This window comes from Paenibacillus tyrphae (assembly GCF_027925525.1).
Taxonomy (GTDB): Bacteria; Bacillota; Bacilli; order Paenibacillales; family NBRC-103111; genus Paenibacillus_G; species Paenibacillus_G tyrfis_B.
The window spans coordinates 57,672-112,702 of the sequence record NZ_BSDJ01000023.1 but is presented as its reverse complement, the minus strand read 5'-3'; the positions used below and the strand labels follow the sequence as shown (position 1 = coordinate 112,702).

Genomic DNA, 55,031 nt, shown 5'->3' with positions numbered 1-55,031 from the left:
GTTACTACTGACGAGAATTTTCATTCTCTTTATGACACTCACTCAATGTTCAGTTTTCAAAGGGCAATTTGGTTTTAGTATACCTCCGAACCGTTTGTTCCAAACAGCCGGAAGACTAACTTACCACATTGTTTGTCTGATTGCAACTGTTAATTTTTCCAGGCCATTCAGCCGTTTCAATTAAGCAAGGCTTTCGAGACAACGTTCATTACTCTATCACATTTGCTGTCTATTTGGCAAGCACTTTATTTTTCCATTCCAGGGGACGAACCCGCAAGCGCAGAAGTTGTAATCAAGTGCTGCATAAGACAGCGAAAGTAACTTTACCACATTTCACGGAGGAGATGCAAGTCCAAATTTTATCAACTTTTGCACTTAATCTACGTGAAACTTGTGACCGGCTCAAACGGCCGGAATGACACTATAACATAATTGCTGTCTTATGCGCAAGAGTTCTCAAAAATATCCTCTTTCATGTTAATCTATTTAAAGAAGATAAAGATTAAGAAGCGGGGGACGCGGATGACGAAACGAACAATTACGATGGCGCAAGGCGTGGCTCTATATATGGGGGCGGTTCTGGGATCGGGCATTCTGATTTTGCCGGGATACACGGCGGACGCCGCCGGGCCCGCGGCGATTATCTCTTGGCTCCTGCTCTCCTTATTAAGCGTTCCGATTGCCTACACGTTTGCCAGACTTGCACTGAAATACGAAAACTACGGCGGAATCGCAACGATCGTGCAGCAGGCGTTCGGAGAAAGGTCCGGCGCCGTCGTCGGCTGGTTCTTTTTTGCTTGGGTTGCGACGGGACAAGCCGTGGTCGGATTAACCGGCGCTTCTTATATTGTTACGGTTTTCGGACTGGCAGGCGAATGGCTGTATGGCTTCGCCTTTCTATTTCTTGTAGTGGCGCTCGCTGCCAACCTGCTCGGGATGCGCATCAGCGGACTCGTATCGCTGGGGTTAAGCGGGATCGTGCTCGTTCTGCTGGTGCTGACAATTGCCTTCAGCCTTCCGGCCATGGAGGCGGTCCACTTCCGCCCTTTCGCTCCTCACGGATTGACCGGGGTCGGGCAAGCGTGCGTGCTTATTTTTTGGGCGTTCTTCGGCTGGGAAAGCATCACCCATCTCGTACCGGAGTTCCGCAACCCGCAGCGGGACGTGATGCGCTGTACATGGGCCAGCGTTTTTATTATCGGCGCCGTCTATACGCTGTTATCCGTAGTGACGATTGGAACGCATACGTATGGAGACATTGGGACCGAAGCGCCGCTGGCTGCACTGATGAACCGGGCACTCGGATTAAACGCGGGGCTGGCAACCGTGGTTGTAGCCTGTATCGTCTGTCTCGGCACGCTGAACGTGTACCTCGCCAGCTCTTCCCGCCTCGGGTATGCGCTGGCCGTCGAAGGAAAGCTGCCGCGATGGTTTGCGAAAACGAGCAATAACGGGACGCCCTACCGTTCGGTGTTCTTTCTGTTTGTGACCAATACGTTGACGCTGGCTTTCAGCTATGCGGCTTCGTTTTCCGTGGACCGATTAATTTTGGTGCCCACCACGCTCGGGATTCTCGTATATATTGTAGCTTCGTTTGCCTGCGTTAAGCTGTTGTGGAGCGACAAGGCCGGACGTTGGGCTGCATTGACATCGTCAACGCTTTGTTTGGCGATTGCGCCCTTTTCGATGCAGTACTTGGCCGTACCGGCCGTCGTGGCTGCGAGCTGCCTGCTGTATTTGCGATATCGACGCAAAGGTTCGGCCGTGAATTCGCCATAACGATATGAAAAAAGATCGCCCTTCCGGCTAAGTTAGCCGAAAATTCGGCGGTCTTTTTCGCATTTTGGCAGCGAAGAACATGAGGCATACTTGCAGTTGTGTACTAAACTTGTCACATTTGATGCTCCTCTGTGATAAATATCGCATAGTTGTGAAAAAAATCACTAATTTTTCGTTAGCTTCCCTGTATACTTTCCTTATACAAAAGAAAATTCAAAGCTTTCGAGGAGGCCGGACAATGACCCTCAATAAAGAGAAACTTGTCGTTATCGGAAATGGAATGGCTGGCATCAGTACCGTGGAACAAATTTTGAAATTGACAAAACGATTCGATATTACCGTTTTTGGCAGTGAACCGCATCCCAACTATAATCGTATTCTGCTCTCCTATGTGCTGGAAGGCAGCAAAACATTCGACGATATTGTATTAAACGGATGGGATTGGTATAAAGAAAACGGCATTACACTTCATACCGGAACGACGGTTTCGTATATCGATCAAGCTGCTCATGAGGTCGTAACGGAAAATGGAGAGCGTGTGCCTTACGACAAAATCATTATTGCGACGGGCTCGAATCCGTTTATTCTGCCCATCCCCGGCACCGACAAGCAAGGCGTCATAGGCTTCCGGGATATTTCGGACTGCCAGCAAATGCTGGAGGCAGCCAAATCCTACAAGAAGGCGGCCGTTATCGGCGGAGGGCTGCTTGGACTGGAAGCGGCCAAAGGCCTTGTTCATCTCGGCATGGACGTAACGGTCGTTCATCTAATGGAAGATCTGATGGAGCGCCAACTGGATCATCAGGCAGCATCGATGCTGAAGGCGGAGCTCGAACGTCAAGGCATCAAATTTAAGATGGGGGCAAAGACGGTAGAACTGTTCGGAGACGAACGTGTGGCCGGGCTGCGGTTTGCCGACAATACGGTGCTGGAGGCGGAGTTCGTCGTCATGGCCGTAGGCATCAAGCCGAATGTGGCCGTGGCGCAGGCAAGCGGAATCTGGACGAAACGCGGTATCGTGGTAGACGACTATATGCAAACTTCCATGCCGGACGTTTATGCCGTCGGCGAATGCAATGAACATCGCGGTGTCTGCTACGGACTGGTTGCCCCGCTTTTTGAACAAGGCATGGTGCTTGCCAAGCATCTGTGCGGCGTAGATACGCTCCCCTATGAGGGCTCGGTCGTATCGACGAAGCTGAAAATATCGGGTGTGGACGTGTTCTCCACCGGCGAGTTTATCGAAGATCCGGAGCATGTCGTCATTGCCCATAAGGACGAATGGAAGCAAACGTACAAAAAAATATTGCTGAAACAAAATGTGATGGTGGGCGCGGTGCTCTTCGGCGATATTACGGAATCGGCCAATCTGCAAAAGCTGATCAAGCAAAAAACCGTGATGACCGACGAAATTTACGACTCGCTCATGGGTACCGGCTGCTGCGGCGGCGGAGCGAAAGGCGCGGCTTCGGTGGAAGCCATGGCTGATGAGGAAATCGTGTGCGGCTGTAACGGCGTAACCAAAAAGACGATTGTCGACGCCATTACGGAACAAGGATTGACGACGGTCGACGAAATTAAAGCCTGCACGGGAGCAACGCGGTCCTGCGGCGGCTGTAAACCGGTCGTTGAGCAAATTCTGCAGCATGTTCTTGGCGACGGCTTCAAGGCTTCCGTCAAGCAAGGCATCTGTGGCTGCACAACCCTCGGCCGCGATGAAATTGTCGCCGAGATCCGAGCTAAAGGATTGACCTCAACGAAAGAAATTATGCATGTGCTGGACTGGAATCAACCTGAAGGCTGCTCGAAGTGCCGCCCGGCGCTGAACTATTATTTAGGCATGATTTATCCGGATACATTCCAGGATGAAAAGGAATCGCGCTTCGTAAACGAACGCATGAGCGCCAACATTCAGAAAGACGGCACCTTTACCGTCGTTCCGCGGATGTACGGCGGGGTTACGACGCCGGAGGATTTGAAGAAAATCGCCGACGTTTCGCTGAAGTATGATGTGAAGGTTGTTAAAGTAACCGGCGGTCAGCGGCTGGATCTGATCGGCGTGAAAAAAGAAGATGTACCCAAAGTTTGGGAAGAGCTGGGGATGCCTTCGGGCTATGCCTACGCGAAATCGCTGCGGACCGTTAAAACCTGCGTCGGCGCGCAATTTTGCCGCTTCGGTACCCAGGATTCGATGAGCATGGGCGCATTCCTCGAACGCAAATTCGAGCGTCTGGATCTGCCCGCCAAATTCAAAATGGCCGTGAACGGATGCCCTCGAAACTGTGCCGAAGCGTGCACCAAAGATATCGGCATTGTCGGCAATGACGGCGGATGGGAGCTGTTCATCGGCGGCAACGGCGGAATTAAAGCGCGATTGGCCGATTCGCTCTGCAAAGTAAAGACCGATGAAGAGCTGATCGAGCTGTGTGCGGCCATCATTCAGCATTACCGGGAAACCGGAAAATATCTGGAGCGGACTTCGGAGTGGGTGGAACGCATGGGCCTGGAAACGATCCGCAAGGCGGTCGTTGACGATATGGAAAATCGCAAAGCGTTAGTGGAGCGGATCGAATTCGCATTGGTGCAGGTAAAAGATCCGTGGACCAAAATGCTGAACGATACGGATACGCGCACGGCCTTGTTCCAAAACCTGGAGCCGGCAGCCCAATAACCTAAATACAGGAAGGAGTTTGGACTATATGAAGGAACAGGAAACTTTTTATCCGATCGGAACGCTTGATCAGTTTTTGCCGCAAATCGGACGCACCGTGAAATGGCGCGAATGGGATATCGCCATTTTCAGAACTTCGGACGGAGGAATCTATGCGCTGGAAAATCGCAGTCCGCATCCGAAAGGCGGACCGCTCGCAGAAGGGATCGTATCGGGGCATTACCTGTACGACCCGCTTCATGACTGGAAAATCGATTTGACTACGGGGCTCGTACAGCTCCCCGATCAAGGACAAGTGCTGACGTTTCCGGCAAAAGTGGAAGGCGGTCAGGTTTACCTCGCTGCACCTGCAATCCAAACCGTCTGAGGCGGAAAGCTTGACCGACTTTTATACAACGCAGAAGAGTAGCCGGGGAGGACCACCGTATGTTTACATCAAGCGTAGAAGCAATCGTTGAAGCGGCTGTAAAAAAGAAAGAGAAAATGAACGAGAATCTCGCCCGCTATGTAGTGTCCGCTTTGCTGGCCGGAGCGTACGTGGGGCTAGGCATTATATTGATCTTCTCCGTCGGAGCGCCGGTGGCGGCTGCGAAGTCCCCTTTCCAGCCCATGGTGATGGGGATGTCCTTCGGTTTGGCGCTGACGCTTGTCGTCTTCGCAGGCTCGGAACTATTTACCGGAAATAATATGTTTTTTACAATGAGCACACTTGCCCGCCGAACGACGGTAGGCGATACGCTGAAAAACTGGGTGATCGTGTTCCTCGGGAACTTGGCCGGAGCCGTAATCCTTTCCTTGCTCATCGTCGGTACCGGTCTTTTCAAAACGGCAGCGCCGGAGCATCTGATCTTCGCCGCTGCGGCCAAAAAAATGGCGCTTCCGTTCTGGGAATCGTTCTTCCGCGGCATTCTGTGTAACTGGCTAGTCTGCCTCGCTTTATGGATGGCCGGAAGGGCGAAGGAAGATATCGCCAAGCTGGTGCTCATCTGGTGGTGCCTGTATGCCTTTATCGCGAGCGGCTATGAGCATAGCGTAGCCAATATGACACTGCTTAGTTTGGCCTATTTGCTGCCGCAGCATCCCGAAACGATCTCGATTGGCGGCTGGCTTAACAATATGATTCCGGTCACGCTCGGCAACATCGTCGGCGGCGGCATTTTCGTCGGGATGGCTTACTGGTTCATCTCTCCCGTGCGAAGCAAGTAACTTAACTGAAGACAAGAAAACTTTGCCGCGACTGCGGCATTTTTTTCTTTTCCGGGGAAAACAAGGTACAATAGCGATGAGGTGAATGGACATGCAGCCTTTATTAAAGGTGGAAAAGCTGACCGGCGGATACAGCCGCAAAAGGCCAGTGCTGCACGAGCTATCGTTCTCGGTTCGTCCGGGAGAGATGGTCGGCCTGATCGGTTTGAACGGGGCCGGCAAAAGCACGACGATCAAGCATATCCTCGGCTTGATGCAGCCGCACAGCGGTCAAATTCTGCTTAACGGCAGATCCGTGGAGCAAGACCCGACAGCCTACCGGCAGACGTATGCCTACGTACCGGAAAACCCGCTTTTGTACGAAGAATTGACGGTGAAAGAGCATCTCGAAATGGCCGCGATGGCTTACGGCATCCCTAAAGACGCCTTCGAGGAGCGCGCCGCCGCCCTGCTGGACGAATTTCAAATGACCGCCAACTGGAACCGTTTGTCGGCCCATTTGTCCAAAGGGATGAAGCAAAAGGTCATGATTATGAGCGCTTTTCTCGTACGGCCTGCCTTATATATTATCGACGAGCCTTTTCTCGGCCTCGACCCGCTCGGCATCCGGGCACTGCTGGAGCTGATGGTCCGGGTTAAAGAAAGCGGCGGCGCCATTCTGATCAGCTCGCATATTTTGTCCACGATCGAACGGTACGGGGACCGTTTTCTTCTGCTCCATCAAGGCCAGCTGACGGCTGAGGGGGACGTGGAGGCGCTGCGGAAGCAGGCGGATATGCCCGGCGCTTCGCTCGACGACTTGTTCTGCAGCCTGGTTACCCGGGACGTGACGGTGCGATGAACAAACACGAGCTGCCTTCCGATATTTCGGGATTGTGGAGCAAACGAACTTCGGAGTTTTGGCGGGAAGTACGTCCCTATGCCGGATATGCGCTGCAAAGCTTCTCTTACGCAGCTATTTTGATTATGCTGGCCGGAGGATACTTTTATACCCGATTGCTAAGCGAGGCGCCGCCGGATTTTCCGTTTCGTGAGACCGCAGCGCTTGTGCTCCTGCCCTTCTTGGCTGTATCCCCGGTTCGGACCTACATAAGGAACGCGGACTTCATCTATTTGCTTCCGATGGAGACGAAGCTGTCGGTTTATATGCATCAGGCGGTGATGCGGTCATTTTGGATCCAGTCGTTCCTGCTGCTTGCCGTGTGGATGGCGGCTTGGCCGATGTATGCCATGGTGGCCGGCGGAAGCCTCGTTCCATTCGCTCACGTGCTGATCATGGCGATTCTCGCGCAACGCGTGCTCATCCATGGCGCATGGCTAGAGCTAAAGCTGACGGACCGTCTGCCGATCATTCTATGGTCGGCCCTTCGTTGGATCGTTGCCGCCGCAGCGGCGCTGCTTCTGCTCCGCCTGCCGCTGTGGACGGGGACGTTGGCCGTCTCCGCCGTGCTGCTGGTTTACCTCGGGGCGCTGCGACTCATGGGCGGCAAACGAATCTTGAATTGGCTAAGGCTCGCCGAAACGGAGCAAAGACAGCGGGCGCGGATTTTCAGGGTTTTGAACTATTTTATCGATGTAGCGGATATCCCGAACCGTCCGTCGCCGATTCGCGCGCCGATGAAGCTTCTCCGGGGGCTGGGAGGCTTCAGGTACGATTCGGCTCATACTTACCGTTACTTGTTCACATTGGTATGGCTTCGCTCCGAGCTCGGCGGAATTACGATGCGGTTGACGGCGCTCGGCTTCTTACTGATTGCCTGGACCCGCGGCGATGCACTTGCCGTTTTCTTGTTCGCCCTGTTTGCGGGACTGACGATGCTCCAGCTTAAAGAGCTGCAAAAAGCGTACCGTCATTCCGATTGGTCGTACATCTACCCGCTTCCGCCGGAATTGCGCATGCGTTCGGCAGCGACCGTCCGTTTCCGCATTCATGCCGCTTGCCTGCTTCTGCTTGGCATGCCATTGCTGTGGGCGATGTCGCATCCCGGATACGCCCTAGTGACGCTGGGCGCCGGGCTGGCACTATCTTACGGGTATGCCAGATGGACCATGCGCGCGAAGAAAGCCGCAAAAAAGAAATAGCCCCTGTCCCCTTATTCGATCCTGTCGTATAATGGGGATTGCTTTTAGAATCAGACCGCTTTTGGATAAAGAAAGGAACGCGACCTATGAAACCAACCCCTGCGATATCGAGAGCGCCGCGAAGGCGAAGAAGCATGTCGAGGAGCCCATTATGGCTGCGAATCGTCCTCGGACTGCTGGCTGTAGCGGTGATCGCCTGCATAGGAATCTCGGTTTATGTGGGATGGAAGCTATCCCACCCTGTGCCGAAGTCTCTGGATGATTCGCCGGAACGCCTCGGGCTCGCCTACGAAAACGTGCAATTTCCGAGCCGCGAAGGCGGACTGACCTTGAAAGGCTGGTACTTGCCGGGCAAAGTGACGGAGGGAGAAGACGCAGCCGTCAAACCGAACATCATTATGGCCCACGGGTACAAGAACAACCGATTGCAAAAAAGCGCCGAAGCGTTGTCATTAGCCAAAGAGCTGACGGACCGGGGCTATAGTGTGCTGATGTTCGATTTTCGCAATGCCGGGGAATCCGAAGGTAGCGTGACATCGATCGGCTACTATGAAAAGCATGACCTGCTCGGGGCCATTGATTGGATGAACAAAAACCATCCCGGAAAGCTGGCGCTGCTCGGCTTCTCGATGGGAGCCAGCACTTCGCTGCTGGCTGCGGCGGAAGAGCCGTCCGTGCTCGGCGTTGTAGCGGATAGTCCGTTTAATCATTTGACCCGCTATTTGAAGGACAATTTGCCCGTTTGGTCCAATTTGCCCAATTTCCCTTTTACGCCGCTGATCTTGAGCATTTTGCCCCCGATGATCGGGGTCGATACGGATCAGGTGGACGGACTCGCGGCGGTCGACCGCATTTACCCGCGGCCGGTGCTGTTCATTCACAGCACGAAAGACCCTTCGATTCCCTACAGCAACAGCGAGTCGATGTGGGAGAAGCACAAGGATAAATTCGAGCTGTGGACGACGGCAGCAGAAGGGCATGCCCGGAACTATCCGCCGCTCAAAGCGGAGTATGTGCAGAGAGTGACGGCGTTCTTGGAAAAACTGTAACATGCAGAAAAAATGAGCCACGGTGCTTTTATGGGCCGGAGGCTCGTTTTTTCGATTTGTTAAGTATAGCGAATCCGCTGTCCGCTGCGGGACGATTCATAAATGTCCGTCACGAGCCTGAGCGCTTTGTAGCCCTCGGGCCCGTTCAGCGCGTAAGGCCGTCCCTCCAGCACATGCTCGTAAAAATCGCGGATTTGGTAGCCGTGGCTGACGCCCCAGTACGATTTTGCCCCAAGGTCGTTCGGTACCGGCTCACTCAGAACCGCCGATGTGCCGTTCCGGTGCAGATACAAAGTGTCGCCCAGCAAATGCAGACGGCCCTGCTCGAACACCAGCTCCACCTCCACCGGAGAGTTGACGCCGTACGCATTCGTCGCATAAAACACCGCCGTCGTCCCGCTGGCGAACTCCAAATGAGCATGCGCCGAATCTTCGACTTCGATGACGCCTTCAAGCGCATCCGTAGAAATCGAGCCCTTAATGCTCTCTACCTCGCCGCCGAACCATTGCAGCAAATCGAGCGTATGAATCGCTTGGTTGATGAGTACGCCGCCGCCCTCCGTCGCCCAGCGCCCCTTCCATTCGGTCTCATAATACTGCGGGCTACGGTGCCAGGTCACGATGCCTTTCATACAGAGCAGCTTGCCAAGCTCACCCGAATCGATCGCTTGCTTCATACGAACCGAAGCGGGATTGTAACGGTTCTGAAAAATGACGCCGAGCTGCACACTCGTATACTTCGCTGCCGCCTCCAGCATCGTGCGCGCCGACGCCTTGTTCTCGGCCATCGGTTTCTCCGTCAGCACATGCTTGCCTGCCGCCAGCGCGTCGACCGCCATGGGAGCATGCAGATAATGGCCCGTGCATACGTGAATGACGTCGATATCGCTGCGCTTCAGCATATCGCGGTAATCTGCGTAATAATCGCAGCCGTACTGCTGTGCGGTTCGCCGCCCGACCGTTTCGTCTGTGTCGACAACGGCCTTCAACTCGGCCAAGCCAAGCTTGGCGATCGCTTGCAAATGAACGGCGGCAATGGCGCCGCAGCCAATCAGAGCCGTACCTAAACGCTTCACAGAGTTCACCTAGTTTCTTCAGTGGTAGAATAACTCCATCATGACGTATAATAAATACAACTTCCTTGCATCGATTGCTACATTTATTGCTTTTTTTGACTTTTACCCGACAGAGGAAAACGGCCATGTATATTCACGGAAAAAACAAGTATTTCGACTTTACCCATCGCCGGATGGAAACGCCTCCAAAATTCGATTTTCATCTTCACGATCGGTTTGAGATCTACTTTTTTATCGCCGGCGACGTGCATTATCTGATCGATAAAAACGTATACCCGCTCAGCTATGGCGACATGCTGATTTTGAACAACCGGGAGCTGCATAAGCCGACCTTTCGTTCGAATGCGCCGTATGAAAATGTCGTTATCCATTTCGATCCTTCCATCGCCGCCGGTCTTGCGTTGGTCTCGGATTTCCCTCTGCTCGATTGCTTCGTCAACCGGCCGCAAGGGGAATCCAATCGAATCGCGCTCAGTGGCCCCCGGCTGGATGCCGCGCTCGCTTTGTTCAAGAAGGCCGAGCTTCTGCTTTCCGAGCCTCAGGACGGAGCGGATCTGCTGCTGACCGCGTGCATGATCGAGCTGCTCGTGCTGGTGAATCAAGCGTTCCGCGACCGTCGCTCGGGCACCGGGTACAGCCCGGCCGCTACGAACGAAAAGCTGGGGCCGCTGCTCGAATATATCGACGGGCATCTGGAGCACGATTTGACATTGGAAGCGCTGGAGCGGCAATTTTATATGAACCGCTATTATCTCAGCCGTCTCTTCCGCAAGCATACGGGGAGCACGATTCACGAATATATTTTGCTCAAACGGATTGCCCGTGCCAAAAAGCTGCTTCAGGAGGGGCATAATGTCACCGCCGCCTGTGAAGGCTCAGGCTTCAACGACTACTCGCACTTTATCCGCATGTTCAAGCGGCTTGTCGGGGTTCCCCCCGGGCAGTACCGCAACCGGTAGGCGAGACGGGGAGACATAGCATGCCCTCACGTATCGAGAAACCGCTCCCGCACTTCCGGGGGCGGCAGCATGCAGGAATCGCTTTTGCCGAAAAAGCGGTACCGGTTCGCTGCGATCCAGCGATAAACCACATCCCGCAGCGGTCGCGGGACCACGATAAACGTATAAAGCAACGGCCACGCTCCGTCCAGCCGGCGAAGCACCCGGAGTCCCGCAGTCGAGCGCGTGTACACCCGTCCCTGCTCAAGCAGCACGAACGTGTTCAGCTCGGCGGGATCGAGCCCGTACCGCCGCAGCAGGTGGCTTCCGGTCTCGGATTGGATGGCGACGAACCGGAAGGCGGCGCTTCGATCGCGGGGAATAATAAACTGCACGACCCGTTGGCAAAATCCGCACACTCCGTCGTAAAACACAAGCGGATGCCGCTCCGCTTCCGTATCCTTGTGCGAACTCTTCTTCATTGCCGTTCCGCCCCCTTCCGCAACCTTTCTTTATTGTATTGTACACCATACGTCCTCTTTTTGGCGCTCAAAAAAGACCGGTCCCGGGAGACGACGTATGCGTTCCGGGACCGGTGACGAGTGAAACTCTATCTAAACTTTAGTCTTGAAAAGTAAACCGCTCATGTATCGGCACCTTGCCAGACAGGCTCAGCACCCTGCGTTGAACCGCCGCTAACAGCTTCGTACGCGTAACCAAGGAGATAACCACCGGCGCAAACGTTCGAATGAACGGGGTCGAGGTAAAAAACATCCTCGCCGCACGCGCTTGCATTTTGTGGACCGAGCGAATTTCGCTGTCGCGCAGCGCTTGAACGCGTCCGAGACGATCCGCAGACACGTCGCCGTCCTGGAGCGCATCGTAAATGACATCCGCCGCAACTACGGCCGTGGTGACGGATAAGGATACGCCGACCGCGCCGACGGGAGAAGCGCAGTGCGCCGCGTCTCCGATGAGCAGGCAGCCGTCCTTGGCCCACTCTTTGACGTAAAAGTCCTTGACCTGCAGAAGCACAAACGGCTTGAAATCGGTCAGCGCTTCGGCAAACTCGCGAAATGCCGGATGCGCAGCAAGCAGCTCTTGGCGGAACGGCTCGATGCCGTGCTCCCGGATCGCCTTCCATTCGCCCAGCGGCACGGCGACGCCGACCTGAAGACAGTTCGGGTATTTCGGCAAAATGATGTAGCCGTAGCCGTCGGTTATTTTAAGCCGCAGCTCGTCGCCCCAATCGTCCGGCTTCGGGATCGTGAACCAGATCAGATCGCCCGCGAGGTGCTCATATTCCATCTCAAACCTGCCAAGCCGGCTGACTGCCGAAAAGCGGCCGTCCGCTCCGACCGTAACGCGGGCGCGTACCTCCAGCGTCCCTTCGGGCGTCTGGGCGACGACTCCGGTTACCCGCTCCCCCTCATAGCGCAGCTCCTTCACTGCGGCGTGAAACAGCAGCTCGAAGGAAGGCAACGACTTCGCTTTGTCATAAAGCGCCTGCAGCAAAATTGGCTGCGGCATCCAGAGGGCGTACGGGATTTCCTCGGAAATGTTGTCGAAGCTGAACTCGCCGAGCCGCTTATCTTTGTAATAAAGCGCGCCCTTGCGCACCTTCGACGAAGGGAACGATTCGATATAGCTTCGCAAATTCACCTGCTCCAGCAGCTGCAGAAAGCGCGGCTGAAGTACCTCCCCGCGATATTCGCGGTCAAAGTTGTCATGACTTTCCAGCACAACGACGTCGACACCAGCTTTGGCCAGCAGCATGCCGAGAATGAGTCCGGCCGGGCCGCCTCCCGCAATACAAACGTCTTTTTCCATCACGCGATGAACCATCGTTATCGCCTCCGTTTGTGCGAAGATCGTGACTTCAAATCTGTAATGAGTGAGCACTCACTTTTATATTTTCAGTATACTCCGCCCTCTGACCTTGCGTCAACGGAGAGCTGTCGTCTACCGTTTCTTTTCCCGTTCGCTCATGTAGAGGGAAGGCTTCTCGCCCGTGATCCGTTTGAAGGTGCGCTGAAAGTACGACTGGTCGCAGTAGCCCAGATGATCGGCGATATCGCCGATCGTCAGCTCCGAATGCCGGAGCAAATATTTGGACGCTTCGATCCGCAGCGCATGGACGTACTCCCCGATCGTTTGCCCGGTCGTTTCCTTGAAGATCGTCGCCGCGTAAGCTGGACTTTTGCCGATAAACCGGCCGAGCTCTTCCTTCGTCACTTTTTCCCGGTAATGCTCTTGAACATATTTCTTCATCTGGGCGGTCTGCGCGCTCTTGACATCAGGCTTGCGGAAGGCGTCATAGTCCCGATTGAACTCGGCCAATAGATCGAGCAAAAGGCTCAGACATTTCACCTGGTAATAATCTGGCCGGTCCGTCCATTGCGCATGCAGTTTCTTCATCAGCCGCAGCAGCAGGTCCATATTTCTCGGTTTAAACACAACCGGGCCAGCTTCGTTCAGTACCGGCAGCCAGCCCTCTTCCGGCTCTGCGGTAAACTCGACGCGATATTTCTCGTGAGCGACGGTCGGAATACTCTTGGCGTAAAACGGCACGTCGCGCGGCACAAACAGCATGTCGCCTTTTTCCATCACGATCTTCTCGTGACGGACCCAATAACAGCATTTCCCGTAGGCCACGGCATGAAGCGAATAGGCTTGGGGGCTGTCCTCGAAGGCGATGTTCCACCCGTGCCCCAAATCGTGGGCCGAAGCCATGAGCCGAATCATTCCCGAACCTCCTTCACAAGATGATCAAACTATTTTACAAAAAGTGTACTATATTTCATAGTGCAACGGCAATTTTTTCGTTACAATACGTTCATTACAGACATCATGCATCTGCCCGGAAAATTCGGAGATGACGGAGTCCCCGATGTCCGGACAAGCCGAAGGAGAATGAGACCCATGCGAAAAACGAAAATAGTATGTACGATCGGCCCGTCCTGCGAGACGGTGGAGCAGTTGAAAAAGCTGATTGAGGCGGGGATGAACGTCGCCCGGCTGAACTTTGCCCACGGCGAGCCGGCCGAGCACAGCAGCCGCATTGCAAATATCCGGCAAGCCGGAAAAGAGCTGAACCGGCCCATTGCCATTATGATCGATATCAAAGGCCCCGAAATCCGCACCGGTAAGCTGGTTGACGCTTCGTACACGTTGAAGCAGAACGAGCAGGTCGTGCTGACGACCGAGCCGATTCTCGGGGACGGGCAGCGCATTCCCGTATCGTATCCGGACCTCCCGAAGGATGTATCCGTCGGTACGTCCATCCTGATTGACGACGGGCTGATCGAGCTGAAGGTGGAAGCAATCGCAGACACGGAAATCCACTGCCGGATCTTGAACGGCGGTGTCCTGAAGGCGCGCAAAGGCGTCAACCTTCCCGGTGTGAGCACCTCGCTGCCCGGCGTGACGGAGCGGGATATTGAGCACATCCGTTTCGGGGTGCGGGAGGGCATCGATATGATCGCCATGTCGTTCGTCCGCAAAGCGGCAGACGTGCTGGAAGTGCGGCACCTTCTGGAGCAGTACGGGGCGCCTGACATTCAAATCATTTCGAAAATCGAAAACATGGAAGGCGTCGATAATCTGGACGAAATTCTGGAGGCTTCGGACGGCTTGATGGTGGCGCGCGGGGATTTGGGCGTGGAAATTCCGGTTGAAGACGTGCCTATTATTCAAAAGCAGATGATCCAAAAGTGCAACCGGGCCGGCAAGCCGGTCATTACGGCGACGCATATGCTCGATTCGATGCAAAACAACCCGCGTCCGACGCGTGCGGAAGCAAGCGACGTCGCCAACGCTGTGTTTGACGGCTCCGACGCCGTGATGCTGTCCGGGGAGACGGCCTCGGGCAAATACCCGGTCGAGTCGGTCGCCACGATGGCGCGCATTGCCGAGCAGAGCGAATCGTCGCCGGAATACCGCAAGCGCAAGCTGGGCCACGTGCTGGTCCGCAGCAGCGTGACCGAGGCGATCAGCCAAGCTGTCGTTGAGTCGGCCGACGATCTGCATGCCAAGGCGATTCTGACCTCCACCGCGACCGGCTTCACCGCCCGTATGGTGTCCAAATATCGTCCTGACGCTCCGATCATAGCGATCACGCCGAACGAGACGGTCATGCGGAATTTGAATCTGGTATGGGGCGTCGTCCCGATCCTGGGCGAACAGGTCAGCTCGACGGACGAGCTGTTCTCCTCCGTCGTCAGCCGCGGAGTAAAAGAAGGCTTGCTGGAAGCCGACGATCTGGTCGTTATAACGGCCGGAGTACCTCTCGGAAGCACGGGCACGACCAACCTCATCAAGATCCAGCATGTGTCCGATTTGATGCATTAAACTAAACGCAAAGGGATGACTAGCGTCCGCGTGTCCAGGCTTAGCCTGACGACGGCCGCCGTCATCCCTTTTTTTAGCTCGATTAAAGCTTCGCAGTAAACGCAAGGATCGCCTGCGCCAGCTCGCCCGGCGCTTCCATCATGCTCATGTGTCCGGCACCGTCGATCTGGCTGCGCTGAAAAGCCTCCTTGTCGATGGAGAACGTACGCTGCGGCGGAATGATCTGATCGCCCGTCCCGGCGACGAGCAGCACCGGCACCTGTGCAGCGGACAATACGGCGTTGCGGTCCGGCCGCTGCCGCATTCCTTCCAGCGTACGAACCGCGCCTTCCGGGCTTGTACCCAGCCCGATTTCCTTCGCTTTGCGCACCGCCTCCGGCATTGTCTCCAGATGGGCCGGAGCGAACAGCTTCGGGATCAATCCTTCGATAAACACCGGCAGCCCTTGCTCCCGGATCGTCTCCATCGCCTTCAGCCGGCCTTCCTTGCCCTTCTCATCGTCCGGAAAAGCGGTCGAATGAAGCAAGCCGAACGCAAGCAGCTTGTCTTCGTGCTTCTCGGCCAGCGCAAGCGTCACGTACCCGCCCAGCGAATGGCCGAGCACGACCGGACGTCCGATATTCAGCCATTCGATTAGCGCGGCGATATCGTCTGCTATCGCCTCCATCGTATACGTCCCCTCGGGGGCGGCGGATGCGCCGTGCCCGCGCAGATCCGGTATAATTACCCGGCAGCGGCCTTCAAGCAGTGGCGCGACTTCGTCATAATAAGCCGAGCTCCCGCAAAAGCCGTGAAGCAAAATGACAGGGGTTCCTTGCCCCCGGTCGATGTAGGCCAGCCTCGTGCCGTTTACGTCCGCATACAGCTTGTCCATGGTGAACCACTCCTCCTTTTTCGCACGCCATCGATAGATAGCATTTAAGGGTATTATACCCGTTTTACCCGGGAATTTCCGCCTCGAATCCGGAGCGGTGCCAAAATAAACTGCTGCACAAAAAAGAACCGAATGTCCGCTCCCTCCCTGGAGATTGGCGGACATCCGGCTCCTTCCTTTCCATTTGCGCTCAGCCGGTTAGGATTGCGGATTGGCCGGGCTGACGCTCGTCGCGGCAGCAGGCTCGGCTACCGGTTTATATTTGGACGATACGTACGTTTCCGTCGTCGGCTCCGTAATCGCCTGGATGTTCATGCTGTCCGGCTTCGGATCGGTCAAGGTGTACGTAATGACCGCCCGGCCGTCCGCTTCGAACCGAATGCCGCTAATCGCGATACCGTAGCCGCCCGTCGGCTTTTCGCCGCGGGACAGCACGACTTTGTTCACGTCGTCGTTCACTTTTTCCACCGTTACTTTAACGTCTTCCTGCGGGGCCGGCTTTTGCGCATTCGCGTGCGATTCGACGAACTTGATCGCATTGTGCAGCCAGACGGCCGCTTCGCCACGGGTCAGCTCCCGCTTCGGATAAAACTTCGTATCCTCTCCCAATTTGATCAGCTTGTGCAGCACCATCCGCTGCACGCTGTTGCTCACCTTCGGATCGATCTCGTCCTGATCGGCGAAAGTAACGAACATTTCGATCACAGGGTACATCCCTTTCGTATCGATCGCATGGATTAGCAGATCTGCGTACTGCTCGCGGGTAATCGTGCCGTTCGGGTCGACATTCTTCGGAATCGGCAGGCCGTTCAATTGGGCGATCACGAAAGATTCGGCGTACCACGCGTTATTCGGCACGTTCGAATAATAATCCGATGCCTCGGGCTTCTTGACGAAGCGCATCGTGTCCATATTCAAATTCAGCCCTTTGACCAGCATATGAACGGTTTGCGCATAGCTGGCTTTGCCCGTTGGGACGAAATGCTCGCCGTCCACCCCGCTGACGATTCCGCGCTGCTTCAATGCCATGATCGGCTCCTTCTGATCGGCGCTCAAATCGTTGAATGCCGAGGCCGAACCGACTGTCAAACTGCCGAGCAGCGCTGCCGCCGACAGGAATGCCACTGTTTTTTTCATCATTATCAAGAACCACCTTTCGCTGATTACTCCGGAGTTACTTACTAAACGGACGGGGCCTGCCAAATGTTGCAGCAAAGCCGATCCGGCAGCGCCCATCCGAGGCATGTTCCGAAAAATGGCGCATAAGCTGTAAATAGATACCATTATGAACCGGGAGGAAGTCGGCATGCCCGTAGCGCTGGTGCAAATCGCCTTGTTTCTGATCGTCATCCGTTCTGTGTATATGACGTTCCAGCTTTTCCGGCGTCCGAGGAAGCCGTGGCTCGATCTGCTGCATTACGTTTCGGTTGCGGTCGTAGCCGTGTCGTTTTTATTTCATTAAAAGCGGTTGGCTTTCCTTGCTCACCCCCGGCACGAATCCGTACAATAACTGCTAACCTCCTCCGTTTCATCATCCGATGACGGAGTTTTTTTACATTTTTCCATATGTGGACGGATAAATATTCGGAAAACGCCCATTTTCCCCGTTCCCAACCGGAGAGGTCTGTGCTAGTATGAGGGGTATGATTCAAATTGTCGTATTTTGTAGTTTTTTGAAGGATCGTCCCTAAAAATATTCCCCTACATATTGACCGTTTATGAATAAGAATGGTAAAGTATTTATCACCTACTAATTCCATTGGAATTATATAATTACAGTCATTCGGGGGAGGAACTCATCGTTATGTCACATTGGAGAAAAAGCGTCCTGCTGGTACTCATCTTCGTGCTTTCGATCAGCATGGTCGCTTGCGGCGCGAAACCGCAGGCTTCGGAGCAAGGCGGCACGAACGCCCAAAACAGCTCGGACAACCCGCTCGCGAATAAAAAGATCGCGCTTATTATGCAAATCAACCTCGGCACCTTCTCCGCGCAGTATATCGAGGGCGTGAAGGAGCAGGTCGAGAAGCTCGGCGGCAAAGTAACCGTCACTCCGGCCGACGGCGACCTTGCCAAGATGGCCTCGAACCTCGACGCCGCCATCAACCAGAAGGTCGACGGCATCCTGATCGATCACGGGACCGCGGCAGCGCTGGAAGCAGGCGTGAAGCGGGCGCTGGAGAAGAAAATCCCGGTCGTCGCCTTCGACGCCGATCTGAAGATTCCGGGCGTGACCGTACTGGAGCAGGGCGATGCCAAGATGGCCGAAATGACGCTGGACAAGCTGGCGAAAGACATCGGCGGCAAAGGCAGCATCGTCAAAATCTGGGTTGCAGGCTTCGCCCCGATGGAACGCCGTCAAGTCGCTTATAAAGAATTCCAGGATAAAAACAAGGACATTAAGGAAATCGCCGCTTTTGGCGCCGCGTCACAGAACACTGCACTGGATACGCAAGCGCAAATGGAAGCGATTCTGAAGAAATACCCGAACAAAGGCGATATCTCCGCCGTATGGGCCGCTTGGGACGAGTTCGCCAAAGGTGCGTCGCGGGCCATTCAGCAAGCGGGCCGCACGGAAATTAAAGTATACGGCATCGATATGAGCGACGAGGACCTGCAAATGATCCAGGATCAAAAGAGCCCGTGGATCGCTTCCGCCGCCGTCGATCCGAAGGATATCGGACGCATTCAGGTTCGTTACCTGTACCAAAAGCTTCACGGCGACCAAACGCCGGACAACGTCGTTCTCGACCCGGCATTCGTCTCCCGCGACCAGCTGCCGCAGCAGCAGATCTCGACCGCTCAGCTGAGCGAGCACGTGAAAGGTTGGGGCAACAGCCAGCAAGGCTACACCGACTGGCTGAAGAAAGCCGAGAAACCGGCGGCCAAGTAACCATCTGAATAATCCAATCCCACCCGCTGCGGAGCCGGTGGGATTTTCCGTTGAAGGAGCGTGAGACTGTCCCGATGACCATTTCCGCAGCCCGACTAGAAATGAAAGGCATATCCAAATCGTTCCCCGGCGTCCGGGCGCTGCATCAAGTCGATTTCGAGGTGCGCGGCGGCGAAATTCATGCGCTGCTCGGCGCGAACGGAGCCGGAAAAAGCACGCTGATGAAGGTGCTGTCCGGCGCTTACCGGCCCGATGAGGGCAGCATCCGGATCGACGGGGCCGCGCTGTCGATCGGCGGTCCGCTCGACGCCATCCGCAGCGGCATCCAGTGCGTGTATCAGGAGGTTGATACGGCGCTTGTTCCGAGGCTGACCGTCGCGGAAAACATCATGCTGGACCGGCTCACCGCCGGACGCGGCTGGATTGACTGGAGCAGCCTGCAGCGGGAAGCTTCCCGCGTGCTGGCCGATATCGGCTTGACCGGCCTGGACGTCCGGCAGCAGGCCGGCGAGCTGTCTATCGCCCAGAAGCAGCTGGTGCTGATCGGCCGGGCGCTGGCGCAAAAGGCGAAATTTATCATCTTCGACGAGCCGACCGCCCCGCTCTCCGGCGAAGAAGCCGAGCAGCTCTTCCGCATCATGAACCGGCTGAAGGCCGACGGCGTCGGTTGCATCTTCATCTCGCACCGGCTCGGCGAAGTGTTCCGCATCAGCGACCGGGTCACCGTCATGCGGGACGGGCAGCGCATCTCGACGAAAGCGGCGGCGAGCACGGACGCGCAAGCCGTCGTCGAAGAGATGCTCGGCAAGCCGTTCGAGGAGGAGTTCCCGAAGGCGGAGGTCGCCATCGGCGAGCCGCTGCTCGAAGCGCGCGGCCTGACCAGCGGCACCAAGGTGCGCGGAGTCGATCTGACGGTGCGGCGCGGCGAAATCGTCGGCGTCGTCGGTCTGGTCGGCGCGGGCAAAACGGAGCTGTCGCGCCTTCTGTTCGGCGCAGACCCGCTGGACGCGGGCGAGCTGCGGCTGCACGGCCGCGGGCTGAAGCTCCGCGCCCCGGCCGACGCCGTCCGCGCGGGGCTTGCGCTCATCCCGGAGGAGCGGCGCAAGCAAGGCGTGCTTGTCGAGCTGTCGGTGAAGGCGAATCTCGCTTTGACGTTACTCGAACGGCTTAGCCGGCTCGGCTTCGTCAACCGCCGCAAGGAGACGGAGAATGCGGACGCCCGCATCGCCGAGCTCGGGATTCAGCCGCCGAACCGGGAGCAGCAGGTCAAATATTTGAGCGGCGGCAACCAGCAGAAGGTGGCGGTCGGCAAATGGCTGCCGACGGATGCCGAGGTGTATTTGTTCGACGAACCGACCAAAGGCGTCGACATCGGCGCCAAAAGCGATATTTTCCGCTTGATCGGACGGCTCGCCCAAGAAGGGAAAGGCATCGTATACTTATCGTGCGAAATCGCGGAAATTCTCGGCATTGCCGACCGGATTCTCGTCATGAGCTACGGACGGATCGTGAAAGAACTGTCCCGCGACGAAGCGACGCAGGAGAAAATATTGTACTATGCAAGCAGCGGGGAGGCATAAGCAAGTGAAAGGCAAATGGCTGGATGTTTCTTATAAATACGGGGCCTTGTTCATCATCGCCGCCGTCATTGCGATTTTTTCTATCGTTAACGAAAATTTCTTGTCCTACGACAACATGGCGGACATTCTCCGTTCCATCTCGATTGTGACGTTCATCGCGATCGGTGTGACCTTCTCGCAAATCGTCGACGGGTTCGACCTCTCGGTCGGCTCCACCGTCTCGCTGACTACGGTCGTCACGGCGACGCTGATGGTCTGGTTCCAGTTCCCGCTTATCGTCGTACTCATTGTCCCGCTGCTGATCGGCATCGTCATCGGACTGCTCAATGCGCTCTTGATCGTCAAAGTCCGCATCCCGGACCTGCTGGCGACGTTAGCCGTCATGTACATCATCGGCGGCGTGCACAAAACGTATACCCAAGGCTTCTCGATCTATAACAACATGCAGATGACCGACGGAACGAAAGCGCCCGGCAAATTCACCGAGACGTTCCTCTGGATCGGCCAAGGCAAGCTGCTCGGCATTCCGGTGCCGGTCGTGCTGATGATTATCGCCGTCGTCCTCGTCCACGTCTTTCTGACGTACACGCGCTGGGGCCGCCAAATGTACGTGACCGGCGGCAACCAGGAGGCCGCGCGCCTGTCCGGCATCGCCGTCAACCGGGTGCGCACGTTCGCCTACGTGCTGTCCGGCATCTTTGCCGCCATCGGCGGCATACTGTTCGCCGCCCGCGTCGGCTCCGGCCAGATCGACGCCGGAGCGCCGCTGCTGATGGAGTCGGTCGCCGCCGTGTTCGTCGGATTCTCCGTGCTTGGCGCAGGGAAGCCTAATGTGATCGGCACGTTTTTCGGCGCTGTCCTCATCGGCGTGCTGCTGAACGGGCTGACCATGCTCAACCTGCCTTACTACGCCTTTGACATCATCAAAGGATCGGTGCTTGTCCTGGCGCTTGCCATTACGTTCATTCATTTGACGCGGCGCCGCGCTTAACGTTATCGGGGTTATCCGGCTGTAGAGAGCCACTACATGCCAGCCCGTCTACTATGCCTGCTGCCGGCCGGAACGCTTCCGTGCCGCGAGCGGGCTTTTTTTCCGCAAGCAGCCTTCAGTCCACCTTGGCTACATGCCCCCGGTGGCGGCGGATCAGATCGACGACCTCGTCGTACTGCTCCTCAGCCACCTTCGCGCTGAGCGCGTAGCGGAGCTCCCGGTCGTCCACGCCGTCGCCGTCCTTATCGTGTCCGGCTTCGTCCAACGTACGGAAGCCGAGATAAGCACCGGCCGCCGCTGCACCGGTTGCGGCGATCGGTCCGGCTTCGCTGCCCGCATAACCGACGCCGGCCGGAATCGTCCCCGCGCCTGCGACAGCAATCGGAAACAGCAGCGGCGTATCACGGTCCGGCGCCTCATCCAATTGTCCGATTTCTACCTGCTCCACCCGGTACGCTTGCAATTTGATCCGAACGTCCTCGGCTTCGTTTTCCGTATGAAAATAAGCTTGGATCGGTCTGCTCATCCTCCATCGCTCCTTTGTATGGAAATGGCTTTCTCTTTTTCCTTACCCTATGTTGCCCGTTTTTACTCAAGCATGTTCGCTCTTTTCCTGTGTAACCCCGCGCTGCCACCTAGACAAAAGGAGCACAACCCATTATAATCATTATTGATAATGATAATGTAAGAGGTGAAGGCTGTATGAAAGACTCCAAAGCCGACCTGATTTTACACCCGGTCCGCTTCCGCATTCTTGGGCTGCTGGTCGGCGGACGCCGCATGTCCGCGCTCGAAATGGTCGAAGCGCTGCCCGATATTCCACAAGCGACGCTGTACCGGCATTTGAACAAGCTGTACAAGGGCGGCGTACTGATCGTAGCCGACGAACGCCAAGTGCGCGGAACGATCGAGAAAATATATACGTTGCCCGATAAGCAAGCCGTCCTGTCCGCGGCAGATTTGGCCCATGCCGACCGGGACGATAACCTGCGCTACTTCATGACGTTCGTCGCCTCGCTGGTGGACGATTTCGGACGCTATTTACAGCAGCCCTCCTTCGACTTGGAGGCAGATGGCGTCGGCTACCGGCAGGTACCGCTATACTTGACGGACGAAGAGTTTGCCGAATTCGCTCAGACCCTTCGCCCTGTGATTCGGGAAGCCATGACGAAGTCTCCCGAACCTGGACGACGGAGGCGCTTATTCACCACCATCATCATCCCGGAGCCGCAAGCATCCGATTCGGAAGGAAAAGAGTGACGCTCATGAACCCAACCCAAACAACATCTAACAAACCGACCGACAACTACGAGCTTATCGGACGCCGCTTTTATATGGCTATTCCGCTTTATTTGGCCGTTCCCGCCGCCTTCTGGCTCGCTTTCCGCTATGCCGGGCTTCCGGCGGATTGGGCCGCCTTCGGGATCGGTGCGGCCGGTTGGTGGGCCGCGCTCCTGCTTCGCGGTCCGATTGCGCTGCTTGTCCGCAAGCAGCCGAAGGAGCGCGCCGGCCTGCTCGTCGCTGCCGCCTCCGGGCCGCTGGAAGAAGGCGTCCGGCTGCTGGCGCTCTGGATCACCGGCTTCTCGCTCAACTCCGCCCTTTCCCTTGGTCAAGGCTGGGCGGCCATCGAGGTCGTCTTCGCCGTCGTCAACGGGATCGTCCTCGCTTCCATCATCAAGCGGACGGACGAAAAGGCGATGCAAGCCAGGGCGTTCCTTGAATCGACCGGCCAAATGAACAGCTCTCCGCTGTGGGGCTTACTAGAGCGCATTTTCGCCAGCATGTTCCACATCGGCAGCACACTGCTGATCGCCCATATGCCATGGTTGCTCCTACTGATGATCCCGGCGCATACCGGATTCAACCTGGTCTCCGTCCGGCTGGCCAAACGGTCGCTGCCGCTGACAGAGCTGTTCGTAGCCGCCGTCGGAATCGTCACCTTAACCGCAGGCCTGCTTGTATGGCAATAAGACCCCGAGAAAGGAAGTGAAACGCCCATGGTCAGCTCATGGTCCATTCTATTCATGATCACGACCGCCATATTGTCTATTGGCGTACCGGTAGCCTTATTTATCATTTACTACCGCAAAGAAAAGTTTTCGCTCAAAGCATTCGGCATCGGCATTCTGGTGTTTATCCTGTTCAGCCAGGTGCTGGAGAAGCTGCTCCATGTCTACGTTCTGCAGGGTAATCCGTACACCGCAAGTCTCATGAGCCGAAATCCGCTGGCCTTGGCAACGTATGGCGCATTGGCGGCCGGCATCTTCGAGGAAGCAGGACGTTACATCGCCTTCCGCTTCTGGCTTAAACGCAACCGGGAACGGAAGGACGGCATCGCGCTCGGGCTTGGTCACGGCGGGATCGAAGCCGTGCTCATCGGCGTGCTGGGCAGCGTGCAATCGCTCTATATGTCGCTTCTCATCAACGCCGGACAATTCGATAAGCTGCTCGCTTCGGGCGCCCCGAGCGAACCGCTGCTCGCCGTGAAGTCGCTGCTGCTCACGACGCCCGCCTCGCATTTTGCCTTAGGCGGAATCGAACGAATCGCCGCGCTGCTGATTCAGATCGCCATGTCGCTCCTGGTGCTCTACGCCGTGCGCAGCCGCAAGCTGTTGTATTTGGCATATGCGATCGGGATTCATGCGCTGATCGACTTTTTGCCGGGGCTCAGTCAAGGAATGAAATTGAACATCTGGCTGCTGGAAGCCGTCGTGGCGGCATTCGGGCTCGCTTCGCTGGCCTTCATCCTCAAATCGAAGGCTTGGCTAAAATGATGAAATAATTCGCCCCTCCTCTTGGTACGCTAACCAGTAGGAATGGAGGTGAGCAGCCATGACAGGAAGAAACAACAAGCCGGACAACGACGGACCGGCCAGCCAGCCGGGACGCCTCGACCAATTCGGCGACAAGCTGGCGGAAGAGACGGTATCCCGCGAGGCGGGCGCATGCGACACCGGCAAGAAGAAGTAGCCCCCTGGTCCATGAAAAGAATAGAACCGCTCGCCTGATCCTCTACAGAGACTCGAGCGAGCGGTTCTTTTTTTGCCCTGTAACCATTTTATTCCAGTTTATACCTGCCGGACTTCCAGCCGCTTGGCCAGCAGCGACAACACGTAGTTGACTATAAAATAGATCAGCGCTCCGGCGATAAAAACCGGGATGACCCAGTTCGGGTTTTTCGCGGCTACGATCTGCATATTGTGCATGAGCTCCGCAAGCACGATAACCGTCGCCAGCGATGTATCCTTGAGCAGCGAGATGAACTGGCTGACGAGCGGCGGCACCATCCGGCGCAACGCCTGCGGCAAAATCACATGCCACAAAGCCTGAACGTAAGTGAGCCCCGACGAACGGGCTGCTTCCATCTGTCCCTTCTCGATCGATAGCAGGCCGCTGCGGACAATTTCGGCAATCATCGCCGCTTCAAATACGGTAAGCGCTACGATTGCGGCGTACTCGGCATTTTGGAACATTTTCAGCCCAACCTCGGGCAGCGCAAAACGCGTGAAAAAGATAATGAGCAGGAGCGGCAAATTACGGATCGTTTCCACGGCGACTGCAAGCGCTTGAGAAAGCACGGGAACGCGCGCATATCTGAGCGTGCCGACGAGAGCGCCGAGGATAAAGCTGAATATGATCGAGAAAAAGGCCACTTTTAACGTCACATAAAGCCCCTGCATCAGAAACTTGAGATTTTCCGGGGCATAGGCTCCGGCGAAGTCCATGTCGCTTCCCCCTTCCTCCTGCGCCGAGCGTCAGAACGCCATCCGTTTCTCCAAATATCGAACGCCGAAGCTTAACGGAATCGTCAGCGCGAGATAGAACAACGCGATAAAAATGTAGACGCTGAACGTGACGAACGTCTGCGTTGAAACGATGTCGCCGAAGTACATCAGGTCGAGACCTGCAACGACGCCCAGCACGGACGTATTTTTGACCAGGTTCAAAAATTGGTTGCCGAGCGGCGGAACGACGATCTTGATCGCTTGGGGGAGCACCACGTGGCGCATCGTTTGCAAGTACGTCAGCCCCGACGAACGGGCAGCCTCCGTCTGACCCTGCGGAACGGCCAGGATGCCCGCCCGGATCGCCTCCGCAATGAAGGCCGCCGTGTAAATCGACAGCGCGATCGTCCCCGACGTAAAGCCGTCGAACGGCAGACCGAGCGTCGGAGCCGCCAAATAAATCAACAGAACGATCAGCAGCAGAGGAATGTTCCGGATAAATTCGACGTATGCTGTGCCCAGCCAGTTAAGCGGCTTCAGCGGAGCCATCCGGAATATGGCGATGACCGTTCCCAAAATAAAGCTTGCCAGCAGCGCGATCACGCTCGCTTTGACCGTATTGCCGAACCCGAGCATGTAGGTATCCCAATGCTTGATCAAAATATCGAACCGGAGGAGCTGATCATTCATGTTCGGTTGAGCCTCCCTTCGGGCAACAAGGATATAAGCTTGGCTGTTATTTCGCCGGCTTTTCTCCGAACCACTGCTCATACAGCTTGTCATATTCGCCGCTCGCGTTCATATCCTTCAGGAACTTGTTGACGTAAGCGACAAATTCGCTGTCGCCCTTCTTGATCGCCATCCCGTACGGCTCGTCAGTGAAATTGCCCCCGGCGAGCTGGAAGTTCGGGTCCTGCTTCACCATCCCGAGCAAAATCGCATTGTCCGTCGTCAGCGCATCTCCTTGGCCGGCCTTAAGCGCGGTGAACGCATCCTGGTAATTGTCGAACTCCAGCACGGTCGCCTCCGGCGCTTTGGCCCGAATGTTAACCGCCGACGTGGAGCCTTTGACCGCCATGACTTTCGAGCCTTTCTTCAGATCGGCGATCGACTGAATCGCGCTGCCTTTCTTCACGAGCAGCGACTGGCCCGCTTTGAAATAAACATCGGTGAAGTCGACCTGCTGCTTGCGCTCTTCGTTGATCGTCATCGTGGCAATGATGATATCGATCTCGCCGTTTTGCAGCATCGGAATGCGCGTTTTGGAGGTGACCTCCTTCAGCTCGACCTTCGTTTCGTCGCCCAAAATGCTTTTCGCCAGCCGCTTGGCCATATCGATGTCGAAGCCTTCAACCTTGCCGGTGCCCGGGTCCTTCAGCCCGAACAGCTTCGTATCGTATTTGACCCCGGCGACAAGCTTGCCGCGCTTCTTTATGGCTTCAATCGTGGAAGCTCCCGCCTCCGGCTTCGCGGGCGTTCCGCCCCCGGCTCCCGACTGCTCCGCCGGTTTGGTGCCGCAGCCCGCCATCATCGTCATCATAAGCATCGAAACGAGCGTTAAGGAAAACAGCTTCTTCATTTTGAGCATTTTCACAGTCCAGTCTCCTCTCCAAATTGGAATACGATAATCAGATCAGTGATTCAACACCCGGCTAAGAAACGTACGCGCCCGCTCCTCGCGCGGACTCTCGAAAAATTCAGCCGGAGGCGTCGTCTCGAGAATTTGCCCTTGATCCATAAAGACGATTCGGTCGGCTACTTCGCGGGCGAAGCCCATCTCGTGGGTGACGACGACCATCGTCATGCCTTCCTGGGCCAAGTCGCGCATGACGTCGAGCACTTCTCCGATCATCTCCGGATCGAGCGCCGACGTAGGCTCGTCGAACAGCATGATCTTCGGCTTCATGGCGAGTCCGCGCGCGATCGCCACGCGCTGCTGCTGCCCGCCCGACAGCTGCGACGGGTAGGACTTCGCTTTTTCGGGAATGCCGACTTTGTTCAAATAAATCATGGCCGTTTCCTCGGCCTCCTGACGCGGAAGACCCAGCACCTTCATCGGAGCCAGCGTGATGTTCTCCAACACCGTCCGGTGCGGGTAGAGATTAAAATGCTGGAATACCATGCCGATGTTGCGCCGCAAGCTGTTGATGTCGGTTTTCTTGTCGTGAACCTTGATCTGGTCTACCGTCAGCTCCCCTCCGGATATCGTCTCCAGCCGGTTGATGCAGCGGAGCAGTGTGCTTTTTCCCGAGCCGGACGGTCCGATCACGACAACGACCTCGCCCGCTTCAATCGTCAAATTGATGTTCTTCAATACATGAAAATGACCATAGTGCTTGTTTACATCCCGGAATTGTATCAAGACGCAACCCCCTTTGTGCATGTCGGCTTTGAAGGATGATGCTTTTTTTGTCCTACGGTCTCAGATTAAGTATGCGGGCTCGCAGCCAATTATGACTGGGCTATTGAAATTTCACCCATCAGCAAGCGCTTACATTTCAACTTTTTATTTCGTTTGCCTGGCTTCCGCCCCCTTTGTGCCGCCTTTGCTGGTTAAGATTAACATAGACAAGGAAAGAAACGGCTTATATAGTTAATGGAAACGATATCATCTTAGGCAAGAGGAGAATGCGCTTTGAACAAACGTTGGTTAACTTATGCTCTGCCCATTGCCCTGAGCCTCGCTTCCGTCTTTTCCGCTTCCATTCCTTCGCATGCCGCCGACGCTTCCGCGTTTACCGATACAAGCCGTCACTGGGGCGCCGAAACGATCTCGTGGGCGGTGAAAAACGGCATCGTCAACGGTTACGAGGACGGAACGTTTCGTCCGAATGCCGTCGTCTCCGAGCCGGAATTTCTCGCGATGCTGCTGCGCGCGTATCCAGACAATGCCGTCCCTGCGTCCGACTCCGGTGCGCCGTGGTACGAGCCATATTATTCCTATGCCGCCGCTCGTCATTGGCCGCTGCTCCAAAATACGGACCGGAATTCCTACAACCGCGGCCATGTCGCCCGGCTGATCGCAGCCACACAACAGCAAGCGCTCAATTTGAACGATTCCATCCGCTACTTGCTCGATAAAGGGCTGTCCCAAGGGAAGACGTCCGCAACGGTCGAGGGCTACAAAGCGGCGGATCGCCTGTCGCGGGCGGAAGCGGTTCAGTTCATCCGCAATCTGAAGCAAAACGTTTCCGCGCTCCGTCCCGCCCCCGATCCTTCCAAGGACGCATCGGACGTTCCGGCAGCCTCCCAAACTCAAGCCGTCGTCTCGGTCAAAGGCGTAGCCATCGGTGATTCCGCCGATGCGGTCGTGCAGAAGCTGGGGCAGCCGGCGCGCAAAGACGCAAGCGAATACGGCTTCCAATGGTATATTTACAACCAGGATTATAAGGACTATGCCCAAATCGGCGTCAGCGGCGGCAAGGTCGTTGCCTTGTATTCGCCGTCAGCCAATTGGCGCACGGACCGCGGAATCGCCGACGGCTCGGGCAAAGCCGAAGTCGAGAAGCAGTACGGCCGTCCGGTCTCTTATATTATGAAGGGAAATACCCGCTTCATGATCAATTACGGCCAAGGCGAATATGGCACGTACGAAATCGCCGGAGCTTATGTCACCTTTTTCTACGATATTTATCGCGACAATAAGGTCACGGGCTTGCAAGTCACCGAGAAACCGACGGAGCAGGCATTTGCTTCCTTTTATCCGGAAGGCAGCGATGCGCTCGCCCGCTCGTTCGAGCTTGAGAGCTTCGATCTTGCGAACGCTACCCGGGTGAAGCTCGGCTTGCAGCCGTTCGTCTGGGATGACAAAGCGGCGGGAACAGCCCGTAAGCACAGTCAGGATATGGGAGCCCAAGGCTACTTCGACCATAACGATCCGAGCGGACACAGCCCGTTCGACCGGATGAAGCAGGACGGCATTACTTACCGTGCTGCAGCCGAGAATATCGCCGCCGGACAAGCCAGCGCCATCTTCGCGCACCACGGCTGGATGAACTCGGAAGGCCACCGCAAAAACCTGCTGAGCGACATCAAGCGTCTTGGCGTAGGCGTCAGCTTTGGCGGCTCGATGCACATTTATTACACACAAAATTTTTACACTCCGTAACCCCATTTGAAACAGCAAACGCCCCGTTTCCGACGATGAATCGCCGGAACGAGGCGTTTTTGCATGGATGCGAGGCTAGGGACCTTGCTTCTCGATGAATTCGAATAAAAACGATTGTCCGCCCCGGTAAAAGCGCGGGTCGTACAGGCCGAGCCTGGTCTCGTCATCGACGATCACGACGAAGGGAGACCATTCGTATAGCGTCTTCGCTTTCGGGTTGGCGGCAAACAAGCGATCCAGATCCGCGTTTTCTTGGGAATGAAGCTTCGCTGCCGGCTTGACGCCGGTCCAGACCGAGCCCTTCAGCAAGTCGACCGTGCCGCCTTGTTTGCCGATTACCGTAAACACTCCCGGCACAAAATCGGCGGAAAGCGCCACCTGCTCGTACTGCGCGGACGCCTGCTTGTACAGCGTATAGCCTTGAGCGGATTGTACGCCGACGTAGAGCGCCATCAACAGCCATACGAGGCGGTACACGCGATGCGGTGAACGATCATGGCCTGTTCTCCTCCGGAAGCGGGCCCAGAGCCATCCGGCGAGCATAAGCGCCCAGAAGACGAGGTCGACGATCGGAATGGTTCCGAACGTAATGCGCATCGTCGAGATCGGCTCGAAATAACCGGTTCCCCAAGCGTTGAACAAATCGCTCGTATCGTGGATGAAGACGGCGAGACAACCGATCAGAAACAAGCTCCAGCCGCGGGTTTTCCATAGGAGCCGCGAGAGGCCTGCAAGCAGCGCCGCCCAGACCGGCACCAGAAAGACCGAATGGGTCAGCCCGCGGTGCCACATTTGATAGCGCCCCGCCGTATCCCACCACGCGGAGATGACATCGATATCGGGAATTTGCGAGCCTGCGACGGTCGTAAACAGCAGTGTCCGCTTTTCCGCCCGGGTCATGCCGCGTTTGTCGACGGCTCCGTACAACGTAAGGCCAAACAAAGTATGCGTAATGGTATCCACGGTCTGCTCCTCTTCCCTGCCGCTTTAGTGACTGCCGCTTAACCTTCGGGCATCCCGGCCTTCGCCGGCATACGCATGACCGGAAGCATGACCAGCACGCCCAGGGCAAATAGAACGGCCGACGCTTCATACATCCCCACGATCGAAAACATCCCTTTCAGCTGGCCGGCCAAGCTCATCGTCACGACCATCGAGCCCATAAAAATCGGGTTCAAAATGCCGTTCACCCGTCCGACAAACGCTGAGTCCGTATTTTGCAAAATAAGTGTGTTAATGCCGATCTGAATACAGGGCAGTACCAGGCCTGCGAGGAACTGGGCGAACAGCGTAAACCACAGCACCGTGGAAAAGCCCGTAAGAGCAACGCTTACGGCGCTGACCGCCATACCGATCATGAGCAGCACTTGGGGCGCGAATTTCTTCGACAGCCCCATGGCAATTCCGCCGCCCGCAATCATCGCTACGCCGCTTGCGGTCATCAGCCACTGCAAATTTTCTTTATGCAGCCCCAGCCGTTCCGTGACCAGGAAGACGCCGAGCGGTTGAATGAGCCCGATCGCGAAGCCGGCGATCATGAAGCAAAGACCGAGCGTGGTCAGCAGCTTGCGGGACAGCACATAACGGAAACCGGCGGCCATTTCCTCACGAATGGAAGTGCGCTCCTTGGCCGTCTCCTCTTCGGTATCCGGCGGCAGCATGGCGAGCACCAGGGCGGACAGCAGAAAGGCAACGCCCATAATGGCGATAGCTACCACAATGCCGAAACGCTGGTAGACGAATGTGCCGAGAATCGGGCCCAGCACCATGAACAGCGCGAACATCGTCTGGTAAATCGACATACCCGCTTGAATGAGCGCCTCGGGCACGTGCAGCTTGAACAGCCGCATCCCCGAAGGTTGCGAGAACTGTGACAGGATGGCGGAAACCAGTGTGGCGAAAAATACGGCCTTCCAGCTGCCGTATACCAGAGTCAGCAGCACGGCAAAAACGGATACCGCACTGAGAATATCGCACCAGACCATCGTCCGCTTCGGCCTCCAGCGGTCCGCGAACGTACCTCCGATAAACGAGAAAATAAAGATCGGCGCAAATTCGGCCACTGAGATCATCGCAACGGCGTTCGAATCCCCGTTCGTCTGATCGACAACAAACAGCAAAATGGCAAAGTTGCGGACCCAAATGCCGATTTGCAGCAGTAAACCCGAAAGCAGGATGACTTGTACGAACCGGTTGCGAAATAAATTGCCCATACCCGGTGAAGAAGTGGTCATAAGTTCTCATCCTTTCTCTTGACGAAGAAACCCATAATTAATACGCAGCTAAAGAAACAAAGGTTGCTTTTCCGTCCAACGGCGGAAAAAAAATAAGGGCCGAACAGCTAAAGCCGTACGGCCATCTTATCTTCGGTGCAGCGGACCTGGATCGTAAACGTGAAGACGGCTCCGTTACCCGGAGAAGATTCCGCCCGTATGCTGCCGCCCATCAGCTCCACCAGTTTTTTGCTTATCGCCAGACCGAGGCCGGTGCCCCCGTGCTTGCGCGCTGTAGCATCCAATTGATAGAATGGCTGGAATAAATGCGGAATCGCCTTTGCCGGGATGCCGATGCCGGTATCCCGGACCGCAAACTCAAGCTCCAATTGCTCTCCCCTGCGGCATACTTGCCTAATACGGACCTCAATTCCCCCCTGTTCCGTGAATTTGACGGCATTCCCGATCAGATTGATCAGAACTTGCTTGAGCCGGACTTCGTCTCCGATCAGAAACTCGGGGACCGCGGAATCGGAGTACACATTCAGTTCAAGCGCGCTGTGCCGGATTTGCGGCGTGAACAGCCGAAGCGTCTCCTGCAGGCATTCCGCCAGATGAAAAGGCTCGTTCTTTATTATATTCACTTTACCCGATTCGATCTTGGAGAAATCAAGCACGTCGTTGATGACGGACAGCAGCGCCGTGCCGCTTTTGCCGATAATCTTTACGTACTCGCGGTGCTCCTCGTTCAGCTCGGATTCAAGCAGAAGCTCGCTCATCCCGATCACCCCGTTCAAGGGGGTGCGGACTTCGTGACTCATGACGGCGAGAAATTCGCTTTTGACCCGGGCCGCGCGTTCGGCCTCCAGCTTCGCTTCGATCAGCTGCCGCTCCGTTTTTTTCTGCACGGTGATGTCCTTCGAGATCGTGTAGATATCGACGATCTTTCCGTCCTCTATCATCGGCACGATGGTCGTGCTCAAATGCACGGTCCGGCCGTCCCGGTGGCGAATGGAGCATTCGAGCGTCTGCGGCGTCCCCTCCAGCACTTGGGCGAAACAGGCGCGGACTTTCATGCTGTCCCGGCGGTTCATAAAGCGGGTGAAGGGCTGGCTGACAAAATGCTCCCGGGAATACCCGCTAATGCGCTCAGCTGCGGGATTGGCCCGAAGAACCCGCCCGCTCAAATCGAACAGACACACCATGTCGGGATTATGCTCGAAGACGGAGTCGTATCTTTGCTTGTTCCCATCCGCAAGCCGCTGCGCGAATCTTCGCTCCAGAAATTGGCTGAAAGCGAAGAGCAGAAGCACAATGAGCGCCGCCGCCCCGATCCACGATGCCAGCAGCATATCGTCCAAGCCTTGAAGAGCCTCTCCTGCACCATGCATCAATGCTCCGTTCACTTGGAAATTAGCCGCCTGCATGCCGCTATAGTGCATCCCTGCGATGGCGAAGCCAAGCAGAGCGGCCGTGATGCATTTTGCCGAAAACGACGACGGACTCCCTTCGTATGTTTTTCGGTAAACGAACGACCAGCGAAAAGCGACGAACGAATCGCCGAAAGCGATGAGAAGCGACACGCCGACCCAATACACGTTATACGTAATCATTCCGGGAATTTGCATCGCGGCCATCCCGGTATAATGCATCCCTGCAATCGCAAGACCCATCCATAGAAAGCCGGCAAGCGACTCGCGCCAGGTCGGCGCATCCCCGGAGATGGCAGAGAGCGGAGCCCAGGCAGCACCTATCGGCAATAGGATGGACAAAACCAGATAAAGAGAATGATAACGAACGTCGACGGGGAGATGTAAAGCCAGCATGCCGATAAAATGCATCGACCAAATGCCGAGGCCCATGATGACGGACCCGAGTACCATCCACAGCGATTTGGAACGGCCGCACAGCTTCGGCACCCTTTCACTTAAATCCAGTGCGCAATACGAGGAACAGATGGAAATAAAGACGGACAGCAAGACAAGAGGGATACTGTAGGTTCCGTGCAGGTACTCCATACACACACTCCCATCCCTTTGCAATTTTCGTCAAATTTCATCTACTAGTTAACCATTTCTACCGGAGGACAAGGAATTCCTGCTTTTTCATGTTTTTCATAAATTTCACTTTATAATGACTCCGCCGAACGGAAGCGCTTCTCTCAAAATCCGTTTGAATAAAGAATCGCCCTGCAAAGGATCGGCCAGCCCGAATCTCGGTCTGGAAGGCTGCAAAAGCACCTTGCCTGAGCCGGTAATTTCCCAGTGGTAGTTCATGCGCTGGCTTGCAAGCGGGTTGCCGTAGACGCACAGCTGCAGCTTGGCTTCCTCCGGATAAGCGACGAGACAGCCGATATCGACATAGACCGGTTCCGACGGATCGATCGTGAGCTCGCACAGAGGGCCGCAGCTAAGCAGACCAAGCGTGCCGCCGCCGGAAAATTTCATCCGAATCCAGTCCTGCGTTACAACGGCTTGCTTGATTTTTTGGAATCGGCTCTGCAGCTTCATCCCCTCGCTGTACAGCAGCACATACCGGATATCGAACAGCAGACTGCTATCCTCCGGCAGCTCCATCGCCCGGAAGCTGTAGCCTGCCGGAACGCCCAGCACAAAGCGCGCAGGGCCTGTCAAACGCGACTCGATCCAACGCTTCTTCCGATAAACCCCGGCTACATTCAGCAAACGGTCCTCCCGGCTCCCGGAACGGCCCTGAAAGGCAATGATCTGCTTCGGATGCAGTACCAAGGCGGCTTCGCCCGTGGCAAGCTCCACGGCTGCCGCTTGTCCGTCGCTTCCGGCTCCTTCTTCTATGTGAATCTTCATCTGTTCCCTCCCCGGTGACTTGCGCTGCGGTTCCGACGCCATACGACCAGCCGGATCACGCGCATCAGAACGAAATAGAGCACAACAAGCAGCACTCCCGTCAGCGCCGTCCGAACGATTTGTCTCGTACGCTGCGCACTCGCCTGCTCCGCCTCTTCCAAGCGCCGGATCACCCGCTCCAACTGCTCGTTGCGGCTATGAAGCTCGCGATTTTCCTCCATCAGCCGCTGCTCCGTCGCTTTGTACTGCTCCGCAGCTTCCTCCGAGCGCTTAAGCGTCGTCTCAAGCTGCTCCCGGTTCCGATCCAGCTCCTGCTTTGTCTCGTTATATTGATTCTGGAGCTGTCCGATCTGCTCCGGCATGTCGTAAATGTCCTTCATCCGGTCTAGAAAGCCTGCTTGCGCGACAGGCCAGGGAAGCGTCAGCAGCAGAAAAAGGCAGGCGGTCCCCGCTTTGGCCTTGATTCCCCATTCCGGTTTCTTGAACGGACGCGGCATCGTTTTCATACGTGCTCTCTCCCCTTCCTATCGTATGAATAACAGGCGTATTTCCTTTATTTTACCTGTTTTTTCGACAAAAAGGAACATGCTCTCCTATGCGGAGGACAAAGAAAAGACCGCGTTCTTCCGGAAGCTTTCGCCTGCGGAAATTGCGGTCTTATGACGATAGACAAACGGAGGAGCAAGACGACCGGAACGGATCCCCGGGCCATCTTCACACACTCTGTCCAATCATTAGATGATATGATGCCGGAATAAATATTCTACAGCGGAACCTGCGAGCCTCATCCACCCGATAGCGGAAACCCACAGCGGTATACTGAGCATCGTTCCTATTACGAGTCCGACGGAAAATCTTCCCTCCATGGCGCCAAGCCTCCTTTTACAGCGATGCCGCTGACAGGTTAATTCCATTATATGATGAAAGCGCTCTATTTTGAATTATTTTTCAGAATTTTATTAAAATTTACCGCTATCTAACGATTTGAATTTGATCCCCCGTTATTTTACAATAAAAGAGGATGTTTTTTTCATTGGCCTGAGCCGTAAGGCTTAGGCTCTTTTTAAAAGAACCTGGCTCCTTTATACGAACAACTTATGTTTAGCACGCTCTACTCTATTACACCGATCCTCTTTTTGCACCTCGTTTGGTCCTTTGCTTTTCTATTGACTACCCGTTGAGTTCCAAGTTCCGATTCCAGTCGATCCGCTGTAAATTTAAACTATTTTAACGATTTTTGGCGTAAACTATAGCTATGGGGTCATTTTCAATCTTGGAGGGAGTTGGATGACAGATGATGTTCCTTAGCCCGACTAGAGGTTCCGTTGCATTGGAGGAAATGGTTAAAATCCTGCACGACTTTGTCCAAGAAGATCAGGAAGCAAGCTATAAATTGGTTATCGGAACGGATTCCCATACGACCCGGCGCAGCACGACGCTCGTCACGGCCGTCATCATTCACCGGATCGGCAAGGGAGCCCGCTTTTTTTATCGGAAACGGAGCAGCCGCCCGCTCTTCGACCTGCGCACGCGCATTTACCGCGAAACCGAGCTCAGCCTGGAGCTGGTCGAGCTGCTGAACCGCAGCGGAATGAACGACCTGACGTCCCGGTGGCCGCTGGAAATTCACATCGACATCGGCCAGCAAGGCGAGACGAAGGTGCTGATTCAAGAAATTTGCGGCTGGGTCACTTCCGTCGGCTACGAAGCGCGGATTAAGCCGATGTCGTTCGGCGCCAGCTCGGTGGCGGACCGATTTGCGGAGTGAGGAACGCAAAAAAGAGGGCTTGGAGAGCCCTTCGGAGTGTTGAGAGAGTGGTCAGGTGAGATAATAGAGGTGTACGTGGGGTGGGGTATCTACTTCCGGTCGCTCTTGTCTGCAGGAAATTTTATATTGGAAGCCGCTTAACAGCGGACATTTCCCGCAGACAAAGGCGAACGCTAGCGCTCCTCCAGTAGATACCCCGCCTATGTATTATCTCTATTTTTGTTTAGACCACATTCCAGACACCTTGGGGCGTGAACGCCCTCTTTTTTGCGTTTATATAATAGTAGATAAAATTCGGTCCAGGTTTGCGACCGAACGGGTAGCGCCGAATTTTTGCTCGTCGTCGCCTTCGTACTCGACGGTCAGCCAGCCGTCGTAGTCCGCTTGACGCAGCCTTGTCATCAGGCTGTTCAGATCGATGCTGCCTTCGCCGGCGATGCGCCCGGCAAACCGGTCGCCGGACAAGGCTTGATATGAACGGCCTTCGTAATGCTCGTCCACGCGGACGAAGTCCTTGAAGTGCACATGGGCGACTTGCGTATGCAGCGTCTCCAGCGCTTCTCCCGGATGCTCGTTCACGAGCAGAAAGTTCCCCGTATCGAACGTGCTGCGCAGGAACGGCGAGTTCACTTCCTGCAAGATGCCGAGCACCTGATCGGCCTTCCCGGCGAATACGCCGTGGTTCTCCAGGCACAGCAGAACGTCCTTCTCCGCAGCGTACCCGGCGGCTTCCCGCAGCCCTTCGATGATCCAGCCTTTGACCTCGTCATAAGAGCTGCCGTCCGGCGGAACGTCGCCGGCGAATACACGAACGATGCAGGTGCCCAGCGTCCGGGCCAAATCGATCGCGCCCATAATCTCGCGAACCTGCTCCGTTCGTTTGACCGGATCGCTATAGGAGAAGTTGTTCGACGCCCCGATTGCGGCTACTTGCAATTGATGGTGGTCGAGCGCAGCGCGGAAGCTTTCCAGCTCCTCCGGCTTCCAATACCGCGTTAGCACCTCGATGCCAGTCGCTTTCGTCTCGAGGGCCACAAATTCAGCCAAATCCGCATGCGACCACTCGCCGCTGTTGAAATAAGAATGAACGCTCCATACGCTCAGCGCAATTTTCATGCTCGTCGCTCCTCTGCTGTTATCCCTCGGGTTTCCATTGTCCTCGTTCGTTATTTATAGCGGCGAATAAAATCGACCGCGAGCCGAATGTCCACTTCTGGCTGTACGCCGACTTCGCGCTCGATCGTCAAATATCCTTGATAACCGATCTCCTGTAGCGCGGCAAAATAAGCGTCGAACGGCACCTTCCCTTCACCGAGCGGCACTTCCTTGAAAATTTCGCCGGATGTGACCATCTGCGCGATTTTGCCATGATCCATCGGCTCGAAGCCGAGCGCGCCGTACACCTCGCGCGGGTCCACCTCGCGGAACCGGATGCCGTCCTTCACATGCGTATGGACGATATAATCCTTAAGCAGCCGCACGCCCTCCACCGGGTCGTCTCCCGTAACCATGACCATGTTCGCCGGATCGAAGTTCACCGAGACGCCGTTCGTACTGAGCGTATCCAAGAAGCTTTTCAGATGAGCGGACCGCTCCGGGCCGGTCTCGATGGCAAAATATGCGCCACAGCTCTTGGCATACTGTCCGAGCGCCTCGCAGGCTGTCTGCATGTTGTGGTATACTTCGCCGCTCGTATCCTCGGGCACAATGCCGATATGGGTCGTTACGATGTTGGTGCCGAGATCGAGCGCCAGATCGAGAATGCGCTTCGACTTCTCGACCTTCGCCGGGTTGGCCGTGCCGTCCTGAAAGCCGTGCCCGCCCAGATCGCCGCAAAGCGCGGAAATTTCAAGCCCCAGCGAAGCGATGTATGCTTTCAACTCGCGTCTGGCCTCCGCCGTCAGTGCCGCCGGGTCCATCTCCCCGCTAACAGCGTAAATCTGTACGCCGTCGGCGCCGACCTCCTTCGCCTTGCGCAGTCCTTCGCGAACCCCGATACCGAAACTGTCGACGATGACGCCGATTTTATTCGTCAATTTCATCTCCGCTCTCCTCCATATTCAGAAGTCCGGTGAACGAAGCGGAGCCGGCGGACCTTTCTTCCACCCGCGTAGCGCGCCCATTCACCGGACTTGGTTTTAGAATTGAATTTCGATGCCTTTTTCGCTCGACTCGTAGATGCCGGAGATAATCTTGGTCAGCTCTACGCCGTCTTCGACCGGACTGATCAGTTCGGCCCGTCCGAGACAGCAGTCGACGAAGGTATTGATTTCGTTCTGGAAGCTTGCCATAAAATCAAAGCTCGCATTGTCGATCTGCGGCGTCACGTTCAAAATCGTATCGTGCTTTTCCGCGACGATCGTAAAGTCTGGCTCGACCTCCGCGCCGCCCCGCTCGCCGAATATTTTCACGGCCACCTCGTTGCTCTTCGCATGCAGCGTAAAGCTGACGTCCACCATCAGCGAAGCGCCGTTCTCGAAACGGATCAAAGCATTCGCCATATCCTCGACGGTGTTTTTGGAAGCGTCGAAGTCCGCGGCCTGATAATAGCTCAAGTTTTGCACGTTCGAGCGGTTGCCGAGCTTCTTGTACGTATTGCCCGTCACCGATTTCACTTTCGGACGGCCCATCAAGTACCAGCACAGATCAATCACATGCACGCCGATATCGAGCAGCGGCCCGCCGCCCGAACGCTCGATGTCCGAGAACCAACCGCCCGGATTGCCGAGGCGCCGCAGATAGGACGCTTTCGCATAATAGATCTCGCCGAGCTCGCCCGCGTCGATGAACTTTTTCAGCACCTTGGTATTCGTCCCGTACCGGCGCACGAAGCCGACCTGCAGCAGCTTGCCGCTCCGGCGAACCGCCGCTTCCACCTCGAGCGCCTTATCGACGGTCGTGCACAGCGGCTTTTCACACAGTACATGCTTGCCCGCTTCGAGCGCCGCGATGCTGATCTCACCATGAGAGTTGTTCCAGGTGCAGATGCTGACCGCTTCCACTTCCGGGTCCGCGAGAAGCTCGCGGTAATCGGTGTACACCTTTTTCGCGCCGAACTTGTCGGCGGCCTGCCGCGCCCGTTCTTCCACCAGGTCGCAGACGGCGACGAGCTCTACTTCGGGATGATTTTGGTACGAAGTTAAATGCATTTCCGAAATTGAACCTGCGCCAATCACAGCTACTTTCAAACCAGCCATGCTGATCCCCCTCTCTCCACCCGGATACTACCACATTTGTCCAAGTCTGTGAATTGCAAATATTTCTCCCCGCATGAGATCAATTTATCCCTTGACCGCCCCGGCCGTCATCCCTTTCATGATCTGCTCCTGGAACAGCAGGTAGACGATAATGGTCGGCAGCACCGCGATCGACATCGCAGCCATCGTCAGCTTGTAGTCGGTCGCATACCCGGTGGCAAAGACGGACAAGCTGAGCGGAATCGTTTTTAAAGCGGGCTTGCTGATAAAGACGAGCGCGAACGCGAAGTCGTTCCAAAACCGCAAAAAGCCAAGAATCGCTATGGTCGACAAGGCTGGCAGGCTGAGCGGCAGCATCATGCGGAAGAAGATGCCCCAATACCCTGTGCCGTCTATCAGCGCGGCTTCCTCAATCTCTTTCGGAATTGCGGTCAAGTACGCCGCGACGACGAAGATCGCAAGCGGCAGCTCAAACGCCGTATAAGGAAACACGAGCGCCGCGTACGTATCAAGCAGCTTGACTTTTTTCATCAGGACAAAGAGCGGCACAAGCGTGCTGTGAATCGGAATGAGCATGCCGAGCAAGAACAAGCCCATGAACAAAGGCTTCAGCTTAAAATCAAAGCGTGCCAGTACATAAGCCGCCAGCGCGCCGAGCACCAGTGTCAAAATCAACGACAAGACGGTAACGATGGTCGAGTTGACAAGCGACGTTCCCATCGCCGATACTTCCCAAGCCCGTACAAAGTTGTCCCACTGCCATACCTCCGGCAAGGAGAACGGCTTGGAGTGAAACTCTTCATTCGTTTTAAAAGAGCTGACGAACAGCCAGAACAGAGGATAAAGCGTAACGAGGGCATAAAGCGTGAGCAGGACATTAATAAGCCCGCGGTTCCATTTTGCCCCGGCTTTGCCCGCGGCGCTTCCCGTTTTTACTGACAAAGCTTGTTCCATGACGGGTCCCTCCTTTCCATTATCGGTAATTGCGTTTCATGAGGTATTGGCTTCCCAAGATCAACAACAGGCTGAGAATAATGATCGCGGTCGAGACGGCGCTGCCGTAGCCGAAGCGGAAGACGTTGAATGTGTTGTTGTACATATACGAAGCGAGCAGCTCGGTCGAGTGCGCCGGTCCTCCGTTTGTCATAACGTAGATCAGGTCGAAGGCCTTCAAGCTGCCCGAGATGCAGAGTACGACGGCAACCTTGATCGTATCCCAAATCATCGGCAGGGTGATCGAGAACAATTTCCGCACCGGCCCGACACCGTCGATTCGCGAAGCGTCGTCAATTTCCGGGGAAATATTTTGCAGCGCGGCGATAAACATAATCATGTACGGCCCGATGTAGTTCCAAATAATCGGGATCATGAGCATATACATGGATATTTTCGGATCGGATAACCATTGCATCTTCCAGGATTCGAGGCCGAGGGCATCGAGCAGGAAGTTCAAAATGCCGATTTGCGGGTGGTAAATGTAGCTCCAAATGATCCCCACGACAACCGAGGAAAGCACCATCGGCATAAATACCGAAGCGCGGATCATCCGCTGAAAGAGCGAGCTGCTTGTAAGCACAAGCGCCAGAATAAGCGCGATCGGAATTTGACCGAACACCGAAGCGGCGACGATCAGCATGTTGTTTTTAAACGAAAGCCAGAAAATCGGGTCGCGGATTACTTCCACATAGTTGTCGAAGCCGATGAACTTCGCAGCCCCGATGCCTTTCCAATCGAAAAAGCCATAATACGCAGACCAGAAAATCGGTATAATCGCGAAAAAGACGAAAATCAGCGTGGCCGGGAGAAGACCTATCGCAATAAACCCTCGAATACGTGCCGCTGCCGTCATGGAATCCCCTCCTTCTTCCGGAACTGGCGATTCCAGCCCCGGTGAAGAGCTGGAATCGCGCGGCCCATCTTATTTTGCGCCGACCGATTTGGCTTGCGCGTCTTGAATTTTCTTCGCTATATCTTCGGGCTTGGCGCCCATGAGCAGCTCCTGCAAGCCGTTGTTCACGACATCGGCTGCGGCCGAGCTCAAGCGTCCGTCATAAACAGGCGTCCGTTTCACGGTGCCTACCATGTTGTGGACTTTGGCGAACAGCGAGGATACCTTGCTTGTGTCGAGATCGACCTTGTAGCTGACGAGCTGGTTGCTTTCCAGCGTCGCCTTCTGCGCTGCCGGGCCGGACATGGCGTAGATCAGCTCGTACGCCGCCTCTTTGCTTGCGCCGGACGTCTTCTTGCTCATGCCGAGACCGGTTCCGACGACGCCGGCAATCGAGTTCGGATCGCCTTTGCCGTTCGGAACGGAAGGCAGCACCGTCACGTCCATGCCGTCCAGCACTTCTTTGGACGCATTGGCCGCAAGGTTCGTCAGCGCCCAGCCGCCGTCGATCATCATCGCCGCTTTGCCTTGCGCGAACATTTGCTCCATCTGCGTGTTGTCGATACTGTTGAAGCCGTCTTGGAACGCGCCGGCTTTGCCAAGCTGCTGCAAGTATGTCAGCGCCTGAACGAATTCCGGATCGGTGAACTTCGCGCCTTTTTGTTCGGCTGCGTTCAGGAACCATTCCGTTCCCGTCACGCGGTCGGCCAAGGAGCTCAAAATACTGGACTGGGCCAGCCAAGCCGCTTTGTTGCCGAGCGCGATCGGCGTTATTTTTTGTTTCTTGAACGTTTCAACCAGGCTTATCATGTCGTCCCACGTTTTTGGCGGCTTGACATTGTGTTTATCGAACATGGCTTTGTTGTAGTATAAAATCGACGTCGGCGACAGCCCCATCGGAGCGGCATAAATGTTGCCGTTCAGCGTGAAATCGTCGAAGGCGCCCGGCAGGAAGCCGTTCTTCCAATCCGCCTTGCTATCCAGCAGCGGGTTGATCGGCTGAAGCAGATCGCCTCCGGCAAATTCCTTGGTCATGACGCCCGGCCACATCACAAACAAGTCTGGCATTTCGTTCGCCGCCGCAACCGTTTTCAAACGGGCTCTGTAACCATCGGGCGGAATGCCCTGAATATCCAATTCCACGTTCGGGTGATCCTTCTTGTACTGCTCCATGATCCCCCGCATCGTTTTGGCACGGAGATCGTCGCCGGTGAAGTTATGCCAGAGCGAAAGCTTTACTTTATCGGACGCTTTTCCTTTATCTCCGCCCGCGCTGCCGCCTGTGCCCGCTTGATCCCCACCCGAGCCGCAGCCGGCGAGAAGCGAAAGCGAGAGGGTCAACAGGACTCCCGTTGTAGCCGCTTTGTTCATCTTACGAACCCTCCTTGTGTATGTGTGTACTGCTTCAGTATAGGGGACAATCCCCGGAATACGTAACGGGAGAGATTTCGGCCTTAGGGTGGAAAAAATTCAGTCTTTGACCGATTGCCTGAATTCCGACGGCGTCTGTCCGGTATGCTTTTTGAACTGCTGGCTGAAATATTTGATGTCCTCATAGCCGACCCGGCCCGCCACTTCGCTGATTTTCGCCTGCGACTCCTGCAAAATTTCCGCGGCCCGCCGCATCCGCTCCCGCGTGACGAATTCGATATAGTTCAGCCCCGTCTCCCGCTTGAACACTTCGCTGAAGTGGTTCGGGTTCAAGTGAACGAATTTGGCTACCTGCTGCAGCGACAAGCTTTGATCCAGATACTCCTTGATGTAGGCGATCGATTTTTGAATATAAGCAAAGGGCTTGTCGGCAATCGCCTCGTGGAACGCCGCCATCACCGAGGACAGCAGCTTGAACACTTCGTCCTCGGCGCGCGAATCGACCTCGAACGTATGGAGGGCCGCCTCCGGCTTCCCGCCGCCCTGCGACCGCTCCAGCCAGCGGTGGCCGGCAATGACCATCGATTGCAGAAACGCCTGCACCGAAGACGGCGTGGCCGCCGGATCTTCGAGCTGCTCCCGCACCTTCCGGTTCACCCAATGCCGCAGGTCGGCCCCGTTGTTGCTCATCAGAATGGCGGCCAGCTCCGACTCCTCCTTCTGGGAGCAGACGGTCCGGCCGCCGCAGCGGTCCGCGATATCCGCGGACGTGTACAGCCCCTCGGCCCCGAGCAGTCCGCGGTACGCAAATACCGTCCCGGCTTCCCGGTAAGAGGCCTGCAGCTCGCCGTACGAAGCAACGGTACGGCCGAGCGCCGCAAACACCGTGCATTTCAGCGTCTGACGTACCCGATCGATAGCCCGCTCCAAGCCGCCGCAGTCCGACACCCGGGCTTCCTCCCGCACGACAAGCACGATGCGGTCGGCCTTCAGCATCGTTACCGCCGGAAGCAGCTCGTAGAGCATATTTTCGGCTGCGCCGAGCAGAAGACCGGCCAGCGCTCCGTCCCCCCAGCCCGTGGCCGCGAGCAGCAGCACTCGCATCGGCGCCAGGGACGATTCGTCCGGCTGCACGCCGTTTTTGCGGAACCAGGCCTGCACCGGCGCGAGAGACGACTCGTCGCCCTGAATCAGCAGCCGGTCCAGCAGTTGGCTGCGCAGCGCCGCCGTTTGTATCGTTTCCTGCTTGGCGTTCTCCCATTTATCCATGATGCGCTGCTTTGCCTTCATCGCCGCTTTAATAATTTCCTCGGGGCGGCTTGTCTTAAGCAGATAGTCGGTCACTCCTTCACGCAGCGCCTGCTGGGCGTACGTAAAATCGTCGTAGCCCGTCAGAATGACGGTTTCCGTGTCCGGGAGCAGCCGCTTCACCTCGTGGGCGAGCTGAATGCCGTCCATTCCCTGCATGCGGATGTCCGTCAGCAAAATATTCGGCTTCTCCACCGGGATGCGCGCCAGCGCCTCCTCGGCGGACGAAGCCGGAGGAAGCAGCGTCAAGCCAAGCTCTTTCCAGTCGATGACGGTACACAGGCCGTTCCTTATGATCACTTCGTCGTCTACGATTAAAATTTTCATGCGGGCTCCTCCAATACCGGAATGCTAAAAGAAACGCGGGTGCCTTTGCCCGGCTCGCTGTCGATCGTCAGCCCCGCTTCGCTGCCGTAATGCAGCAGCAGGCGCTGGTGCACGTTGCGCAAGCCGTAGCTCGTTTTGGCCGCCGGCGCGCCATTCCCCGTCCAAGCAAGCTGCCGGCGAATTTCGCGCAGCTTGTCTGCCTCGATGCCGATGCCCGTATCTTCCACGACAAACTTCATCCGCGCGCCGCTCAGCTCGCCGTGAACATAGACGAAGCCGGGCTGCTGTTTTTTCTGGATGCCGTGGATCAGACTGTTCTCGATCAGCGGCTGGAGCAGCAGCTTAAGCATCGGCTTCTGGAGCATAGCCGGGTCGATATATACCTCCATCTCGAATTGGCCGGGAAAGCGGATCGACTGCACATACGCATAGTTCTGCGCATGCGCGATCTCCTGCTGCACGGGGCAAAACTCCTCGCCCTTGTTCAGGCTGAACCGGAGAAAATCGCTGAGCGCCCCGACCATTTCGGCGATCTGACGGTCCTGATTCATCAAGGCCATCCAATGGATCGAGGATAGCGTATTGTACAAAAAGTGCGGATTGATCTGCGCCTGAAGCGCGAGGATGTCGGCTTCCTTTTTCTTCGCCTCGTTCAGCTGCACCTGCTCCTTCAGCCGCTGAATCCGGTCGCTGAGCTTGTTGTAGCTGTGCAGCAGCAGGCCGACCTCGTCGCTGCTTTTCACCTCGTACGTCGGGATCGGCTCGTCCGGGTTGATGTCCTTCATCGTCTGCGTCATCCGGGTCAACGGCCTCGTCACCCACTGGATGAAATATAGCACCAGTCCGGCGGCCAGCAGCAGCGAGATGCCGACCGCTACCGCGGTAACCGTCAGTACATAGACGTTCTGCGCCGTATAGATTTCGGTCGGGATGAAACCGACCAGCTTCCAGTTCAGGCTCGGTAGCGTGTAGTACAAAATCGTTTTTTGCCCGTCGCCTTGGCCGTAATTGAGCACGCCGCTCGCCTCCGCCATCGGCCCGATGTCCGGGAACGGCTCGCTGACCGGACGGTTCAGCCACGCGGACTCGCCGCCGGATAAAATCCGGTTGTTCGCGTCCAGCAGCAGCACGAAGCCTTTGGCTTCCCAGCCGGACTCCTGCAAGTAGCGGGCAATTTCCGCTTCGTCCAAGCTGATGGACAGCTCGCCGAGCGGCTTGAAGTTGTTCACGTTGCGGATCGGACGGACAAGGGAGACGACCTTCTTCAGCCCTTCCGTCGTCCGATTCTCGTACAGCGGGGTCCACCACTTGGTGCTGTTGCGGTAAATTTCCTCATGTTTGCGGAGCACGTCCGGCAGGCCCGAATAAAGCACCGTCGTGTTCGATAGCGGCGGATAGCCGTTGGCCGAATTGATCGTGATGTTGGAAATGTATTTTTTGGAAAAGGCCAGGTTGGTCAAAAAGCCGACGTTCAGCGTATAGCGGGCCACGTCCTCCCGATCGTTGTCCAGATACGCCTGAACCTCCCGCTGGCCGATAATAAACAAGGACATGTTCTCGACGTCCTGTATAACGAACTCCAGCTTGTCCGCAATTTGACGCAGCGTGTTCATGCCCGATTGCTTCGCCTTCTCCTCCGTGGCGGAGGTCGCTATATTGTACGAAACCGCTCCCGTGGCGAGCAGCGGCAGGACAATCGCAATCAGCAGCAGCAGGGACAGCTTGTGTTTGAGCGACTTGGACAGCCACCGTTTCATTGTGTTGTTCCCCCGTTTAGTTTGGAAATGGAGTTGTAAGCGTTGCGATGCCTTAATACTAGCACATTTCCAGGGGGAATCTAACATACTTTTTTTCAACCAAAAAAACTTTTTGTTTGATTTCACGCTGGATTATGTTAGTATCTTTCTCAGAATGACCCGGGGACCATTCAGCCCCCGGAAACGACCGGTCTGAAGAGGGGAATTTCGGCTCAAATCAGGGCGGTGATCTTATGCTTATCAGAATATTCGAAATATTATGGGAGTGAGTGAGACGATGAACGATCGACTGGATACCCCCAGCGTAATCATCGACACGGACGTCATGGAGCGCAACATCCGTTCCATGGCCGACTCGGCCAAAAGGCTCGGCATCGCGCTGCGGCCCCATGCCAAGACGCACAAAATGCCATGGGTCGCGCAGAAGCAACTGGACGCCGGCGCGGTAGGCATCACCGTCGCGAAAGTGTCCGAAGCGGAAGTGATGGCGGAGCATGGCATCATGAACATTTTTATCGCTTATCCCCTCGTCACCCCGGCCAAAATCGAACGTGCGGTACGGCTCAGCGGGCAAATCGAGCTGATCGTCGGCGTCGACAGTCTGGACGGGGCCAAGCTGTTGTCCCAAGCCGCCCTTGAGGCCGGACGCGAGCTGCAGGTCCGCCTGGAGATCGATACCGGTCTGCGTCGGACAGGCGTACCGTACGACCAAGCGGAAGCGCTCGCGTCCGCCATCTACGCGATGGAAGGTCTGCGCCTGACGGGCATCTACACGTTCCGCGGGGCGCTGCTCGGCGGCAAGCCGACGCTCGACCTGCAAGCGGCTGGCACTGAGGAAGGCCGGCTGATGGCCGAGCTCGCGGACCGCATTCGCGCGCAGGGCGTGCCGATCGCTGACGTCAGCGTCGGCTCCACGCCAACAGGCCTTCAGGCTGCGGTGGCCAAAGGCGTAACCGAAATCCGGCCGGGCACGTACGTGTTCCAGGACCGGATGCAGGCCCGCCTCGGCGTCTGCTCGCTCGGCGATTGCGCCGGCGCCGTCCGCGTGACGGTCGTCAGCAGGCCGGCCGCCGATCTGGCCGTGGTCGACGGAGGAAGCAAGACGTTCGCCACCGACGTGCAGCCGAATACGGACCCGATGCAGCTGCAAGGCTTCGGGCACGTTGTCGAGCTGGAGGACGCGGTGCTGGAACGGATGTCGGAGGAGCACGGCATGCTGCGTCTCGGTCCCGTTGCCCAAGCTTCCGGCCTGAAGGCCGGCGATGTGCTGCACATCATCCCGAATCATATTTGCAGCACGGTCAATCTGCATGACAAGGTGTATTTCAAGAACGGCGACAACTATGAGGAGCGGGCCGTTCTGGCGCGCGGCAAGCTGCAGTAAGCGGGGAGGGCTCGAAATCATGCTGGATCTTATCATTCGTAACGGACGTATTGCGGACGGCACCGGAAATCCTTGGTTTTTCGGCGACGTTGGTGTGAAAGACGGGCGGATCGCCGCCGTCGGCCGGGTGGAGCAGGAAGCGAGAAGCGTCATCGACGCGCACCGCCAAGTCATCGCTCCCGGGTTTATCGACGGACATTGCCACTCCGACCTGATGATTTTCGATCATCCGCACAGCGAGATCAAAATCCGTCAGGGCGTGACGACGGAAGTCGTCGGCAACTGCGGACTCGCGCCCGCTCCCTTCGTGAAGGAGCGCGCAGAGCTGCTGCAGAGCTACGTCCAGCCGGTGCTGGGCAAGACGGACTGGGCTTGGCCCTGGGAAACCGTTGAGCAGTACATGGAGCATCTGGCCCGTTCCGGCCCTTCGGAGAACGTCGCCACCTACGTCGCGCACGGCGCGCTGCGCATCGCCGTCATGGGCTTTGCGAACCGCCCGGCCGCGCCGCACGAGCTGGAGCGCATGAAGCTGATGCTGGAGGAAGGGCTGCGGGCCGGCGCCATCGGGCTGTCCATCGGCCTGCTGTACGCCCCCGGCAGCTATACGGCCAAGGAAGAAATCGCGGAGCTGTGCTCCATCCTGCCGAAGTACGACGGGCTGTTCTCCACGCACATCCGCGGCGAAGGCAACAATCTGATTCCTTCCGTCAAGGAAGTGATCTGGATTGCCGAGAAAGCCGGCGTGCCGCTGCATATCAGCCACTTGAAGGCAGCCGGCAAGCGCAACTGGGGCAAGGTGCTGGAGGCGCTGGAGCTGATCGAGGACGCTCGGGCCCGCGGCATGGACGTGACCTGCGACGTGTACCCTTACCACGCGGGCTCCACGACGCTGACGACCGTCCTTCCGCCATGGGTGCTCGAAGGCGGTATCGAAGGCACGCTGGAAGCGTTCCGCGATCCTTCGCTGCGCGCCCGCATCCGCGAGGAGCTCGGCCGCGAGCAGGATGATTGGGACAACCTCGTCTGCTCCACCGGCTGGCAGAGCGTCGTCATCTCGGCGGTACATACCGAGAAAAACCGGCATCTGGAAGGCAAGCATATCGCGGAAATCAGCGAGGAGCGCGGCCAGCATCCGGCGGATTGCATGATGGACCTGCTGCTGGAAGAGGAAGGACGCATCTCGATCGTGTACTTCCATATGTCGGACGACGACGTCTCGCAGGTGGTCCGCTATGAAAAATCGCTGATCGCTTCCGACAGCTTGACCTGCGAAACCGGCAAGCCGCATCCCCGGCTATACGGCACGTTCCCTCGCGTCTTCGCCAAATACGTGCGCGACCAGCGCGTGCTGTCGCTGGAGGAGGCGGTCCGCAAGCTGACGTCGTTCCCGGCGCAGCGCTTCAAGCTGGGCAAGCGCGGACTGATCGTTCCGGGCTATGCCGCCGATCTGACCGTCTTCAATCCGGATACGATCCAGGATCTAGCCACGTTCGAAGAGCCGAGACAGTATCCGAGCGGCATCTCGCACGTCATTGTGGCGGGAAAAACAACGCTCACCGGCGATCAACATACGCATGCCCGCGAAGGCGGACTTATTCGTGCAGCGTCGTGCTGCGCCCATTAATTTAATGAAACTATCGGAGGTATCCTATTCATGTCCCAAATCGAACAACGTTTACAAGAACTCGGCATTATTTTGCCCCCATCCCCGGAGCCGCGCTTTACGTACATTCCGTGCAACCGGACAGGCAACCTGCTGTATTTGTCCGGACAAGATTGCCGCATTAACGGCGAATTGATGTACGAAGGCAAGCTGGGCAAGGACGTGACGATCGAGCAAGGCCAAGAAGCGGCCCGCCAAACGATCATCAACTGCCTGGCCGTGCTGAAAGGCTACCTGGGCGACCTCGACCGCGTGGTCAAAATCGTCAAGCTGCTCGGCTTCGTCAACAGCACGCCGGGCTTCGGCGACCAGCCGTATGTTATGAACGGCGCATCCAACCTGCTCGTCGACGTCTTCGGCGAGAACGGCAAGCACGCCCGCTCCGCGATCGGCACGAGCGACCTTCCGTTCCACACACCGGTAGAAATCGAGCTGATTGTGGAAATCCGCGACTAAGCGAAGCGAAAACGTAGACGGTCGGCTTAAATTTAGAAGCACCTCCGGCACCGGAATCCCCGAGTGCTAGAGGTGCTTTTTATATGCTGAACCTTACCCGTTAAGCTGCCGGTTCACCAACTCCAGGAGCTTGCCCCGCTCCTCCTCCGTGATGCTCTCCACAAGCCGGGCGGCCGCAAGCGGCAGCAGCCACGCCTCGATCGACTCCATCGTGCTGCCGGTAAGCCGTATGTATTCCTTCAGGTACGTCCTGCACAACTGCCGGCGCAGCGCGGTAAACAGCAGCTTTACCGGCTTCGGCATCCCCGGCGGAAGCGACGCATAGTCCAAAACGAGCCGCGTTCGGGCCGCATCGCCATCCGGATGGCCGCTCATGCCCGTCATCCAGTCGATACTGACCGGACCTTGAGCGGTCATCATCATATTTTCGGGATGCAGGTCCCCGTGACACAGCCTGACCTCTTCGGGCAGCCGGTTCAACCGCTCGATTACCCGGGCCTTGGTCTCCTCGGACAGCAAGGACGTTTCGCGGATGCGGCGTTCCAGCATCTCCTTCTGCTTCGGAAGCCCCGGAGCCTCGCGGCGGTGAATTTCCGCGTGCAGCACAGCGAGCTGCCTCGCAGCTTGAGCAATGCGCCAAGGCTTCGTTGCAATCACCTGCGTCAAAGTCGGACCCGCCACCCGTTCGTAGACGATTCCCCTTTTTCCCTCGGCTTCCTCGATTCCGTAAACCGCGGGCACCGGCAGTCCGAGCCCCGCCACTTGGCGGCTGATCCGCCATTCGTATTCCATCAAGTCTCCGGTGTGGGGCCGGAATACTTTGATAATTTTATCGCTCCCACATTCAAATACTTCTGCCGTATATCCTTGTCCGATGCGCTTCCCCAGCTTCATGATGACGACTTCCCCTTCTCTAGGCCCGGTTGTGCCGGGGCGATGTAACTAAACTTGAAATTCGTTCCCGGAACCGATATAACTGACTATAGACGTTTTTATCCGGAAGCTGCTTCAGCTTTACCCGAGGGAGACCCTGCTATGATCAAAAAAGTTTTGGCTGCTCTGCTGCTTGCCGCGATCTTGATCGGCGCGCTTGACGCCTGGTCGTATAAAGACGCGCTGCGCTACCGCGACCAAGTGGCCGTCCTGATGTACCATCATGTCCATGATACGGACCAAAGCTCGAGCACCGTCTCCACCGCTTTGTTTCGCGATCAGCTCAATTATTTGAAATCGAAAGGCTATCATTTCATTTCGCTCGACGAATTCAAGCAATTTTACGATGGCGGTTCCGTGCCGGACAAAGCGGTGCTCGTAACCTTTGACGACGGCTATAAAAGCTTCTACGATTACGCGTATCCGATCCTGAAAGAGCTTGACGTGCCGGCCGTTAATTTCGTCGTGACGAAGGATTTGGACGACCCGCTGGCCCCGTCCATTCCGGCGCTGTCCCGCGACCAGATCCGGCAAATGCTGACCGAACGGCCTGGACGGTACGATTTTCAATGCCACTCGAACAATCTGCATTTCAAAGAAGGGAAGACGGCGGCGATTACCGGACCGCTTACGCGGGAAGACGGCGCGCCGGAAACGCCCGAGCAGGCCGTCGCCCGGGTGGCGGCGGACACGAAAGCCTGCGCGCAGCGGCTAAACGAGCTGTATGGCAGCGATCATGCGGCAGACAGCTACGCATACCCGTTCGGCATCCATTCCAAGACGGCGCAAGATCTTCTTACGCAAGCTGGCTTTCGTTACGCCTTCACCATTGTGAACGAGATGGCGACCCGCGCCAACCCGAAGCTGGAAATTCCGCGCATTAACGCGGGCAATCCTGCGATCCGGCCGGAGCTGCTGGACAAGCAGATCATGCTGCGCGTCGAAAGCGTCAAGCCTTTTCCCTGAACTGAATGCTCGCTATTACGCGATGCGGGACTCCTTGAAGACCTGTCAGGTCCGAACGGAGTCCCGTTTTCATTTTTATCAACCGAGTCCGAATAACTCTGCGACCAGTTCGTACGAACGCAGCCGGGCTTGGAAATCGTACGTATAGGTCAGCACGATCAATTCTTCTACCCCGTAGCCCTTGCTGAACTCAAGCATCTGCGTCCTCACCTTCTCCGGCCCGCCGACGATCATCCGTCTCCGGTTCGCCTGAATTCGCATGCGGTCCCAGTCGGTGTACGGGTAACCGGCCGCTTCTTCCGGCGTTGGGAAGGAACGGCGGAACTGCCCCTGCTCCAGCAGCAAGAGGCGCAAATCGGTCGAAGAAGCCAGCCGCTCCGCTTCCTCGTCCGTGTCGGCGCAGATGACGATCACGCATACGTTCGCCTGAGGAGACGCACCGAGCGGGCCGGGCCGGTAATTGGCAAAATACCGCCGTACCGTCTCGTGTCCGCCGTCGCCGTTAATGAAATGGGCGAACGAGAACGCCCCGCCCAGCTCCGAGGCCCGGTCTGCGCTGAAGCCGCTGGAGCCGAGCAGCCAAAGCTCCGGCGCCGTATCGACGAGCGGCGTCGCCCGCACGCCTTCGAAGCGGTGTCCCGGCTCCATCCAGTCGGATAGAAAGCCTCCAAGATCGCGGAGCATTACCGCGAAATGCTCTTCCCGCTCCTTCGGCCGGCCGTACCGCAGCGCCTCTGAGACAATCGGCATGCCGCCGGGCGCCCTTCCGATGCCAAGATCGATTCGTCCCGGATACAGCGCCTCGAGCACCCGGAAATTTTCCGCGACTTTATACGGGCTGTAGTGAGGCAGCAGCACGCCGGCCGAGCCTACCCGAATCCGCGACGTATGCGCGGCAATGGCTGCGATCAAAATCTCCGGAGAAGAACCGGCGAGACCTGGCGTGTCATGATGCTCGGACACCCAGTACCGCGTATAACCAAGCCGTTCAACCGTCTTGGCAAGCTCTAACGTGCGCGCCATCGCGTCTGCCGCCGTTTCTCCCGGAATGATCGGCGATTGATCCAAAACGCCCAGCTTTAACATTCGAATCCTCCATTCCCCTCCTCTTATGACGTTCGGACGCGTTCATGAAGCCGGAGGAGGCCACTTATTTCTCCATTCATTATACGCCTGGAAATCTGGTTGCGCACTCTTACCCGTTCCTCGTCGCCTTCTTTCGATCCGGGATTCACAACTTGTTGGAAAACGGACAAGGAAAATTCCCAAAAAGGGTTGAAATTCCAGTGCGTTCTGTTATACAATTCAATTGATAAAGATTCTCATTATCATCGTTATTGTCATTGTGCCCATGCCGGCACTTGTTGAATAGTATTTCCTGCCTCGGAGTTCAGCTAAATTTTAAGGGAGTGGTTGGGTTGGAACGGTTATATACGGAACGGTTGGATATTGCCTACGGGGAACGGTCCATTGTGCAAAATTTAAATATTAGCATCCCATCGGGAAAAATTACGGCGCTGGTCGGCGCGAACGGGTCCGGTAAATCGACGATCCTGAAAGCGATGGCCCGTATGATGAAGCCGAAGCAAGGCAGCGTCTTCCTGGACGGAAAGTCGATCCATCAGCAATCGACCAAGGATGTAGCCAAGCAGCTCGCCATTTTGCCGCAAAACCCGACGGCCCCGGACGGATTGACCGTCTCCGAACTCGTCACCTACGGCCGCTTCCCCCATCAGAAAGGATTCGGCTCTCTGACCAAGGAAGATCGCGAGATCGTACGCTGGTCGATTGCCATGACCGGTATGGAGGAATTTTATGACCGTCCCGTCGACCAATTGTCCGGCGGGCAGCGTCAGCGCGCGTGGATTGCCATGGCGCTTGCGCAAGGAACCGACATTCTGTTCCTTGACGAGCCTACAACGTTCCTCGATATGGCTCACCAGCTTGAAGTGCTCAAGCTGCTGGAAAAACTAAACCTCGAAGAGCGTCGCACCATCGTGATGGTCGTTCATGATTTGAATCATGCGACCCGCTATGCGCACCATATGGTGGCGATCAAACGCGGAACGGTAGCAGCGGTAGGCAGTCCGGCGGAAGTAATGACACCGGAGATGCTGCAGAATGTCTTCGGCATCGAAGCGGACATTGTACCGGACCCCCGCACCGGTGTTCCGCTGTGCATTCCGTACGAGCTGGCGGGCCACAGCCGGCCGGTTCAGGTCGCTGCTGCCTCCCCTGTCGCCAGACGCCCCGAAGCACGGGAGCTTGTTGCGGCTGCCAAATAGAACTGGGAACCGCCGTTTGCTGCATTTACCGGATTTTTCAGGACTCCTTCATTTTGAGGGGTCCTTTTTTGTTGCTGCCTTCTTGTCGGAAGAAACATTTTCCATAGTTTTTTCGTTTAACTTAATATCACAAGCGTTCGGAACGATTGTATTCCCGAGCGAAGGAGGGAACGCGAAATGAGCAGGCGCCAACGGCTTGCTGTCGCTTTATTGCTCATCACGAGCACCATTATTTTGAATTGGTCCTATCCGGATGCCAAAGCGCTCGGAGCGCGGCTTTTTCAATGGGTCGGGCTGCCCGTATGGTCGCGAGGCGCCAGCGGCTTGAACTACGTCGGCATCACCTCGCTGCTGCTGCTGTTCGCTGGCCTATTCACGCTTAGAACCGCGCTGCAGCGCCACGCAAGAAAGATCACCCTGCTCGCTTTAATTTTGTCCTTCTGGCTGCCCTCCCAACTGGTTGTAGCCTACCAAAGTGTATGGGCCAAAGGCATCTATGCCTTGGAATACGTCAAGGACGAGAGCAACTGCAACTACAAAAAAGAAGACGACCAGGTCACCGGTACTTGTTCGCTTACCTTCGTTAACCATAGCGGTCAAGATATCCAATTCACCGCTTCCATCCGCAATCAGCGGTATCTCGTCGGCTCGTTCTTGGAATCGCTTGACATCCTTGGGGATCAAACTTTGACCATGCCTCCCAGGCAGAAAAAGACGATCAACGTAGCTTTCACCAAAACGGTTGCCGATGCCCGCACTCCTGCCAATGGCAGTTTCTACGGAATGGATTTGGCGGTGAAGAGCGGCGAAGAGGAAAGAGATTTATAAACAAGCGTTTCGGTGCCTTCGATGCCAAAAAGCCGCATCGCCCTTGCTGGCAAGGGGGTGCGGCTTCGTTTTTTATGAAGCAGGCTTGTGGTCCGGTCTGCGATTGCCTGCTCTATTCCGGCTTAGCGATTGTCGACCTTCTCCGGGTACAGGTCATGATTCAGCAGCCGGTGCTCGGCCATCTGTTCATATTTCGTCCCCGGGCGTCCGTAGTTACAGTAAGGATCGATGGAAATGCCTCCGCGTGGGGTAAATTTCCCCCACACTTCAATGTACTTGGGGTCCATTAGCTTGATCAGATCGTTCATGATGATGTTCATGCAATCCTCGTGGAAATCGCCATGATTGCGGAAGCTGAACAAATACAGCTTGAGCGATTTGCTCTCGACCATTTTGAGGTCAGGAATGTAGCTGATATAAATAGTCGCGAAGTCCGGCTGGCCGGTAATCGGGCAGAGACTGGTAAATTCCGGGCAATTGAATTTGACAAAATAATCGCGGTACGGATGCTTGTTATCGAACGATTCGAGCATCTCCGGC

Annotated in this window: 53 protein-coding genes (1 of these 53 only partly in view); 25 read left to right on the top strand and 28 right to left on the bottom strand. The window is 56.3% G+C overall.

Features of this window, described 5'->3' with window-relative positions:
• The first annotated feature begins 522 nt into the window (after positions 1-522).
• From QMG93_RS24230 to QMG93_RS24200, 7 genes are all read left to right on the top strand, one after another.
• Positions 523-1,779 (top strand): APC family permease, encoded by a 1,257-nt coding sequence (locus QMG93_RS24230; RefSeq protein WP_281941049.1) that lies wholly within the window; start codon positions 523-525, stop codon positions 1,777-1,779.
• A gap of 238 nt (positions 1,780-2,017) precedes the next feature.
• Positions 2,018-4,450 carry a nitrite reductase large subunit NirB gene (gene nirB / locus QMG93_RS24225; RefSeq protein ID WP_281941047.1) on the top strand — a complete coding sequence of 811 codons (2,433 nt, stop codon included), beginning with the start codon at positions 2,018-2,020 and terminating at the stop codon, positions 4,448-4,450.
• 28 nt (positions 4,451-4,478) lie between these two features.
• Entirely contained in the window at positions 4,479-4,817 is a 339-nt protein-coding gene (gene nirD / locus QMG93_RS24220; RefSeq protein ID WP_281941045.1) for a nitrite reductase small subunit NirD, read from the top strand.
• A 59-nt stretch (positions 4,818-4,876) separates the two neighbouring features.
• On the top strand, positions 4,877-5,656 hold the full coding sequence (locus QMG93_RS24215) for a formate/nitrite transporter family protein (protein WP_281941044.1): 780 nt from the start codon (positions 4,877-4,879) through the stop codon (positions 5,654-5,656).
• Positions 5,657-5,747: 91 nt separating this feature from the next.
• Positions 5,748-6,497 (top strand): ABC transporter ATP-binding protein, encoded by a 750-nt coding sequence (locus QMG93_RS24210; RefSeq protein WP_281941043.1) that lies wholly within the window; start codon positions 5,748-5,750, stop codon positions 6,495-6,497.
• The gene (locus QMG93_RS24205) at positions 6,494-7,738 is read left to right on the top strand and encodes an ABC transporter permease (RefSeq protein WP_281941041.1); all 1,245 of its coding nucleotides are present in this window, start codon (positions 6,494-6,496) and stop codon (positions 7,736-7,738) included. The genes QMG93_RS24210 and QMG93_RS24205 overlap by 4 nt, the downstream gene beginning before the upstream one ends.
• A 134-nt stretch (positions 7,739-7,872) precedes the next feature.
• Complete coding sequence (locus QMG93_RS24200; RefSeq protein ID WP_281941039.1) at positions 7,873-8,787, top strand: alpha/beta hydrolase; 915 nt, start codon at positions 7,873-7,875, stop codon at positions 8,785-8,787.
• Positions 8,788-8,846: 59 nt separating this feature from the next.
• On the opposite strand, the gene QMG93_RS24195 is transcribed toward QMG93_RS24200, so the two are convergent.
• The gene (locus QMG93_RS24195) at positions 8,847-9,863 is read right to left on the bottom strand and encodes a Gfo/Idh/MocA family protein (RefSeq protein WP_281941038.1); all 1,017 of its coding nucleotides are present in this window, start codon (positions 9,861-9,863) and stop codon (positions 8,847-8,849) included.
• Positions 9,864-9,988: 125 nt separating this feature from the next.
• Between QMG93_RS24195 and QMG93_RS24190 the strand changes: the two genes are divergently transcribed.
• A complete protein-coding gene (locus QMG93_RS24190) occupies positions 9,989-10,822 on the top strand; it encodes a helix-turn-helix domain-containing protein (RefSeq protein WP_281941036.1) in 834 nt (277 codons plus the stop codon).
• Between the two features lie 26 nt (positions 10,823-10,848).
• Here the strand turns inward: QMG93_RS24190 and QMG93_RS24185 are convergent, their stop codons facing one another.
• The 3 genes from QMG93_RS24185 to QMG93_RS24175 form a co-directional block, all read right to left on the bottom strand.
• The gene (locus tag QMG93_RS24185; protein ID WP_281941034.1) at positions 10,849-11,283 is read right to left on the bottom strand and encodes a thiol-disulfide oxidoreductase DCC family protein; all 435 of its coding nucleotides are present in this window, start codon (positions 11,281-11,283) and stop codon (positions 10,849-10,851) included.
• A gap of 139 nt (positions 11,284-11,422) precedes the next feature.
• Complete coding sequence (locus tag QMG93_RS24180) at positions 11,423-12,646, bottom strand: FAD-dependent monooxygenase (protein ID WP_281941033.1); 1,224 nt, start codon at positions 12,644-12,646, stop codon at positions 11,423-11,425.
• Positions 12,647-12,763: 117 nt separating this feature from the next.
• Positions 12,764-13,546, bottom strand: a complete 783-nt coding sequence (locus QMG93_RS24175) for an AraC family transcriptional regulator (protein ID WP_281941031.1) — start codon at positions 13,544-13,546, stop codon at positions 12,764-12,766.
• A gap of 177 nt (positions 13,547-13,723) precedes the next feature.
• On the opposite strand from QMG93_RS24175, the gene pyk reads away from it, so the two are divergent.
• The gene (gene pyk, locus QMG93_RS24170; protein ID WP_281941029.1) at positions 13,724-15,151 is read left to right on the top strand and encodes a pyruvate kinase; all 1,428 of its coding nucleotides are present in this window, start codon (positions 13,724-13,726) and stop codon (positions 15,149-15,151) included.
• An 82-nt stretch (positions 15,152-15,233) separates the two neighbouring features.
• On the opposite strand, the gene QMG93_RS24165 is transcribed toward pyk, so the two are convergent.
• Positions 15,234-16,025 (bottom strand): alpha/beta fold hydrolase, encoded by a 792-nt coding sequence (locus QMG93_RS24165; RefSeq protein WP_281941027.1) that lies wholly within the window; start codon positions 16,023-16,025, stop codon positions 15,234-15,236.
• A gap of 198 nt (positions 16,026-16,223) precedes the next feature.
• Positions 16,224-17,165, bottom strand: a complete 942-nt coding sequence (locus QMG93_RS24160) for an S-layer homology domain-containing protein (protein ID WP_281941025.1) — start codon at positions 17,163-17,165, stop codon at positions 16,224-16,226.
• Between the two features lie 166 nt (positions 17,166-17,331).
• Between QMG93_RS24160 and QMG93_RS24155 the strand changes: the two genes are divergently transcribed.
• The 4 genes from QMG93_RS24155 to QMG93_RS24140 all read left to right on the top strand — a co-directional run bounded on the left by QMG93_RS24155 (position 17,332) and on the right by QMG93_RS24140 (position 21,489).
• Positions 17,332-17,487, top strand: coding sequence for a hypothetical protein (locus QMG93_RS24155; protein WP_281941022.1), 156 nt, complete (start codon positions 17,332-17,334; stop codon positions 17,485-17,487).
• A 342-nt stretch (positions 17,488-17,829) separates the two neighbouring features.
• On the top strand, positions 17,830-18,918 hold the full coding sequence (locus tag QMG93_RS24150; protein WP_281941020.1) for a sugar ABC transporter substrate-binding protein: 1,089 nt from the start codon (positions 17,830-17,832) through the stop codon (positions 18,916-18,918).
• A gap of 74 nt (positions 18,919-18,992) precedes the next feature.
• A complete protein-coding gene (locus tag QMG93_RS24145; protein WP_281941018.1) occupies positions 18,993-20,498 on the top strand; it encodes a sugar ABC transporter ATP-binding protein in 1,506 nt (501 codons plus the stop codon).
• A 4-nt stretch (positions 20,499-20,502) separates the two neighbouring features.
• Positions 20,503-21,489, top strand: coding sequence for an ABC transporter permease (locus QMG93_RS24140; protein ID WP_216795143.1), 987 nt, complete (start codon positions 20,503-20,505; stop codon positions 21,487-21,489).
• A gap of 115 nt (positions 21,490-21,604) precedes the next feature.
• Here the strand turns inward: QMG93_RS24140 and QMG93_RS24135 are convergent, their stop codons facing one another.
• Positions 21,605-22,015, bottom strand: coding sequence for a hypothetical protein (locus QMG93_RS24135; protein WP_281941015.1), 411 nt, complete (start codon positions 22,013-22,015; stop codon positions 21,605-21,607).
• Between the two features lie 176 nt (positions 22,016-22,191).
• On the opposite strand from QMG93_RS24135, the gene QMG93_RS24130 reads away from it, so the two are divergent.
• The 4 genes from QMG93_RS24130 to QMG93_RS24115 are packed head-to-tail and all read left to right on the top strand — an operon-like array spanning position 22,192 to position 24,459.
• Entirely contained in the window at positions 22,192-22,749 is a 558-nt protein-coding gene (locus tag QMG93_RS24130; RefSeq protein WP_281941013.1) for a helix-turn-helix domain-containing protein, read from the top strand.
• Between the two features lie 5 nt (positions 22,750-22,754).
• Complete coding sequence (locus QMG93_RS24125; RefSeq protein WP_281941011.1) at positions 22,755-23,459, top strand: YhfC family glutamic-type intramembrane protease; 705 nt, start codon at positions 22,755-22,757, stop codon at positions 23,457-23,459.
• Between the two features lie 27 nt (positions 23,460-23,486).
• On the top strand, positions 23,487-24,263 hold the full coding sequence (locus tag QMG93_RS24120) for a YhfC family intramembrane metalloprotease (protein WP_281941009.1): 777 nt from the start codon (positions 23,487-23,489) through the stop codon (positions 24,261-24,263).
• 58 nt (positions 24,264-24,321) lie between these two features.
• Complete coding sequence (locus tag QMG93_RS24115) at positions 24,322-24,459, top strand: hypothetical protein (RefSeq protein WP_010495774.1); 138 nt, start codon at positions 24,322-24,324, stop codon at positions 24,457-24,459.
• A 98-nt stretch (positions 24,460-24,557) separates the two neighbouring features.
• On the opposite strand, the gene QMG93_RS24110 is transcribed toward QMG93_RS24115, so the two are convergent.
• Genes QMG93_RS24110 through QMG93_RS24095 form a run of 4 tightly spaced genes read right to left on the bottom strand, consistent with a single transcriptional unit; the run spans position 24,558 to position 27,576 of the window.
• Positions 24,558-25,214, bottom strand: a complete 657-nt coding sequence (locus tag QMG93_RS24110) for an amino acid ABC transporter permease (protein ID WP_281941007.1) — start codon at positions 25,212-25,214, stop codon at positions 24,558-24,560.
• 30 nt (positions 25,215-25,244) lie between these two features.
• Positions 25,245-25,904 carry an amino acid ABC transporter permease gene (locus QMG93_RS24105; RefSeq protein ID WP_216795137.1) on the bottom strand — a complete coding sequence of 220 codons (660 nt, stop codon included), beginning with the start codon at positions 25,902-25,904 and terminating at the stop codon, positions 25,245-25,247.
• A 46-nt stretch (positions 25,905-25,950) separates the two neighbouring features.
• A complete protein-coding gene (locus QMG93_RS24100) occupies positions 25,951-26,802 on the bottom strand; it encodes a glutamate ABC transporter substrate-binding protein (RefSeq protein WP_281941058.1) in 852 nt (283 codons plus the stop codon).
• A 45-nt stretch (positions 26,803-26,847) separates the two neighbouring features.
• Positions 26,848-27,576: an amino acid ABC transporter ATP-binding protein gene (locus QMG93_RS24095; RefSeq protein ID WP_281941004.1), complete on the bottom strand. Its 729-nt coding sequence runs from the start codon at positions 27,574-27,576 to the stop codon at positions 26,848-26,850.
• A 273-nt stretch (positions 27,577-27,849) separates the two neighbouring features.
• On the opposite strand from QMG93_RS24095, the gene QMG93_RS24090 reads away from it, so the two are divergent.
• Complete coding sequence (locus QMG93_RS24090; protein WP_281941002.1) at positions 27,850-29,322, top strand: CAP-associated domain-containing protein; 1,473 nt, start codon at positions 27,850-27,852, stop codon at positions 29,320-29,322.
• A 75-nt stretch (positions 29,323-29,397) separates the two neighbouring features.
• Here the strand turns inward: QMG93_RS24090 and QMG93_RS24085 are convergent, their stop codons facing one another.
• The 6 genes from QMG93_RS24085 to QMG93_RS24060 all read right to left on the bottom strand — a co-directional run bounded on the left by QMG93_RS24085 (position 29,398) and on the right by QMG93_RS24060 (position 35,226).
• A complete protein-coding gene (locus QMG93_RS24085) occupies positions 29,398-30,285 on the bottom strand; it encodes a metal-dependent hydrolase (RefSeq protein ID WP_281941000.1) in 888 nt (295 codons plus the stop codon).
• Between the two features lie 38 nt (positions 30,286-30,323).
• Positions 30,324-31,556, bottom strand: coding sequence for an MFS transporter (locus tag QMG93_RS24080; RefSeq protein ID WP_281940998.1), 1,233 nt, complete (start codon positions 31,554-31,556; stop codon positions 30,324-30,326).
• Positions 31,557-31,663: 107 nt separating this feature from the next.
• Positions 31,664-33,553, bottom strand: coding sequence for an MHYT domain-containing protein (locus QMG93_RS24075; protein WP_281940996.1), 1,890 nt, complete (start codon positions 33,551-33,553; stop codon positions 31,664-31,666).
• 105 nt (positions 33,554-33,658) lie between these two features.
• Positions 33,659-34,360, bottom strand: a complete 702-nt coding sequence (locus QMG93_RS24070) for an AIM24 family protein (protein ID WP_281940994.1) — start codon at positions 34,358-34,360, stop codon at positions 33,659-33,661.
• Complete coding sequence (locus tag QMG93_RS24065; RefSeq protein ID WP_281940991.1) at positions 34,357-34,866, bottom strand: hypothetical protein; 510 nt, start codon at positions 34,864-34,866, stop codon at positions 34,357-34,359. Before QMG93_RS24065 ends, QMG93_RS24070 begins: the two co-directional genes overlap by 4 nt.
• A 228-nt stretch (positions 34,867-35,094) precedes the next feature.
• Positions 35,095-35,226: a hypothetical protein gene (locus tag QMG93_RS24060; RefSeq protein WP_281940989.1), complete on the bottom strand. Its 132-nt coding sequence runs from the start codon at positions 35,224-35,226 to the stop codon at positions 35,095-35,097.
• Positions 35,227-35,654: 428 nt separating this feature from the next.
• Between QMG93_RS24060 and QMG93_RS24055 the strand changes: the two genes are divergently transcribed.
• Positions 35,655-36,128, top strand: a complete 474-nt coding sequence (locus tag QMG93_RS24055) for a ribonuclease H-like YkuK family protein (RefSeq protein WP_281940987.1) — start codon at positions 35,655-35,657, stop codon at positions 36,126-36,128.
• Between the two features lie 273 nt (positions 36,129-36,401).
• Here the strand turns inward: QMG93_RS24055 and QMG93_RS24050 are convergent, their stop codons facing one another.
• From QMG93_RS24050 to QMG93_RS24015, 8 genes are all read right to left on the bottom strand, one after another.
• Complete coding sequence (locus tag QMG93_RS24050) at positions 36,402-37,244, bottom strand: sugar phosphate isomerase/epimerase family protein (RefSeq protein WP_281940985.1); 843 nt, start codon at positions 37,242-37,244, stop codon at positions 36,402-36,404.
• 50 nt (positions 37,245-37,294) lie between these two features.
• Positions 37,295-38,170 carry a sugar phosphate isomerase/epimerase family protein gene (locus QMG93_RS24045; protein WP_281940983.1) on the bottom strand — a complete coding sequence of 292 codons (876 nt, stop codon included), beginning with the start codon at positions 38,168-38,170 and terminating at the stop codon, positions 37,295-37,297.
• Positions 38,171-38,266: 96 nt separating this feature from the next.
• Positions 38,267-39,325 carry a Gfo/Idh/MocA family protein gene (locus QMG93_RS24040; protein WP_281940981.1) on the bottom strand — a complete coding sequence of 353 codons (1,059 nt, stop codon included), beginning with the start codon at positions 39,323-39,325 and terminating at the stop codon, positions 38,267-38,269.
• Positions 39,326-39,409: 84 nt separating this feature from the next.
• Positions 39,410-40,279 carry a carbohydrate ABC transporter permease gene (locus QMG93_RS24035; RefSeq protein WP_281940979.1) on the bottom strand — a complete coding sequence of 290 codons (870 nt, stop codon included), beginning with the start codon at positions 40,277-40,279 and terminating at the stop codon, positions 39,410-39,412.
• A 19-nt stretch (positions 40,280-40,298) separates the two neighbouring features.
• Positions 40,299-41,174 (bottom strand): carbohydrate ABC transporter permease, encoded by an 876-nt coding sequence (locus tag QMG93_RS24030; protein ID WP_216795123.1) that lies wholly within the window; start codon positions 41,172-41,174, stop codon positions 40,299-40,301.
• A gap of 69 nt (positions 41,175-41,243) precedes the next feature.
• Positions 41,244-42,584, bottom strand: coding sequence for an extracellular solute-binding protein (locus QMG93_RS24025; RefSeq protein WP_281940977.1), 1,341 nt, complete (start codon positions 42,582-42,584; stop codon positions 41,244-41,246).
• A 99-nt stretch (positions 42,585-42,683) separates the two neighbouring features.
• On the bottom strand, positions 42,684-44,219 hold the full coding sequence (locus tag QMG93_RS24020; protein ID WP_281940975.1) for a helix-turn-helix domain-containing protein: 1,536 nt from the start codon (positions 44,217-44,219) through the stop codon (positions 42,684-42,686).
• Positions 44,216-45,976 carry a sensor histidine kinase gene (locus QMG93_RS24015; RefSeq protein ID WP_281940973.1) on the bottom strand — a complete coding sequence of 587 codons (1,761 nt, stop codon included), beginning with the start codon at positions 45,974-45,976 and terminating at the stop codon, positions 44,216-44,218. The genes QMG93_RS24020 and QMG93_RS24015 overlap by 4 nt, the downstream gene beginning before the upstream one ends.
• Positions 45,977-46,253: 277 nt before the next feature.
• Between QMG93_RS24015 and QMG93_RS24010 the strand changes: the two genes are divergently transcribed.
• From QMG93_RS24010 to QMG93_RS24000, 3 genes are read left to right on the top strand one after another with little or no spacing between them, the layout of a single operon-like run.
• The gene (locus QMG93_RS24010; protein ID WP_281940971.1) at positions 46,254-47,360 is read left to right on the top strand and encodes an alanine racemase; all 1,107 of its coding nucleotides are present in this window, start codon (positions 46,254-46,256) and stop codon (positions 47,358-47,360) included.
• Positions 47,361-47,379: 19 nt separating this feature from the next.
• Positions 47,380-48,984 (top strand): N-acyl-D-amino-acid deacylase family protein, encoded by a 1,605-nt coding sequence (locus QMG93_RS24005; protein ID WP_281940970.1) that lies wholly within the window; start codon positions 47,380-47,382, stop codon positions 48,982-48,984.
• Positions 48,985-49,014: 30 nt separating this feature from the next.
• The gene (locus tag QMG93_RS24000) at positions 49,015-49,479 is read left to right on the top strand and encodes a RidA family protein (protein WP_281940968.1); all 465 of its coding nucleotides are present in this window, start codon (positions 49,015-49,017) and stop codon (positions 49,477-49,479) included.
• A 93-nt stretch (positions 49,480-49,572) separates the two neighbouring features.
• Here the strand turns inward: QMG93_RS24000 and QMG93_RS23995 are convergent, their stop codons facing one another.
• On the bottom strand, positions 49,573-50,373 hold the full coding sequence (locus tag QMG93_RS23995) for a phosphotransferase family protein (RefSeq protein ID WP_281940966.1): 801 nt from the start codon (positions 50,371-50,373) through the stop codon (positions 49,573-49,575).
• Between the two features lie 141 nt (positions 50,374-50,514).
• On the opposite strand from QMG93_RS23995, the gene QMG93_RS23990 reads away from it, so the two are divergent.
• Positions 50,515-51,378 carry a polysaccharide deacetylase family protein gene (locus QMG93_RS23990; RefSeq protein ID WP_281940964.1) on the top strand — a complete coding sequence of 288 codons (864 nt, stop codon included), beginning with the start codon at positions 50,515-50,517 and terminating at the stop codon, positions 51,376-51,378.
• 78 nt (positions 51,379-51,456) lie between these two features.
• Here the strand turns inward: QMG93_RS23990 and QMG93_RS23985 are convergent, their stop codons facing one another.
• Complete coding sequence (locus tag QMG93_RS23985; RefSeq protein WP_281940962.1) at positions 51,457-52,464, bottom strand: LLM class flavin-dependent oxidoreductase; 1,008 nt, start codon at positions 52,462-52,464, stop codon at positions 51,457-51,459.
• 332 nt (positions 52,465-52,796) lie between these two features.
• Here QMG93_RS23985 and QMG93_RS23980 point away from each other — a divergent pair, with 332 nt between their 5' ends.
• Positions 52,797-53,663 (top strand): ABC transporter ATP-binding protein, encoded by an 867-nt coding sequence (locus QMG93_RS23980; RefSeq protein ID WP_281940960.1) that lies wholly within the window; start codon positions 52,797-52,799, stop codon positions 53,661-53,663.
• 177 nt (positions 53,664-53,840) lie between these two features.
• Complete coding sequence (locus tag QMG93_RS23975; protein WP_281940958.1) at positions 53,841-54,491, top strand: hypothetical protein; 651 nt, start codon at positions 53,841-53,843, stop codon at positions 54,489-54,491.
• Positions 54,492-54,613: 122 nt separating this feature from the next.
• Here the strand turns inward: QMG93_RS23975 and queF are convergent, their stop codons facing one another.
• A protein-coding gene (gene queF, locus QMG93_RS23970; protein ID WP_054973159.1) for a preQ(1) synthase crosses the window boundary here: on the bottom strand, positions 54,614-55,031 show its 3' portion. Its footprint extends 77 nt past the window's final position; the window shows 418 of its 495 coding nt (coding positions 78-495); its start codon lies beyond the right edge, outside the window; the stop codon is at positions 54,614-54,616.

What these genes read in the sequence shown, in the direction of transcription:
- QMG93_RS24230 (WP_281941049.1), top strand. Translation starts at nt 523, where the DNA reads ATGACGAAACGAACAATTACGATGGCGCAAGGCGTGGCTCTATATATG.
- nirB (WP_281941047.1), top strand. Translation starts at nt 2,018, where the DNA reads ATGACCCTCAATAAAGAGAAACTTGTCGTTATCGGAAATGGAATGGCT.
- nirD (WP_281941045.1), top strand. Translation starts at nt 4,479, where the DNA reads ATGAAGGAACAGGAAACTTTTTATCCGATCGGAACGCTTGATCAGTTT.
- QMG93_RS24215 (WP_281941044.1), top strand. Translation starts at nt 4,877, where the DNA reads ATGTTTACATCAAGCGTAGAAGCAATCGTTGAAGCGGCTGTAAAAAAG.
- QMG93_RS24210 (WP_281941043.1), top strand. Translation starts at nt 5,748, where the DNA reads ATGCAGCCTTTATTAAAGGTGGAAAAGCTGACCGGCGGATACAGCCGC.
- QMG93_RS24205 (WP_281941041.1), top strand. Translation starts at nt 6,494, where the DNA reads ATGAACAAACACGAGCTGCCTTCCGATATTTCGGGATTGTGGAGCAAA.
- QMG93_RS24200 (WP_281941039.1), top strand. Translation starts at nt 7,873, where the DNA reads ATGTCGAGGAGCCCATTATGGCTGCGAATCGTCCTCGGACTGCTGGCT.
- QMG93_RS24190 (WP_281941036.1), top strand. Translation starts at nt 9,989, where the DNA reads ATGTATATTCACGGAAAAAACAAGTATTTCGACTTTACCCATCGCCGG.
- QMG93_RS24185 (WP_281941034.1), bottom strand. Translation starts at nt 11,283, where the DNA reads ATGAAGAAGAGTTCGCACAAGGATACGGAAGCGGAGCGGCATCCGCTT.
- QMG93_RS24180 (WP_281941033.1), bottom strand. Translation starts at nt 12,646, where the DNA reads ATGGTTCATCGCGTGATGGAAAAAGACGTTTGTATTGCGGGAGGCGGC.
- QMG93_RS24175 (WP_281941031.1), bottom strand. Translation starts at nt 13,546, where the DNA reads ATGATTCGGCTCATGGCTTCGGCCCACGATTTGGGGCACGGGTGGAAC.
- pyk (WP_281941029.1), top strand. Translation starts at nt 13,724, where the DNA reads ATGCGAAAAACGAAAATAGTATGTACGATCGGCCCGTCCTGCGAGACG.
- QMG93_RS24165 (WP_281941027.1), bottom strand. Translation starts at nt 16,025, where the DNA reads ATGGACAAGCTGTATGCGGACGTAAACGGCACGAGGCTGGCCTACATC.
- QMG93_RS24160 (WP_281941025.1), bottom strand. Translation starts at nt 17,165, where the DNA reads ATGATGAAAAAAACAGTGGCATTCCTGTCGGCGGCAGCGCTGCTCGGC.
- QMG93_RS24155 (WP_281941022.1), top strand. Translation starts at nt 17,332, where the DNA reads ATGCCCGTAGCGCTGGTGCAAATCGCCTTGTTTCTGATCGTCATCCGT.
- QMG93_RS24150 (WP_281941020.1), top strand. Translation starts at nt 17,830, where the DNA reads ATGTCACATTGGAGAAAAAGCGTCCTGCTGGTACTCATCTTCGTGCTT.
- QMG93_RS24145 (WP_281941018.1), top strand. Translation starts at nt 18,993, where the DNA reads ATGACCATTTCCGCAGCCCGACTAGAAATGAAAGGCATATCCAAATCG.
- QMG93_RS24135 (WP_281941015.1), bottom strand. Translation starts at nt 22,015, where the DNA reads ATGAGCAGACCGATCCAAGCTTATTTTCATACGGAAAACGAAGCCGAG.
- QMG93_RS24130 (WP_281941013.1), top strand. Translation starts at nt 22,192, where the DNA reads ATGAAAGACTCCAAAGCCGACCTGATTTTACACCCGGTCCGCTTCCGC.
- QMG93_RS24125 (WP_281941011.1), top strand. Translation starts at nt 22,755, where the DNA reads ATGAACCCAACCCAAACAACATCTAACAAACCGACCGACAACTACGAG.
- QMG93_RS24120 (WP_281941009.1), top strand. Translation starts at nt 23,487, where the DNA reads ATGGTCAGCTCATGGTCCATTCTATTCATGATCACGACCGCCATATTG.
- QMG93_RS24115 (WP_010495774.1), top strand. Translation starts at nt 24,322, where the DNA reads ATGACAGGAAGAAACAACAAGCCGGACAACGACGGACCGGCCAGCCAG.
- QMG93_RS24110 (WP_281941007.1), bottom strand. Translation starts at nt 25,214, where the DNA reads ATGGACTTCGCCGGAGCCTATGCCCCGGAAAATCTCAAGTTTCTGATG.
- QMG93_RS24105 (WP_216795137.1), bottom strand. Translation starts at nt 25,904, where the DNA reads ATGAATGATCAGCTCCTCCGGTTCGATATTTTGATCAAGCATTGGGAT.
- QMG93_RS24100 (WP_281941058.1), bottom strand. Translation starts at nt 26,802, where the DNA reads ATGCTCAAAATGAAGAAGCTGTTTTCCTTAACGCTCGTTTCGATGCTT.
- QMG93_RS24080 (WP_281940998.1), bottom strand. Translation starts at nt 31,556, where the DNA reads ATGACCACTTCTTCACCGGGTATGGGCAATTTATTTCGCAACCGGTTC.
- QMG93_RS24075 (WP_281940996.1), bottom strand. Translation starts at nt 33,553, where the DNA reads ATGGAGTACCTGCACGGAACCTACAGTATCCCTCTTGTCTTGCTGTCC.
- QMG93_RS24070 (WP_281940994.1), bottom strand. Translation starts at nt 34,360, where the DNA reads ATGAAGATTCACATAGAAGAAGGAGCCGGAAGCGACGGACAAGCGGCA.
- QMG93_RS24065 (WP_281940991.1), bottom strand. Translation starts at nt 34,866, where the DNA reads ATGAAAACGATGCCGCGTCCGTTCAAGAAACCGGAATGGGGAATCAAG.
- QMG93_RS24060 (WP_281940989.1), bottom strand. Translation starts at nt 35,226, where the DNA reads ATGGAGGGAAGATTTTCCGTCGGACTCGTAATAGGAACGATGCTCAGT.
- QMG93_RS24055 (WP_281940987.1), top strand. Translation starts at nt 35,655, where the DNA reads ATGATGTTCCTTAGCCCGACTAGAGGTTCCGTTGCATTGGAGGAAATG.
- QMG93_RS24050 (WP_281940985.1), bottom strand. Translation starts at nt 37,244, where the DNA reads ATGAAAATTGCGCTGAGCGTATGGAGCGTTCATTCTTATTTCAACAGC.
- QMG93_RS24045 (WP_281940983.1), bottom strand. Translation starts at nt 38,170, where the DNA reads ATGAAATTGACGAATAAAATCGGCGTCATCGTCGACAGTTTCGGTATC.
- QMG93_RS24040 (WP_281940981.1), bottom strand. Translation starts at nt 39,325, where the DNA reads ATGGCTGGTTTGAAAGTAGCTGTGATTGGCGCAGGTTCAATTTCGGAA.
- QMG93_RS24035 (WP_281940979.1), bottom strand. Translation starts at nt 40,279, where the DNA reads ATGGAACAAGCTTTGTCAGTAAAAACGGGAAGCGCCGCGGGCAAAGCC.
- QMG93_RS24030 (WP_216795123.1), bottom strand. Translation starts at nt 41,174, where the DNA reads ATGACGGCAGCGGCACGTATTCGAGGGTTTATTGCGATAGGTCTTCTC.
- QMG93_RS24025 (WP_281940977.1), bottom strand. Translation starts at nt 42,584, where the DNA reads ATGAACAAAGCGGCTACAACGGGAGTCCTGTTGACCCTCTCGCTTTCG.
- QMG93_RS24020 (WP_281940975.1), bottom strand. Translation starts at nt 44,219, where the DNA reads ATGAAAATTTTAATCGTAGACGACGAAGTGATCATAAGGAACGGCCTG.
- QMG93_RS24015 (WP_281940973.1), bottom strand. Translation starts at nt 45,976, where the DNA reads ATGAAACGGTGGCTGTCCAAGTCGCTCAAACACAAGCTGTCCCTGCTG.
- QMG93_RS24010 (WP_281940971.1), top strand. Translation starts at nt 46,254, where the DNA reads ATGAACGATCGACTGGATACCCCCAGCGTAATCATCGACACGGACGTC.
- QMG93_RS24005 (WP_281940970.1), top strand. Translation starts at nt 47,380, where the DNA reads ATGCTGGATCTTATCATTCGTAACGGACGTATTGCGGACGGCACCGGA.
- QMG93_RS24000 (WP_281940968.1), top strand. Translation starts at nt 49,015, where the DNA reads ATGTCCCAAATCGAACAACGTTTACAAGAACTCGGCATTATTTTGCCC.
- QMG93_RS23995 (WP_281940966.1), bottom strand. Translation starts at nt 50,373, where the DNA reads ATGAAGCTGGGGAAGCGCATCGGACAAGGATATACGGCAGAAGTATTT.
- QMG93_RS23990 (WP_281940964.1), top strand. Translation starts at nt 50,515, where the DNA reads ATGATCAAAAAAGTTTTGGCTGCTCTGCTGCTTGCCGCGATCTTGATC.
- QMG93_RS23985 (WP_281940962.1), bottom strand. Translation starts at nt 52,464, where the DNA reads ATGTTAAAGCTGGGCGTTTTGGATCAATCGCCGATCATTCCGGGAGAA.
- QMG93_RS23975 (WP_281940958.1), top strand. Translation starts at nt 53,841, where the DNA reads ATGAGCAGGCGCCAACGGCTTGCTGTCGCTTTATTGCTCATCACGAGC.